The organism is Curtobacterium sp. MMLR14_006 (assembly GCF_001864985.1).
Taxonomy (GTDB): domain Bacteria; phylum Actinomycetota; class Actinomycetes; order Actinomycetales; family Microbacteriaceae; genus Curtobacterium.
The window spans coordinates 480,616-537,371 of sequence record NZ_MJGU01000022.1; the positions used below are offsets into that span (position 1 = coordinate 480,616).

56 protein-coding genes (2 of these 56 only partly in view) are annotated in these 56,756 nt (G+C 72.0%); 43 read left to right on the plus strand and 13 right to left on the minus strand.

The genetic code is table 11. The annotated features are described in order from the left end of the window. Together BIU94_RS11455 and map are read left to right on the plus strand one after the other, a co-directional pair. Positions 1-282, plus strand: partial view of an adenylate kinase gene (locus BIU94_RS11455; RefSeq protein ID WP_071259842.1) — the end only. The gene continues 309 nt to the left of window position 1, outside the view; only the last 282 of its 591 coding nucleotides appear in the window; the start codon falls outside the window, past its left edge; its stop codon occupies positions 280-282. Positions 283-290: 8 nt separating this feature from the next. Next, positions 291-1,121, plus strand: a complete 831-nt coding sequence (map, locus tag BIU94_RS11460) for a type I methionyl aminopeptidase (protein ID WP_083404779.1) — start codon at positions 291-293, stop codon at positions 1,119-1,121. Positions 1,122-1,327: 206 nt separating this feature from the next. Here map and BIU94_RS11465 read toward each other — a convergent pair whose 3' ends face one another. After that, positions 1,328-2,620 carry an LCP family protein gene (locus BIU94_RS11465; RefSeq protein ID WP_071260384.1) on the minus strand — a complete coding sequence of 431 codons (1,293 nt, stop codon included), beginning with the start codon at positions 2,618-2,620 and terminating at the stop codon, positions 1,328-1,330. Between the two features lie 294 nt (positions 2,621-2,914). Between BIU94_RS11465 and infA the strand changes: the two genes are divergently transcribed. From infA to BIU94_RS11500, 8 genes are all read left to right on the plus strand, one after another. After that, positions 2,915-3,136 carry a translation initiation factor IF-1 gene (gene infA / locus BIU94_RS11470; RefSeq protein ID WP_017885509.1) on the plus strand — a complete coding sequence of 74 codons (222 nt, stop codon included), beginning with the start codon at positions 2,915-2,917 and terminating at the stop codon, positions 3,134-3,136. Between the two features lie 70 nt (positions 3,137-3,206). Continuing rightward, complete coding sequence (rpmJ, locus tag BIU94_RS17090) at positions 3,207-3,323, plus strand: 50S ribosomal protein L36 (RefSeq protein ID WP_022903266.1); 117 nt, start codon at positions 3,207-3,209, stop codon at positions 3,321-3,323. 185 nt (positions 3,324-3,508) lie between these two features. After that, on the plus strand, positions 3,509-3,883 hold the full coding sequence (gene rpsM / locus BIU94_RS11475) for a 30S ribosomal protein S13 (protein ID WP_058728274.1): 375 nt from the start codon (positions 3,509-3,511) through the stop codon (positions 3,881-3,883). 9 nt (positions 3,884-3,892) lie between these two features. Further along, positions 3,893-4,291: a 30S ribosomal protein S11 gene (gene rpsK, locus BIU94_RS11480; protein WP_017885507.1), complete on the plus strand. Its 399-nt coding sequence runs from the start codon at positions 3,893-3,895 to the stop codon at positions 4,289-4,291. Positions 4,292-4,496: 205 nt separating this feature from the next. After that, positions 4,497-5,492: a DNA-directed RNA polymerase subunit alpha gene (locus tag BIU94_RS11485; protein WP_071259847.1), complete on the plus strand. Its 996-nt coding sequence runs from the start codon at positions 4,497-4,499 to the stop codon at positions 5,490-5,492. Positions 5,493-5,558: 66 nt separating this feature from the next. Further along, positions 5,559-6,137: a 50S ribosomal protein L17 gene (gene rplQ / locus BIU94_RS11490; RefSeq protein WP_071259851.1), complete on the plus strand. Its 579-nt coding sequence runs from the start codon at positions 5,559-5,561 to the stop codon at positions 6,135-6,137. Between the two features lie 113 nt (positions 6,138-6,250). Beyond that, complete coding sequence (locus BIU94_RS11495) at positions 6,251-7,387, plus strand: aromatic acid exporter family protein (protein ID WP_071259855.1); 1,137 nt, start codon at positions 6,251-6,253, stop codon at positions 7,385-7,387. A gap of 20 nt (positions 7,388-7,407) precedes the next feature. Next, positions 7,408-10,623: a BTAD domain-containing putative transcriptional regulator gene (locus BIU94_RS11500; protein ID WP_071259858.1), complete on the plus strand. Its 3,216-nt coding sequence runs from the start codon at positions 7,408-7,410 to the stop codon at positions 10,621-10,623. A 10-nt stretch (positions 10,624-10,633) separates the two neighbouring features. On the opposite strand, the gene BIU94_RS11505 is transcribed toward BIU94_RS11500, so the two are convergent. Beyond that, positions 10,634-11,464, minus strand: coding sequence for an ABC transporter permease (locus BIU94_RS11505; protein ID WP_071259884.1), 831 nt, complete (start codon positions 11,462-11,464; stop codon positions 10,634-10,636). Then, positions 11,461-12,459, minus strand: coding sequence for an ATP-binding cassette domain-containing protein (locus tag BIU94_RS11510; protein WP_071259888.1), 999 nt, complete (start codon positions 12,457-12,459; stop codon positions 11,461-11,463). Before BIU94_RS11510 ends, BIU94_RS11505 begins: the two co-directional genes overlap by 4 nt. Before the next feature lie 302 nt (positions 12,460-12,761). On the opposite strand from BIU94_RS11510, the gene BIU94_RS11515 reads away from it, so the two are divergent. The 5 genes from BIU94_RS11515 to glmM all read left to right on the plus strand — a co-directional run bounded on the left by BIU94_RS11515 (position 12,762) and on the right by glmM (position 19,465). Continuing rightward, a complete protein-coding gene (locus tag BIU94_RS11515) occupies positions 12,762-13,622 on the plus strand; it encodes a tRNA pseudouridine(38-40) synthase TruA (protein WP_254784803.1) in 861 nt (286 codons plus the stop codon). 52 nt (positions 13,623-13,674) lie between these two features. Further along, positions 13,675-16,776 carry an ExeM/NucH family extracellular endonuclease gene (locus tag BIU94_RS11520; protein WP_071259894.1) on the plus strand — a complete coding sequence of 1,034 codons (3,102 nt, stop codon included), beginning with the start codon at positions 13,675-13,677 and terminating at the stop codon, positions 16,774-16,776. A 328-nt stretch (positions 16,777-17,104) separates the two neighbouring features. Then, on the plus strand, positions 17,105-17,551 hold the full coding sequence (rplM, locus tag BIU94_RS11525) for a 50S ribosomal protein L13 (RefSeq protein WP_071259898.1): 447 nt from the start codon (positions 17,105-17,107) through the stop codon (positions 17,549-17,551). 37 nt (positions 17,552-17,588) lie between these two features. Then, on the plus strand, positions 17,589-18,074 hold the full coding sequence (rpsI, locus tag BIU94_RS11530) for a 30S ribosomal protein S9 (RefSeq protein WP_027466716.1): 486 nt from the start codon (positions 17,589-17,591) through the stop codon (positions 18,072-18,074). 17 nt (positions 18,075-18,091) lie between these two features. Further along, positions 18,092-19,465 carry a phosphoglucosamine mutase gene (gene glmM / locus BIU94_RS11535; RefSeq protein WP_071259902.1) on the plus strand — a complete coding sequence of 458 codons (1,374 nt, stop codon included), beginning with the start codon at positions 18,092-18,094 and terminating at the stop codon, positions 19,463-19,465. Between the two features lie 195 nt (positions 19,466-19,660). On the opposite strand, the gene coaA is transcribed toward glmM, so the two are convergent. Further along, on the minus strand, positions 19,661-20,605 hold the full coding sequence (coaA, locus tag BIU94_RS11540) for a type I pantothenate kinase (RefSeq protein ID WP_071259915.1): 945 nt from the start codon (positions 20,603-20,605) through the stop codon (positions 19,661-19,663). A gap of 105 nt (positions 20,606-20,710) precedes the next feature. Continuing rightward, positions 20,711-21,196: a glutathione peroxidase gene (locus BIU94_RS11545; RefSeq protein ID WP_071259918.1), complete on the minus strand. Its 486-nt coding sequence runs from the start codon at positions 21,194-21,196 to the stop codon at positions 20,711-20,713. A gap of 70 nt (positions 21,197-21,266) precedes the next feature. On the opposite strand from BIU94_RS11545, the gene glmS reads away from it, so the two are divergent. From glmS to BIU94_RS11585, 8 genes are all read left to right on the plus strand, one after another. Next, positions 21,267-23,114, plus strand: coding sequence for a glutamine--fructose-6-phosphate transaminase (isomerizing) (gene glmS / locus BIU94_RS11550; RefSeq protein WP_071259921.1), 1,848 nt, complete (start codon positions 21,267-21,269; stop codon positions 23,112-23,114). Between the two features lie 5 nt (positions 23,115-23,119). Continuing rightward, positions 23,120-23,491 (plus strand): holo-ACP synthase, encoded by a 372-nt coding sequence (locus BIU94_RS11555; protein ID WP_071259926.1) that lies wholly within the window; start codon positions 23,120-23,122, stop codon positions 23,489-23,491. After that, a complete protein-coding gene (gene alr / locus BIU94_RS11560; protein ID WP_071259977.1) occupies positions 23,488-24,591 on the plus strand; it encodes an alanine racemase in 1,104 nt (367 codons plus the stop codon). The genes BIU94_RS11555 and alr (BIU94_RS11560) overlap by 4 nt, the downstream gene beginning before the upstream one ends. Then, positions 24,588-25,754, plus strand: coding sequence for an alanine racemase (alr, locus tag BIU94_RS11565; RefSeq protein WP_071259980.1), 1,167 nt, complete (start codon positions 24,588-24,590; stop codon positions 25,752-25,754). The genes alr (BIU94_RS11560) and alr (BIU94_RS11565) overlap by 4 nt, the downstream gene beginning before the upstream one ends. Beyond that, the gene (gene tsaE, locus BIU94_RS11570; RefSeq protein ID WP_254782951.1) at positions 25,751-26,269 is read left to right on the plus strand and encodes a tRNA (adenosine(37)-N6)-threonylcarbamoyltransferase complex ATPase subunit type 1 TsaE; all 519 of its coding nucleotides are present in this window, start codon (positions 25,751-25,753) and stop codon (positions 26,267-26,269) included. Before alr (BIU94_RS11565) ends, tsaE begins: the two co-directional genes overlap by 4 nt. A gap of 11 nt (positions 26,270-26,280) precedes the next feature. Next, positions 26,281-26,751, plus strand: coding sequence for a GNAT family N-acetyltransferase (locus BIU94_RS11575; RefSeq protein WP_139195978.1), 471 nt, complete (start codon positions 26,281-26,283; stop codon positions 26,749-26,751). Positions 26,752-26,815: 64 nt separating this feature from the next. Continuing rightward, entirely contained in the window at positions 26,816-27,424 is a 609-nt protein-coding gene (locus BIU94_RS11580) for an NAD(P)H-dependent oxidoreductase (protein WP_071259983.1), read from the plus strand. Positions 27,425-27,461: 37 nt separating this feature from the next. Further along, positions 27,462-27,944 (plus strand): hypothetical protein, encoded by a 483-nt coding sequence (locus BIU94_RS11585; RefSeq protein ID WP_139195977.1) that lies wholly within the window; start codon positions 27,462-27,464, stop codon positions 27,942-27,944. A gap of 28 nt (positions 27,945-27,972) precedes the next feature. Here BIU94_RS11585 and BIU94_RS11590 read toward each other — a convergent pair whose 3' ends face one another. Both BIU94_RS11590 and BIU94_RS11595 read right to left on the minus strand, forming a co-directional pair. Next, a complete protein-coding gene (locus BIU94_RS11590; RefSeq protein ID WP_071259989.1) occupies positions 27,973-29,094 on the minus strand; it encodes an AI-2E family transporter in 1,122 nt (373 codons plus the stop codon). A gap of 117 nt (positions 29,095-29,211) precedes the next feature. Beyond that, positions 29,212-29,742 (minus strand): hypothetical protein, encoded by a 531-nt coding sequence (locus tag BIU94_RS11595; protein WP_071259992.1) that lies wholly within the window; start codon positions 29,740-29,742, stop codon positions 29,212-29,214. A gap of 89 nt (positions 29,743-29,831) precedes the next feature. Between BIU94_RS11595 and tsaB the strand changes: the two genes are divergently transcribed. The 4 genes from tsaB to BIU94_RS11615 all read left to right on the plus strand — a co-directional run bounded on the left by tsaB (position 29,832) and on the right by BIU94_RS11615 (position 33,022). After that, positions 29,832-30,467: a tRNA (adenosine(37)-N6)-threonylcarbamoyltransferase complex dimerization subunit type 1 TsaB gene (gene tsaB, locus BIU94_RS11600; protein WP_071259995.1), complete on the plus strand. Its 636-nt coding sequence runs from the start codon at positions 29,832-29,834 to the stop codon at positions 30,465-30,467. Next, positions 30,464-31,009 (plus strand): ribosomal protein S18-alanine N-acetyltransferase, encoded by a 546-nt coding sequence (rimI, locus tag BIU94_RS11605; protein WP_071259998.1) that lies wholly within the window; start codon positions 30,464-30,466, stop codon positions 31,007-31,009. Before tsaB ends, rimI begins: the two co-directional genes overlap by 4 nt. Further along, positions 30,996-32,051 (plus strand): tRNA (adenosine(37)-N6)-threonylcarbamoyltransferase complex transferase subunit TsaD, encoded by a 1,056-nt coding sequence (gene tsaD, locus BIU94_RS11610; RefSeq protein ID WP_071260001.1) that lies wholly within the window; start codon positions 30,996-30,998, stop codon positions 32,049-32,051. The genes rimI and tsaD overlap by 14 nt, the downstream gene beginning before the upstream one ends. A 113-nt stretch (positions 32,052-32,164) precedes the next feature. Next, positions 32,165-33,022, plus strand: coding sequence for a DUF4190 domain-containing protein (locus BIU94_RS11615; RefSeq protein WP_071260004.1), 858 nt, complete (start codon positions 32,165-32,167; stop codon positions 33,020-33,022). A 75-nt stretch (positions 33,023-33,097) separates the two neighbouring features. Here the strand turns inward: BIU94_RS11615 and BIU94_RS11620 are convergent, their stop codons facing one another. Continuing rightward, positions 33,098-34,300, minus strand: coding sequence for a class I SAM-dependent methyltransferase (locus BIU94_RS11620; RefSeq protein WP_071260013.1), 1,203 nt, complete (start codon positions 34,298-34,300; stop codon positions 33,098-33,100). A 160-nt stretch (positions 34,301-34,460) separates the two neighbouring features. On the opposite strand from BIU94_RS11620, the gene groES reads away from it, so the two are divergent. Continuing rightward, complete coding sequence (gene groES / locus BIU94_RS11625) at positions 34,461-34,757, plus strand: co-chaperone GroES (RefSeq protein ID WP_071260016.1); 297 nt, start codon at positions 34,461-34,463, stop codon at positions 34,755-34,757. A gap of 134 nt (positions 34,758-34,891) precedes the next feature. Beyond that, entirely contained in the window at positions 34,892-35,854 is a 963-nt protein-coding gene (gene rarD, locus BIU94_RS11630) for an EamA family transporter RarD (RefSeq protein ID WP_071260019.1), read from the plus strand. Positions 35,855-36,044: 190 nt separating this feature from the next. On the opposite strand, the gene BIU94_RS11635 is transcribed toward rarD, so the two are convergent. Both BIU94_RS11635 and guaB read right to left on the minus strand, forming a co-directional pair. Then, positions 36,045-37,376, minus strand: a complete 1,332-nt coding sequence (locus BIU94_RS11635; RefSeq protein WP_071260022.1) for an ABC transporter substrate-binding protein — start codon at positions 37,374-37,376, stop codon at positions 36,045-36,047. A gap of 277 nt (positions 37,377-37,653) precedes the next feature. Further along, positions 37,654-39,156 (minus strand): IMP dehydrogenase, encoded by a 1,503-nt coding sequence (gene guaB, locus BIU94_RS11640; RefSeq protein ID WP_071260081.1) that lies wholly within the window; start codon positions 39,154-39,156, stop codon positions 37,654-37,656. Positions 39,157-39,440: 284 nt separating this feature from the next. Between guaB and BIU94_RS11645 the strand changes: the two genes are divergently transcribed. The 9 genes from BIU94_RS11645 (at position 39,441) to BIU94_RS11680 (ending at position 49,336) form a co-directional block, all read left to right on the plus strand. Then, positions 39,441-40,856, plus strand: coding sequence for a branched-chain amino acid ABC transporter permease (locus BIU94_RS11645; RefSeq protein WP_254782950.1), 1,416 nt, complete (start codon positions 39,441-39,443; stop codon positions 40,854-40,856). 12 nt (positions 40,857-40,868) lie between these two features. Next, complete coding sequence (locus BIU94_RS11650) at positions 40,869-41,855, plus strand: branched-chain amino acid ABC transporter permease (protein ID WP_071260087.1); 987 nt, start codon at positions 40,869-40,871, stop codon at positions 41,853-41,855. Beyond that, on the plus strand, positions 41,848-42,735 hold the full coding sequence (locus tag BIU94_RS11655) for an ABC transporter ATP-binding protein (RefSeq protein WP_071260090.1): 888 nt from the start codon (positions 41,848-41,850) through the stop codon (positions 42,733-42,735). The genes BIU94_RS11650 and BIU94_RS11655 overlap by 8 nt, the downstream gene beginning before the upstream one ends. Further along, complete coding sequence (locus tag BIU94_RS11660; RefSeq protein ID WP_071260093.1) at positions 42,732-43,544, plus strand: ABC transporter ATP-binding protein; 813 nt, start codon at positions 42,732-42,734, stop codon at positions 43,542-43,544. Before BIU94_RS11655 ends, BIU94_RS11660 begins: the two co-directional genes overlap by 4 nt. A gap of 220 nt (positions 43,545-43,764) precedes the next feature. Further along, positions 43,765-43,944: a hypothetical protein gene (locus tag BIU94_RS17450; RefSeq protein WP_139195975.1), complete on the plus strand. Its 180-nt coding sequence runs from the start codon at positions 43,765-43,767 to the stop codon at positions 43,942-43,944. A 79-nt stretch (positions 43,945-44,023) separates the two neighbouring features. Next, entirely contained in the window at positions 44,024-45,241 is a 1,218-nt protein-coding gene (gene alr, locus BIU94_RS11665) for an alanine racemase (protein ID WP_083404763.1), read from the plus strand. Continuing rightward, the gene (locus BIU94_RS11670) at positions 45,238-46,278 is read left to right on the plus strand and encodes a D-alanine--D-alanine ligase (RefSeq protein WP_071260098.1); all 1,041 of its coding nucleotides are present in this window, start codon (positions 45,238-45,240) and stop codon (positions 46,276-46,278) included. Before alr (BIU94_RS11665) ends, BIU94_RS11670 begins: the two co-directional genes overlap by 4 nt. After that, entirely contained in the window at positions 46,275-47,396 is a 1,122-nt protein-coding gene (locus tag BIU94_RS11675) for a GuaB3 family IMP dehydrogenase-related protein (protein ID WP_071260101.1), read from the plus strand. Before BIU94_RS11670 ends, BIU94_RS11675 begins: the two co-directional genes overlap by 4 nt. Positions 47,397-47,458: 62 nt before the next feature. Beyond that, on the plus strand, positions 47,459-49,336 hold the full coding sequence (locus BIU94_RS11680; RefSeq protein WP_071260104.1) for a glycerol-3-phosphate dehydrogenase/oxidase: 1,878 nt from the start codon (positions 47,459-47,461) through the stop codon (positions 49,334-49,336). Positions 49,337-49,406: 70 nt separating this feature from the next. On the opposite strand, the gene BIU94_RS11685 is transcribed toward BIU94_RS11680, so the two are convergent. After that, complete coding sequence (locus BIU94_RS11685) at positions 49,407-49,910, minus strand: hypothetical protein (protein WP_071260107.1); 504 nt, start codon at positions 49,908-49,910, stop codon at positions 49,407-49,409. 75 nt (positions 49,911-49,985) lie between these two features. Here BIU94_RS11685 and BIU94_RS11690 point away from each other — a divergent pair, with 75 nt between their 5' ends. The 5 genes from BIU94_RS11690 to guaA are packed head-to-tail and all read left to right on the plus strand — an operon-like array spanning position 49,986 to position 54,802. Further along, complete coding sequence (locus BIU94_RS11690; RefSeq protein ID WP_071260110.1) at positions 49,986-50,516, plus strand: cation:proton antiporter regulatory subunit; 531 nt, start codon at positions 49,986-49,988, stop codon at positions 50,514-50,516. Between the two features lie 3 nt (positions 50,517-50,519). Further along, positions 50,520-51,986, plus strand: a complete 1,467-nt coding sequence (locus tag BIU94_RS11695; protein ID WP_071260113.1) for a cation:proton antiporter — start codon at positions 50,520-50,522, stop codon at positions 51,984-51,986. Between the two features lie 5 nt (positions 51,987-51,991). After that, a complete protein-coding gene (locus BIU94_RS11700) occupies positions 51,992-52,768 on the plus strand; it encodes an SURF1 family cytochrome oxidase biogenesis protein (RefSeq protein ID WP_071260116.1) in 777 nt (258 codons plus the stop codon). A gap of 10 nt (positions 52,769-52,778) precedes the next feature. Next, positions 52,779-53,225 carry a DUF3817 domain-containing protein gene (locus BIU94_RS11705; RefSeq protein ID WP_071260119.1) on the plus strand — a complete coding sequence of 149 codons (447 nt, stop codon included), beginning with the start codon at positions 52,779-52,781 and terminating at the stop codon, positions 53,223-53,225. Beyond that, entirely contained in the window at positions 53,222-54,802 is a 1,581-nt protein-coding gene (gene guaA, locus BIU94_RS11710) for a glutamine-hydrolyzing GMP synthase (RefSeq protein ID WP_071260122.1), read from the plus strand. The genes BIU94_RS11705 and guaA overlap by 4 nt, the downstream gene beginning before the upstream one ends. A gap of 324 nt (positions 54,803-55,126) precedes the next feature. On the opposite strand, the gene BIU94_RS11715 is transcribed toward guaA, so the two are convergent. Then, complete coding sequence (locus tag BIU94_RS11715) at positions 55,127-55,987, minus strand: Bax inhibitor-1/YccA family protein (RefSeq protein WP_071260129.1); 861 nt, start codon at positions 55,985-55,987, stop codon at positions 55,127-55,129. Between the two features lie 31 nt (positions 55,988-56,018). Beyond that, a protein-coding gene (locus BIU94_RS11720; RefSeq protein ID WP_071260132.1) for a DUF817 domain-containing protein crosses the window boundary here: on the minus strand, positions 56,019-56,756 show its 3' portion. 246 nt of this gene lie beyond the right edge of the window; 738 of the gene's 984 nt are visible here — the last part of the coding sequence; its start codon lies beyond the right edge, outside the window; its stop codon occupies positions 56,019-56,021.

Genomic DNA, 56,756 nt, shown 5'->3' on the forward strand with positions numbered 1-56,756 from the left:
GAGCAGGGCACCGGGATCGACGCGGTCGTGCAGCTCGTCGCCGACCAGGACGCCCTCGTCGGCCGCCTGCTCAAGCGCGCCGCCGACCAGGGCCGCAGCGACGACAACGAGGAGACCATCCGTCGTCGGCAGCAGGTGTACAGCGAGCAGACCGCGCCGATCGTGGCGGCCTACGGCGACCGCGGCCTCGTGGTCGACGTCGACGGGCTCGGTGGTATCGACGAGGTCGGCGACCGGATCCAGGCCGCCCTCTCGTCGCGCGGGCTGACCGCAGCCGTCTGAGCAGCGTGGTGCGCTTCCGCAAGCCGTCGATCTACAAGACGCCCGACGAGCTCCGTGCCATGGTGCGCCCCGGGCTGCTGACGGCAGAGGCGCTCGACGCCGTGCGCGCAGCGATCCGGCCCGGCGTGACGACGGGTGAACTCGACGCCGTCGCCGAGCGGACGATCCGCGACGGCGGCGGGGTGCCGAACTTCCAGCTCGTCCCCGGCTACCGGCACACCCTGTGCGTCTCCGTCAACGACGAGGTCGTGCACGGGATCCCCGGCGACCGGGTCCTGGCCGTGGGGGACATCGTCTCCGTCGACGCCGGCGCCGAGGTGGACGGCTGGAACGGCGACAGCGCCTTCACCGTCGTGGTGCCCGGCGGCGACGCCGAGCTGACCGCGGCGCGGCAGCGGCTGGCCGACACGACCGAGCGTGCGCTCTGGCACGGCATCGCGGCGCTCGCGCACGCGCGCACCCTGCACGAGGTCGGCACCGTCATCGAGGAGACGATCGACGCGTCCGGCACGTGGGGGATCGTCGAGGACTACACCGGGCACGGCATCGGTCGCTCGATGCACGAGGACCCTCCCGTCTACAACCACAGCGTCCGCGGTGCGGGGCCGGCGGTCAAGCCCGGTCTCGTGGTCGCCATCGAGCCGATGGTCACCGCCGGCTCGATCGACAGCACGACGGACGACGACGACTGGACCGTCCGCACGGCGGACGGCTCGGACGCGGCGCACTGGGAGCACAGCGTCGCCGTGCACGCCGGTGGCATCTGGGTGACGACGGCCGCTGACGGCGGCGCAGCGGGTCTCGCCCCGCTCGGGGTCACGCCCGTCCCGATCCCGTAGCGACCCCCTTCGGACAGGAGGCCCGGTGCCGGCTGGCACCGGGCCTCCTGTCCGTCCGTGGGTGCGTTCTCACCCATCGGGCGCGCAATCGGAAGCGGATCCGCGCGTCGGAGGCCGGAAGGAACGGCCTCCTACGCGCGGAACGACCTCCCACGCGCGGAACGACCGCCCACGCGCGGAACAGCCAGCAGGGCGCGCGGCGCCGGTCAGTTGCCGACGGAGCAGGTCCGCTCGGAGGCGCTCTGCCCGGTGATGGACGAGGGCAGCGGCGTCGCGGTCGCGGTGCGCTTCGGGGTGGAGGGCGTCGCCGGGGTGCTCGAGGTGCCGGACGGGGTGCCGGCCGAGGAGGAGCCGCCCGTCGACGTACCGGCCGAGGGGTCCGACGACGGGGTGCCAGACGCGGTCCCGCCGGAGGACGGCGACTCCTGCGAGGCGCGGCCGGTCGTCGAGTCGCCGAGCGAGGTGCGGACGTCGTTCTGCAGCGCGACGTTGAGCGTGTGGGCGGTCTGCTCGTCGACGACGACGCGCGCCGGGTTCGTCGGGTCGTCAGCGACGGGGTACTGCACGAACAGCATGTTCGCCGTGCTCATGCCGCGCAGGGCGGTGGCGAGACCGACGATGGTGCGGGTGCGGGCGAGGCCGTCGGACAGGGTCATGTTCGACAGGGCGGCGCCCGCGAGCTTGTAGAGCGTCAGCGGGTTCGACAGGGTGCCGTCCGCGGTGACCTTGCGGAGCAGGGCCGACAGGAACACCTGCTGCGAGCTGATCCGGGCGAGGTCGCTGCCGTCGCCGACGCCGTGCCGGGTGCGGAGGAAGGCGAGCGCGTCGGTGCCCTCGAGCTTGTGGGACCCCGCGGTGAGGTGGAGCCCGGTGAAGGTGTCGTCGATGGGCTGGGCGACGCAGACGTCCACGCCGCCGAGGGCGTTCGACATCTCGATGACGCCGTCGAAGGTGATGAGGCCGGCGTACGGGATGCTCAGGCCGGTCAGGTTCTCGACGGTGTCCACGACGCAGGAGACGCCGCCGTTGCCGAGGGCGGTGTTGAACATGGCCGAGGAGGCCGCCGGGTACGTGGTGCCGGTCGCGGGGTTCGTGCAGGCCGGGATCGGGACCATGAGGTCGCGCGGGAAGCTGACGGCGGTGAGCTGCTGGTGGTCCTGCGACAGGTGGACGAGCATCGTGACGTCGTTGCGTGCGCCCTCGACGTCCTCGTCGGAGTCGAACTGCCCGACGCGGGTGTCGCTGCCGATGAGCAGGATGTTCGCGCCGCCCTTGATCGCGGTGATGTCGGCGGTCTTCGCGGTGCTCTGGTCGTCGGTGCTCAGCTGCACGGTCTGCGGCGCCGCCTTGAGCTGGGCGCCGGCGATCGCCGCGAGGCTGGTCCCGCTCACGAGGAGCACGGCGGCGGCCGCGGCGACGACGGTGACCGCGGACGTCCACGCACGACGGCGGGCCTGCTTGCCGTGTCGGGCGAAGGGGCGTCGGGTGACGGCGGGCACGTGGTCTCCGTTCGGTGGTCCGGCGCCGAGGTGGACGGCCGGACGGGCTTGCTGGTCACGGTACGGTCCGCGCACCCACGGGCGCCCCGGAGTGCGCCGACAAACCACTGTGGAACACTCAGGCGGTCGACCGGAAGCCCCAGCAGAGGGGCCGTCCGTCGTCGCCCACTTGGCAATTGCGGGTTTACCACATAAGATCGATCTTTGGTGTGTCATGCCCTCTCGGGTGTGGCGACCGACCCGCAGACCGGTTCGGGGATCACACCTGTTCCACAACCAAGCGACAGTGAGGCTATGGCCAAGAAAGACGGCGTCATCGAGATCGAAGGCTCGGTGCTCGAAGCTCTGCCCAACGCGATGTTCCGCGTTGAGCTGACGAACGGACACAAGGTCCTCGCGCACATCTCCGGGAAGATGCGCCAGCACTACATCCGCATCCTCCCCGAGGACCGCGTGATCGTGGAGCTGAGCCCGTACGACCTGACCCGCGGCCGGATCGTCTACCGCTACAAGTGATCCGCGAGCTGGAAAGGAACGGCACGGCAACCCTGCCGCGCACGAAGCCAGCGAGCACGAGGAAACAACGATGAAGGTCAACCCCAGCGTCAAGCCCATCTGCGAACACTGCCGAGTGATCCGCCGCAAGGGCCGCGTCATGGTGATCTGCAAGAGCAACCCGCGTCACAAGCAGCGCCAGGGCTAGTCCCCGACGCGTGACCGACGCGGCGCCGTCCGACGGACGGCAGGCTGCTCGAGCACGACCCACAACTCAAGATCGACAACGCAGTACCAGAACCCGGTCGCACGACGGCCGGGGGACACCTCGGGGCGGAGGCCCGGGCACCGGTACTGCGCCACACCTCTACTGACAACAGGAGCAGCCATCACATGGCACGTCTAGCAGGCGTCGACATCCCGCGCGAGAAGCGCGTGGAGATCGCACTCACGTACATCTACGGCGTCGGCCGTACCCGCGCGGTCCAGGCACTCGCCGAGACCGGTATCTCCGGTGACATCCGCGTCAAGGACCTGACCGACGACCAGCTCGTCGCCCTCCGTGACTTCATCGAGGGCAACTTCAAGGTGGAGGGTGACCTCCGCCGTGAGGTCGCAGCCGACATCCGCCGCAAGGTCGAGATCGGTAGCTACGAGGGTCTCCGCCACCGTCGTGGTCTCCCGGTGCGCGGTCAGCGCACCAAGACCAACGCGCGTACCCGCAAGGGACCGAAGCGCACCGTGGCAGGCAAGAAGAAGGCCCGATAGGAGATCATCATGGCTACCCCCAAGACTGCCGCGCGCAAGCCGCGCCGCAAGGAGAAGAAGAACGTCGCCGTGGGCCAGGCCCACATCAAGAGCACGTTCAACAACACGATCGTCAGCATCACCGACCCGTCGGGTGCCGTCCTCAGCTGGGCGTCCTCGGGTGCCGTCGGCTTCAAGGGTTCGCGCAAGTCGACGCCGTTCGCGGCGCAGCTCGCCGCCGAGTCCGCTGCGCGTCAGGCGCAGGAGCACGGCGTCAAGAAGGTCGACGTCTTCGTGAAGGGTCCGGGTTCGGGCCGCGAGACCGCGATCCGTTCGCTCCAGGCCGCAGGCCTCGAGGTCGGCTCGATCAACGACGTCACGCCGCAGGCGCACAACGGGTGCCGCCCGCCCAAGCGCCGTCGCGTCTGACGCGAGGAGCAACCGGCCGCGCCCTGCTCGTCCCCTGATCGGATCCACTCCGACGGGGTCGGGCAGGGCCCGCGGCCATTCCTGGTCGTTCGATCGCGCACATCGGTGCGCGTGATCACAACTCAACAGACCCGTCGGGGCCCACGCGGCCCCGTCGTACCGCCAAGTGTCATATAGCGGACACTTCGCCGAAAGGAATCCCACAGTGCTCATTGCACAGCGCCCCACCCTGACCGAGGAGTCGATCTCCGAGCACCGCTCGCGCTTCGTCATCGAGCCGCTCGAGCCGGGCTTCGGTTACACCCTCGGCAACTCGCTGCGCCGCACGCTCCTCTCCTCGATCCCCGGCGCGGCTGTCACCAGCATCCGCATCGACGGCGTCCTCCACGAGTTCAGCACCGTTCCCGGTGTCAAGGAAGACGTCACCGAGATCATCCTCAACATCAAGAGCCTGGTCGTCTCCAGCGAGCACGACGAGCCGATCACCGCGTACCTGCGCAAGCAGGGTGCGGGTCAGGTCACCGCTGCGGACATCTCCGCACCGGCCGGCGTCGAGATCCACAACCCGGAACTCGTCATCGCGACCCTGAACGACACGGCGCGCTTCGAGCTCGAGCTCACGATCGAGCGCGGCCGCGGCTACGTCTCGGCCACGCAGAACCGTTCCGAGTTCTCCGAGGCCGGGCAGATCCCGATCGACTCGATCTACTCGCCCGTCCTCAAGGTCACCTACCGCGTCGAGGCGACGCGTGCCGGTGAGCGCACGGACTTCGACCGCCTGGTCGTCGACGTCGAGTCGAAGCCGGCGATCACGCCGCGCGACGCCATCGCGTCGGCCGGTCGCACGCTGGTCGAGCTGTTCGGGCTCGCCCGCGAGCTCAACACGGCGGCCGAGGGCATCGAGATCGGCCCCGCGCCGGTCGACGCGGTGCTCTCGAACGAGCTGCAGACCCCGATCGAGGACCTCGACCTGTCGGTCCGCAGCTACAACTGCCTGAAGCGGGAGGGCATCAACACGGTGTCCGAGCTCGTCGCCCTGTCGGAGACGCAGCTCATGAACATCCGCAACTTCGGTCAGAAGTCGGTGGACGAGGTCAAGGACAAGCTCACCGAGCTCGGCCTGTCCCTCAAGGACACCGTCCCCGGATTCGACGGCGCCCACTTCTACAGCGGGTACGACGAGGACGAGTCCAACAACTGACCTCGCGCTGACGCGCACGCGTGCCGCTGACGCAGCGCGCACCACCATCACCACTGGAGAACTGACATGCCGAAGCCCACCAAGGGCCCCCGCCTCGGTGGCGGTCCCGCCCACGAGCGCCTGCTCCTGAGCAACCTCGCCAACGCCCTCTTCACGCACGGTCGCATCACGACCACCGAGACGAAGGCCAAGCGCCTGCGTCCTGTCGCCGAGCGTCTCATCACGTTCGCGAAGCGTGGCGACCTGCACGCGCGTCGTCGCGTGATCAGCATCCTGCGCGACAAGTCCGTCGTGCACACGCTGTTCACCGAGATCGCCCCGCAGGTCGAGGACCGTCAGGGCGGCTACACCCGCATCACGAAGCTCGGCTTCCGCAAGGGTGACAACGCGCCGCTCGCGTCGATCGAGCTCGTGCTCGAGCCGCTGACGAGCTCGCCCGCCCCGGTCAAGCGCAACGCGGCCCCGGCCGCCGCCGCGCCGGTCGAGGAGACCGAGACCACCGAGGAGGCCCCGGTCGACGAGACCGAGACCACCGAGGAGTCCGCGCCGGTCGAGACCGAGACCGAGACCGACGCTGCCGCCGAGGTCGAGGCGGACGCCGCCGCGAAGTCGGACGACGCCGCGAAGGCCGACGACGCCAAGTAGCGCCCCGCACCACGACGAAGCCCCCGCGACCCCGGTCGCGGGGGCTTCGTCGTTGCTCGACGCCTTCACAGTGGGGCGCCCGTAACGTTTCCGCCCGACAGGGAGAGAGTCCGATGCAGTTCGAGCACGTGGCCGGTGTGGGCCGTCGGGTCTGGTGGTGGAGCCGGACCTCGGGGACCCAGCCGCGTCTGCTGCACGCCGCGAAGGCGGCCGGGGCGGCGGCGCTCGCCTGGTTCGTCGCCCTGCAGGTGCCGGGGGTGGCGTCTGAGTACCCGTACTACGCCCCGCTCGGTGCGGTGGTCGCGATGCAGACGACGGTGTTCGCCGGACTCCGCAGCGGCGTCCAGACGCTCATCGGGATCGCGCTCGGCATCGTCGTCGCCGGGTTCACGATGTGGATCGGCGACCCCGGCATCATCGCCGTCGCACTGGCCGTCGGCATCGGCGTGCTCGTCGGCGGGTTCCGGGTGCTCGGCGAGGGCAGCACCTGGGTGTCGACGGCGGCGCTGTTCGTGCTGCTCGTCGGTGGTGCGCACGCCGAGGGCTACTCGCTCGGCTACCTCGTGCAGATGGCGATCGGCGTCGTCATCGGTCTCGCCGTCAACTTCACCGTCTTCCCGCCGCTGCACTTCTGGGACGCCGAGCACCGCATCGACGAGGTCAACGACGTGCTCGCGGAACACCTCGAGGGCCTCGCGCACGTCGTCGACGGCGGCGACCGCGACGAGGACGCCTGGGACCGCCAGCAGGACCGCCTCGACCGCGCCATCGCCGACGTGCGTGCCCGGGTGTCCATCGCGCACGAGAGCCGTCGCATCAACCCGCGCGGCGCGCTCCGCGGCTCCCGCGCCCGTCTGCAGCGCGACGGTGCACGGTTCCGCGCGCTCGAGCGGGTCGCCTGGTACACGACCGACCTCACCGAGCTCGTGGCCCGGTCCGGCCCGGTGTCGGCCAACGTCGGCCGCCCGGACCCGGCGTTCACCGAGCCGCTCGCCCGGGCGCTCCGCCAGGTCGCCTGCACCATCCGTGGCGAGTGCCCGCCGGAGGAGGGCGACCGCGCGATCGAGGGCCTCGAGCAGGCGCTCGACGCCTCACGCGAGGACCCGTCGCAGGTGGCGGTCACGTCCTCGGCCCTGGTCGCGCTGCGCGGGATCGTCGAGTCGGAGCGTCGCGCCACCCACGACCTCGAGCTCCGCACCGGCCCGTCCGGCTCCGGGCGCTCGGGGCACTCCGGACACTCCGGGGACTGACGCCTCCGTAGACTCGCAGCGTGAGCGAGCACCCCCGCGTCGCCGTCCTCGGACCGGTCCAGCTGACCGGTGCCGACGGCGAGCCGACCACCGTCCCCGGTGCGCTCGCCCGGTCGTTCACGACGGCGCTGGTCCTGGCCGACGGGCACACCATGAGCACCGAGGGGCTCATCGCCGAGCTCTGGCCGGACACCCGGCCGAAGGGTGCCAGGGCGTCCCTGCAGACGCTCGTCTCGCGTCTCCGGCGCACCACGGCCGACGGACTCGTCGTGTCGACGAGCACCGGCTACGCGCTCGCGTGCGGCCCGGACGACGTCGACCTGGTCCGCGCCGAACGTGCGGTGGCCCGGCGTGCCGACGTCGAGGCGGTGGGGCACGCACTCGACCTCTGGCGCGGCGAGCCGGGAGCCGACGTCGAGGGCGAGCTCGGCGACGCACTGGCCGACCGCGCCGCAGCCGCCCGGCGCGGGCTCCGACGCGCGCTCGCCACCGCCCTCGTCGAGGACGGACGGGCGGACGAGGCCGCGGACCTCTGGGCGGCCGAGGCGCAGGCCAACCCCTTCGACGAGGTGGCGGTCGCCGGGAGCATGCGCGCGCTGGCAGCGGCCGGCCGCACCGCCGAGGCCGTCGCCGCGTTCGCGGCGCACCGGGACCGCCTGGTCGACGAACTCGGCGCCGACCCGTCCGCCGACCTCGTCCGACTGAACGCCGACCTGCTCCGCCGGTCCGCCCCGGCGTCCGGCAGCGTCCGCCGGATCGGACTGCGTGCAGCGCCGAACGCGTTGATCGGCCGGGAGGCCGACCTCGCCGCCGTCACGCACCTGCTGTCCTCGGCGCGGCTGGTCACCGTCCTCGGGCCGGGTGGGCTCGGCAAGACCCGCCTCGCGCAGGCAGTCGCCGCTGAGCTGCCGTCGACGTGCGGCGTCGTGGTGCTCGAGCTCGCCCCGCTCGTCGCCGCCGAGGACGTCGTGCCCGCCCTCGGGGCGCTCCTCGGGATCGCCGAGTTCCGCACGACCCGGTCGCTGCGGGAGCCCGTCGCCGCGGACCTGCGGACCCGGGTCGAGCGGGCCCTCGCCGACGGGCCGACCGTCCTCGTGCTCGACAACTGCGAGCACCTGCTCGCCGGGGTCGCCGCGTTCGCGGCCGACCTGCTCGCGACCGTCCCCGAGCTGCGGATCCTCACGACCTCGCGGGCGCCGCTCGCGATCGCCGGCGAGGTCGTCGCGCCCCTCGCACCGCTGCCCGTCGAGGCCGACGGTGCCGCCGTGCGGCTCTTCACCGACCGGGCCAGGGCCGCGCGCCCGGGAGCGGTCCTGCCGGTCGACGCCGTCCGGCGGATCTGCACCCGGTTGGACGGGTCCCCGCTCGCCATCGAGCTCGCCGCCGCCCGCATCCGCGGCATGAGCACCGACGAGATCGAGCGCCGGCTCGACGACCGGTTCGCGCTGCTCCGCGGCGGTGACCGTTCGGCGCCGGAGCGGCACCGCACCCTGCTCGCGGTCATCGAGTGGAGCTGGCGGCTGCTCGACGACGGCGCGCAGGAGCTGCTGACCCGACTCGCGCTCTTCCCCGACGGCCTGTCGGTGGACGCGGTCGAGGCCGTCGCGGTCCCCGAGCGGCGGGACGACGCGCTCGACGACCTCGCCGAGCTCGTCGAGCAGTCGCTCGTGCAGCTCGTCGAGCACGACGGCGAGCCCGTGCGGTACCGCCTGCTCGAGACCGTCCGCGAGTTCGGGGCGGCCCGGCTCGACGACCGCGGGGCGACGGCCTCGGTGCGCTCGGCGATGATCGGGTGGGGCCGCGACTTCACGGCTGCCCGGCCGCTCTTCACCACCCCGGGTGCACCGCAGCGCCGCTGGTTCCACGAGACCGGCCGCGAGGCCGACAACCTCGTCGTGCTGCTCCGCTGGGCGCTCCGCGCCGGGGACCGGGCGGCCGTCGCGCACCTGTTCGCCGGCCTCGGCGGCTACTGGACGCTGCGCGGCGCCCACGGCGAGGCCGTCGCGGTCGGTCCGGACGTCGTCTCGGTGCTGCGTCGGACGGCGCCAGCGGACGGGGACCGCACCGCGACCGTCCTGTCGCTCGTGCTGGCGGGCGCGTCGACGGCGTTCAGCGACCAGCGGACGACGGCGCTCGCGATCTCCGCCCTGCGGCGCACCACCGCGGCGGGCCCGACCGGCACACCGGTGCTCGACGCCGAGGTCACGCTGCTCATGACCTCCGGACGCCCCGCGGCGGTCGCCGCCCTGCTCGAGCGGATGCGAGACGACCCCGACGACGCCGTGGCCTGCTTGGGCAACACGCTCAGCGCGCCACTGGCCGAGAACGACGGCGACGCCGACCGGGCGCTCTCCTACGCCCGCCGGGCCGAGGCGCTCGCGGCGACCGTCGACGACGCCTGGGCACTCGGATCCGGTGCGGTCACGATGACGCAGCTCCTGGCGCAGCGCGGCCGGTACGCCGAGGCGCTCGCCGCGGCCGACGTCGCCCGGCGGCGGCTCGAGGTGTTCGGTGCCGACGACGACCTGTCCGAGGTCGCCTGGTCCGTCGGGCTCTGCGCCGCTGCGACGGGCGACGTCGACCGCGCCAGGGCGGCAGCGGCCGAGCTCGCGGCGCACCCGGCGCCGACCCGCGGCTTCGGCGACGGTGGCGGACAGGTGACGGTGCTCGCGCTGGCGATCGAGGCCGAGTGCCTGCGCGCCGTCGGGGACCCGGTCGCCGCCGCAGCGGCGTACGACCGGGCGTGGGCGGTCGTGCTGCCGGAGCGGCGGGCGACGTCGAACTGGATGGTGATGGCGGGCGCCGCCCGGATCGCGACGGTGGACGAGGCGGGGGCGGAGCCGCGCGGCGGGGGCGATCCGGGCCTCCCGGCCGACCCGCCGGACCACACGGTGACCGCACGCCGCCTGCGGGTGGCGGCACTCGTCATGCTGCGGCTGCAGCCCTGGTGGCTGGACCTGCCGGTCGTCGCGACGGCGCTGCTCGGGCTGGCGCTCGTGACGGCTCGCCGCGGCACGGTCGGGGAGGCTGCCCGGTGCTGGGGTCTGGCACACCGGCTGTGCTCCCGGCAGGACTTCGCGGTCCTCGCGCACGCGCGGGTCCGGCCGCTCCTGGTGGAGGCCCTCGGCGCCGAGGCCGTGGCGGACGCCGAGACGGCCTCGGCCGGGTGGGACCGGACCGAGGCCGTGGCGCGGGGCCGGGAACTGCTCGAGGGGCTCCGCTTCCCCGTGGGCTGACCGGCGGGCGTCACGCCTTCCGCATGTACGCCCGGACGGTGAGCGGGGCGAACACCGCGACGACCGCGGCGGCGCCGAGCAGGCTGATCCACAGGTCGCCGCCGACCGTGCCGTGGTTCACCAGCTCGCGGACGGCGGTGATGAGGTGCGAGATCGGGTTGACCTCGGTGAACCAGCGCAGCCAGTCCGGCAGGGTGTCGGCGGGGACGAAGGCGTTCGACAGGAACGTCAGCGGGAACAGCACGAGGTTCGAGATGCCGGAGACGCTCGACGCGGTCCGCGCGACGACGCCGAAGTAGGCGAAGATCCAGCTGATCGCCCACGCGACCACGACCACGAGCAGGCCGGCGAGGACCACCGCGCCGAAGCCGCCGGCCGGACGCAGGCCCATGACGAAGCCGACGGTGAAGGTGATCGTCGTGGCGATGGCGTACCGGACGGTGTCGGCGAGCAGCGCGCCGGCGAGCGGGGCGATGCGGGCGATCGGCAGGGACTTGAAGCGGTCGAAGACGCCCTTGTCCATGTCCTCGCGGAGCTGCACGCCGGTGACGATCGACGAGGTGATGTTCGTCTGCACGAGGATGCCCGGGATGATGATCGGCAGGTAGGCCGCGACGTCGCCGGCGATCGCGCCGCCGAAGATGTACGTGAACATGACCGTGAAGACGATCGGCATGAGGGTCACGTCGAACAGCTGCTCGGGCGTCCGGCGGACCTTGACGAGCCCGCGGTACGCCATGGTGAGCGACTGCCGGACGGTGGCGCCGAGGCCGGTCGAGCCGACACCGGGACGCGGGGTGACGCGGGGGCCGGCGGTCCCCGTGGTGGTGATGGTGGTCATGCGTTGCTCCCTTCGAGCTCGCGCTGGTCGTCGGCGGTGTCCGTCGCGGCCGGCTGGCCGGTGATGGTGAGGAAGACCTCGTCGAGCGTCGGCTTCTGCACGCTGATCTCGGCGAGGGAGATGCCGGCCTCGCGGAACGCCACGAGCAGGTCGGTGACCCGGTCCGGGTCGGCCATCGGGGCGGTGAGGCGGGAGCCCTCGGGGCTCGCGACCGCCGGGGAGCCGAGCACGCGCGCCACCAGCGCCGACGCGGTGTCGAGCCGGTCGGCGTCGGCGTCGGCGAGCCGGAGCTGCAGCGAGGCCGTGCCGATCGACGCCTTCAGCTCGTCGCCGGTGCCCTCGGCGACGACGCGGCCGCGGTCGATCACCGCGATGCGGTCGGCGAGCTGGTCGGCCTCGTCGAGGTACTGCGTCGTGAGCAGGACGGTGGACCCGGTCGCGACGAGCTCGCGGATCGTGTCCCACATCTGCGACCGGGTGCGGGGGTCGAGCCCCGTCGTCGGCTCGTCGAGGAAGATGAGCGGCGGCTGCGCGATGAGGCTCGCCGCCAGGTCGAGGCGACGGCGCATGCCGCCCGAGAACGCCTTCAGCGGACGGGAGGCCGCCTCGGTCAGGCCGAAGCGCTCGAGCAGCTCGGTCGACTTGCGTCGCGACTCGGCGCGGGACAGCCCGAGCAGGCGCGAGAACACGACGAGGTTCTCGGTCGCGCTGAGCGTCTCGTCGACGCTGGCGTACTGACCGGTCACGCCGATGAGGGACCGGACGGTCTGCGCCTCGCGGACGACGTCGTGCCCGAAGACCCGCGCCTGGCCGGCGTCCGGCCGGAGCAGCGTCGCGAGCATCGAGATGGTGGTGGTCTTGCCGGCGCCGTTCGGGCCGAGCACGCCGTAGACCGTGCCGGCCTCCACACGGAGGTCGACACCGTCCACGGCACGGTTCGTGCCGAACGTCTTCACGAGGCCGGTGGCCTCGACCGCGAGCGGGGTGCTGCTCATCGCGGGTTCCTTTCGTGGCGGATCGTGTCCGGCGGGGGACCGCCGGGTGTGTGGTCGAGGACGATGGTGCGCCCGGCCGCTCACGCGGCACTGACGTGGCGCTGACACGGGGCGTGCTGCGGTGTCAGCGGCCGGGAGGCCCGGTGCCGCTCCGCCACCGGCCTCGCGTCCGGCCGTGGTCGCCGTGCGTCCCGGGTCGGGTCCGCCCGTGGTCGCCGCGCCTCCGGGGTCGCGTCCGGCCGTGCTCGCCGCGCTTCCGGCCCCGCGTCCGGCCGTGCTCGCCCCGCCGGTACGGTGGTCGGGTGGACGAGACAGTGCGGCTCCGACTCGACGTCGCCTACGACGGGGCGCCGTTCGCCGGGTGGGCCCGGCAGCCGGACCTGCGGACCGTGCAGGGGGTGCTCGAGTCCGCACTCGCCACCGTGTTCTCGCGGTGGGGGGAGCCGCCGTCGCTCACCGTCGCCGGCCGCACCGACGCCGGGGTGCACGCGACCGGGCAGGTCGCGCACCTCGACCTCTCGCCGGAGCAGTGGGGTGCCCTGGCGCGACCGCGGCGGGCGGGCGCACTCCGGTCACCGCTCGACGGACTGGTCAAGCGGCTCAACGGCATCGCCGGCCCGCACGGCGACGTCGTCGTCACCCGTGCGTCCGTGGCACCGGACGGCTTCGACGCCCGGTTCTCCCCGGTCTGGCGACGGTACGAGTACCGCGTCGCGGACCTCGACGCCCCGCGTGACCCGCGCCGACGGGGGCACACGCTCTGGCACCCGACGCCGCTCGACCCGGCGGCGATGGAGCGCGGCGCGCTGACGCTGCTCGGCCTGCACGACTTCGCGACCTTCTGCAAGCCGCGCGAGGGCGCCACCACGATCCGGACGCTGCAGGACTTCCACTGGGACCGCGAACCCGACGGCGTGCTCGTGGCGCGCCTGCAGGCCGACGCCTTCTGCCACTCGATGGTCCGCGCGATGGTCGGGGCGACGATCGCCGTCGGCGAGGGGCGCTTCGGGGCGGAGCGCCTCGAGGAGCTCCGCGTGGCCGAGACCCGGACGAGCGAGTTCAAGACCGCGCCGGCCAAGGGCCTGACGCTCGTCGAGGTGGGGTACCCGGCGGACGAGGCGCTCGCGGAGCGGGCGGAGCAGACGCGGGCGCGCCGCGAGTGATCGTTCACCGGTCGGAAACCTGAAGGCCTCCGCAGGTCGCTAGCGTGCTGCCATGCCCAACTCCCTCGGGCGCACTCTGCTGTGCGCCACGGCTGCTGCGACGCTCGTCGCCGCTCCGCTCGTGTCCGTGACCGCAGCGACCGCGAACCCCGAGGGCTCCGACCTCGTGATCGCCGAGACCTACCTGAAGGCCGGCAGCACCGGTGCCTTCTACAACCAGAAGTTCGTCGAGATCGGCAACCCGACCGACGCACCGGTGTCGCTCGCCGGGTGGTCGCTGCAGTACCGCTCGGCGACGGGGACCGGACCCTTCTCGACGAGCGCGCTCGAGGGCACCGTCCCCGCGAACGGCACCTTCCTGGTGTCGATGGCGGGCAACGGGAACACGCCGGCCGGCGCCGACCTGCCGACGCCGGACGACACCGCGTCGCTGACCCCGTCCGGCACGACGGGCACGCTCGTCCTCGCCGAACAGACCACTGCCCTGTCGCTCCCCGCCGGTCCGGTGACCGCCGGGACCCCGGGTGTCGTCGACCTGCTCGGCTACGGCGCCTCGAACACCTTCGAGGGCACCGTCCGCTCGGTCGAGGGCGCCAACGGCGTGCCGAACGGTCTCGTCCGCCAGGGCACGGCCGACACCGACGACAACGGCGCGGACTTCTCGGTGACGACCACGCTGACCCCGCGGAACGCCGCCGGCGAGACCACCGCACCGACCGGTCCGACGGAGCCCACGGACCCGACCGAGCCGACCGACCCCGGTGCTCCGGCGGAGGCGGTCACGATCGCGCAGCTGCAGGGCACCACCGACACCTCGCCGTACGCGGGGAAGGACGTGACCACCGACGGCGTCGTCACCGCGGTCTACGCGACCGGGGGCTTCAACGGCTACACGATCCAGACGCCGGGCACCGGCGGCGCGATCGACCTCGCGACCCACACCGCGTCGGACGCCGTGTTCGTGTACTCGTCGGCGACCGCCGGACTCGTGGCCGTCGGCGACCACGTGCGCGTCACGGGCGCCGTCTCGGAGTACCTCGGCCTGACCGAGCTCACGGTGACGGACGCCGCCGCACTCGAGCAGCTCACCGACCCGGTGGCCGCCCCGCAGCCGGCCGCGGTCGCGTTCCCGGCGTCGGACGCCCAGCGGGAGTCGCTCGAGAGCATGCTCGTCGCGCCGCAGGGCGCCTACACGGTGGCCGACAACTACACGACGAACCAGTACGGCGAGGTCGTGCTCGCCACCGGCGCCGGCCGCCTCGTCCAGCCGACCGAGGTCGGTCGTCCGGGCAGCGCCGAGGCGACCGCAGCCGCGACGTCGAACGCGGCGCGCAAGGTCACGCTCGACGACGGCACGAGCACGAACTTCCTCACGAAGGCGAACCAGGGCATCCCGGTGTCCTGGCTCACGCAGGGGCCGGTCACGGTGGGTGCCACCGCGACGTTCTCGAAGCCGGTCGTCCTCGACTACCGGAACAACGCGTGGAAGTTCCAGCCGACCGCCCCGATCACCGGTGCGACGCCGGCGGACGCCCTGCCCGCTGCGTTCTCGAACGTGCGCGAACCGGCTCCGCAGGACGTCGGCGGCGACCTGAAGCTCGCCGGCTTCAACGTGCTCAACTACTTCCCGACCACCGGCGACCAGCTCACCGGGTGCTCGTACTACACCGACCGCGCCGGCGACCCGGTGACCGTGAACTCCGGCTGCGACGCCCGCGGGGCCGCCGAGCAGGAGGACTTCCTGCGCCAGCAGGTCAAGATCGTCAAGGCGATCAACGGCCTCGGTGCCGACGTCGTCTCGCTCGAGGAGATCGAGAACTCCGCCCGCTTCGGTCAGGACCGCGACGCCGCCGTGGCGACGCTCGTCGAGGCGCTCAACGCGGCGGCCGGCTCGGACGAGTGGGCCTACGCGGAGTCCCCGGCGACCGTCCCCGCGAGCGAGGACGTCATCCGCCTCGCCCTCATCTACAAGCAGGACCGCGTCGCACCCGTCGGCGAGTCCACGATCCTGCTCGACGACGCGTTCACGAACGCCCGCCAGCCCGTCGCCGACGCCTTCCGCCCGGTCGGCGGCACCGCCGACGACGACTTCCTGGTGATCGCGAACCACTTCAAGTCGAAGGGCTCCGGCACCGGCGAGAACGCCGACCAGGGCGACGGACAGGGTGCCTCGAACGCCGACCGTGTGCGGCAGGCGGAGGCCCTCGTGACCTTCTCGAGCGACATGCAGGAGCAGTACGGCACCGACAAGGTGTTCATGCTCGGCGACTTCAACGCCTACAGCAAGGAGGACCCGGTGGTCGTTCTCGACGACGCCGGCTACACCGACCTCGGCCCGGCGCTCGACAGCACCGAGTACTCGTACGTGTTCTCCGGCCTGAGCGGCTCGCTCGACCACGTCTTCGCGTCGGAGGCCGCGCTCGAGACCGTCACGGGCGTGGACATCTGGAACATCAACTCGACCGAGTCGGTCGGCCTGGAGTACAGCCGCCACAACTACAACGCGACGGACCTGTACCTCGACGACGTGTTCCGCGCGAGCGATCACGACCCGATCCTGGTCGGCTTCGACCTCGACGCCGCGGGCACCGACCCGGAGCCGACGCCGGAGCCGACGCCGGAGCCGACGCCCGGCCCGGGCACGGACCCGACGCCGGAGCCGACGCCGGCGCCGACCCCTGGTCCGGGTGCGGACCCGACGCCGGTGCCGCCGGTGGACGGGATCACGCCGCCGGTGGTGCCGGTGGCGCCGTCGGAGTCGTCGTTGACGGGTGCGAACCGTGGTGGTGTGTCCGCTCCGGCGTCGGCTCGTGCGGGGGAGACGATCACGGTGACGGTCGGCGCGCAGTACGCCGGTGCGACGGTGCACGTGTGGCTGTACTCGACCCCGTCGCTGATCGGCACGGTCGTGGTCGCGGCGGACGGCACGGTGCGGGTGACGATCCCGGCGGACACCGCGCCGGGTGCGCACCGGCTCGCGGTGACGGCGGCGGACGGCAGCCTGGTCGGCTGGACCACGATCACGATCACCGGTGACGGCCAGCTCGCGTTCACCGGTGCCGACGGCCTCGGCGCGGGTGCGCTGGTGGCGTTGCTGCTCCTCGCCGCGGGCGGAGTGCTCATCGTTCGTCGCCGCCGCACGGCCGCGGAGTAGTCCCCGCGCCCTGCGGGGTGCTTCGTGAGCAGGAACGGTCGGGTTCGCCGTGCGCGACCCGACCGTTCCTGCTCAGCAGGTGGGTCGGGGGCGACCGCGGGACGGACGGGAGGCGCGGGGCGGGACCGGCACGGGCCTCCCGGCCGACGGGCGGTACCGTTCGACAACGCGACTCGCGTCGGCTAGGCTCTCACCTTGGTCTGTGCGCCCCGCGCGCGGACAGTCAGATGAGCCCTCCACCCGGGCGTTCCGCCGGCTTCTGCCGTGGGGAACCCCGACCGGAGTGGGATTCACGGACTCCTCACCTCGACACGAAAGCAGCACTCCTGTGACTCGCACGTTCTCACCGAAGCCGGCAGACGTCCAGCACGACTGGATCGTCATCGACGCGACCGACGTCGTCCTCGGCCGTCTCGCCACCCACGCTGCGGCGCTCCTGCGCGGCAAGCACAAGGCCACCTTCGCCCAGCACATGGACATGGGTGACTACGTCATCATCGTGAACGCCGACAAGGTCGCCCTGACCGGTTCGAAGCTCGCGAAGAAGGTCTACTACCGCCACTCGGGCTACCCGGGCGGCCTCACGGCGACCTCCTACCCGGAGATGCTCGAGAAGCACCCCACCCGCGCCGTCGAGAAGGCGATCCGCGGCATGCTGCCGAAGAACACCCTCGGTCGCGAGCAGCTCAAGAAGCTGAAGGTCTACGCCGGCGCGGAGCACCCGCACTCCGCGCAGCAGCCCAAGGCGTACATCTTCGACCAGGTCGCACAGTAGTTCCGGCCACGACGACTTCAAGGACACGACAAAACTCATGGCTCAGATCGCTGACTCCCTCGACCAGACCCCGGAGAGCTTCACCACGGAGAGCGCACCCGCCGCTGCCGAGGCTGCTCCCCGTCAGATCCTCAACGTCTCCGGCGGTGCCGTCGGGCGCCGCAAGGAGGCCATCGCCCGCGTGCGCCTCGTTCCGGGCTCCGGCACGTTCGTCGTGAACGGCCGCACGCTCGAGGACTACTTCCCGAACAAGCTGCACCAGCAGCTCATCAACGACCCGTTCAAGGTGCTCGAGCTCCTCGGCTCGTACGACGTCGTCGCCCGCATCACCGGTGGCGGCCCCTCGGGTCAGGCCGGCGCGCTCCGCCTCGCCATCGCCCGCACGCTGAACGAGATCGACCGCGAGAACAACCGCGCGACCCTCAAGAAGGCCGGCTTCCTCACCCGTGACGCCCGCGTCATCGAGCGCAAGAAGGCCGGTCTCAAGAAGGCCCGCAAGGCGTCGCAGTTCTCGAAGCGCTAGTCGTCACCGAGATCGCAATGCCGCGTCTGTTCGGTACCGACGGGGTTCGTGGTCTCGCCAACGGCGAGCTGACGGCCGCGCTCGCACTGGGTCTTGCCCAGGCGAGCGCGGCCGTCCTCACTCACGGACACCACGCGGACGCCCGTCGGGCGTCCGGTCGACCGCGCCCGCGCGCGGTCCTGGCGCGCGACCCGCGCGTCTCCGGCGAGTTCCTCGGGTCCGCTGTCGCGGCCGGGCTCGCCTCCGCCGGCGTCGACGTGCTCGACGCCGGGGTCATCCCCACCCCCGCAGCGGCGTTCCTCGTCGCGGACATCGACGCCGATTTCGGCGTGATGATCTCCGCGTCCCACAACCCCGCTCCCGACAACGGGATCAAGTTCTTCGCCGCCGGCGGGCAGAAACTGCCGGACGAGGTCGAGGACCGCATCGAGGCGGCCATGCACGACCACTCCGCGCCCACCCCCACGGGCGCCGACGTCGGACGGATCAGCCGCTTCGCCGACGCCGAGGACCGCTACGTGGTCCACCTGCTCGGCACGCTGCCGCACCGTCTCGACGGCCTCCACGTCGTGCTCGACTGCGCGAACGGCGCGGCGGCGGGCGTCTCGCCCGAGGTCTTCGTCAACGCCGGGGCCCGCGTGACCCTGATCGGCGCCGACCCGGACGGCTGGAACATCAACGACGGGGTCGGCTCGACCCACATCGACAACCTGGCGCGCGCGGTACTCGAGCACGGCGCGGACGTCGGCATCGCGCACGACGGCGACGCGGACCGCTGCCTGGCGGTCGACGCCGCCGGCAACGCGATCGACGGCGACCAGATCATGGCGATCCTCGCGCTGTCGCTCAAGGAGCGCGGACGCCTGGCGTCGGACACGCTCGTCGCGACGGTCATGTCGAACCTCGGGCTCATCCGGGCGATGGCGGACAACGGCATCACGGTCGAGCAGACCGCCGTGGGCGACCGCTACGTGCTCGAGAAGATGAACGAGGGCGGGTTCTCGCTCGGTGGCGAGCAGTCCGGCCACGTCATCTTCAACGAGTTCGCCACGACCGGTGACGGCATCCTGACCGGGCTGCACCTGGTCGCCGAGATGGCCCGCACGGGCAAGACCCTGCAGGAACTCGCGTCGTGCATGACGGTGTTCCCGCAGGTGCTGCTCAACGTGCGTGGGGTCGACCGCCACGGGCTTGCCGACCAGGGTGTGCAGGACGCCATCGCCGCCGCGGAGGAGGCCCTCGGCGACAGCGGCCGTGTGCTGCTCCGGCCGTCGGGCACCGAGCCCGTCGTGCGGGTCATGGTCGAGGCCGCCTCGCAGGAGGACGCCCAGCGCATCGCCGAGGAGCTCGCCGCCGTGGTCGAGCAGCGGCTGGCGCTCGACGCCGCGTAGGGCGCGGCGCGGCGCGGCCCCAGCGCAACCGTAATTCGCACAACCAAAGTCCGTTCGANNNTCGAACGGACTTTGGTTGTGCAGGGCGCATCCGAACCGGCACCGGCACCGGCACCGCGCCCGCGCCCCGCTGACCGTGCCGGGGAGCAACCCCACGCCCGCGTCCGCGCGCTCGCGAGCGCACCCCCGCCCGGCCTAGATCTTGCGGAGCAGGACCGAGTTCACCTTGTGGTTCGCGCCCTTCTTCAGCACCAGGGTGGCGCGGGAACGGGTGGGCAGCACGTTCTCGATGAGGTTCGGCTCGTTGATCGCCCGCCACACCTCGGTCGCCGTGCGCACCGCGTCCTCGCGCGAGAGCGAGGCGAACCGGTGGAAGAAGGAGTCCGGGCTCGCGAACGCCTCTTCCTGCAGCGCCAGGAAGCGGTCGACGTACCAGGACTCGATGTCCTTCGTCTTCGCGTCGACGTAGATCGTGAAGTCGAACAGGTCGGACAGTGCGAGCCGGCCGTGCACCGGCGGGGCGAGGACGTTCAGCCCCTCGACGATGAGGATGTCGGGCTGTCGCACGACGATCTCGGCGTCCGGCACGATGTCGTAGACCAGGTGCGAGTAGTACGGCGCCCGGACCTCGGTCGCGCCGCTCTTCACCTGGCTGACGAAGCGGAGCAGGGAGCGCCGGTCGTACGACTCCGGGAAGCCCTTCCGGTCCATGATCCCGCGGCGCTCGAGCTCGGCGTTCGGGTACAGGAACCCGTCGGTCGTCACGAGCTCGACGCGCGGGGTGTCCGGCCAGCGCTTCGTCAGCTCGCGGAGCAGTCGCGCGACGGTCGACTTGCCGACGGCGACGGACCCGGCGACCCCGATGACGAACGGCGTCCGGCCGGCGCGGTCGCCCAGGAAGGCGGACGTCGACGCGTGCAGGTCGCGTGCACCGGCCGCGTACAGGGTCAGCAGGCGCGAGAGCGGCAGGTAGACCTCCTGCACCTCCTGGATGTCGAGCCGGTCGCCGAGACCGCGCAACTGCACGATCTCGGTCTCGGTGAGCGACAGGTGCTCCCTCGGCGCGAGCTGCGACCAGTCGTCCCGCGGGATCTCCACGAAGGGGGTCGGGTGCGCGACGGCGGTGTCCGGGATCGGCATGGTGACGAGCGTACAGACGGGAGGCCCGGATCACGTGAGCCGACCGGCCCACGTGATCCGGGCCTCCCGTCCGGCGCTCGGTGCGCGTCCGCAGGACGCGGTGTGTCAGGCGGGCAGGGCCGCCTCGATGGCGGCGACGACCTCGGGGGCGTCGGGCTTCGTCGTCGGGCGGAAGCGCGACACCGTGCCGTCCGGCGCGACGAGGAACTTCTCGAAGTTCCAGGTGACGCGACCCGCCTTGCCCGACGGGTCCGGCGTCTCCTTCAGCGCCTGGTACAGCGGGTGGGCGCCCTTGCCGTTCACCTTGACCTTCTCGGACATCGGGAACGTCACGCCCCACGTGGTGGAGCAGTACTCGTCGATGGCCTCGGAGGAGCCGAGCTCCTGCAGGAACTGGTTGCTCGGGAACCCCAGGACGGTGAAGCCACGCGGCCCGTACTGCTTCTGGAGCGCCTCGAGCTGCTCGTACTGCGGCGCGAGTCCGCAGCGCGACGCGACGTTCACCACGAGCACCGCCTTGTCGGCGAAGGCGCCGAACGTGGTGTGCTCACCGTGCAGGGTGGTGATGTCGATGTCGTCGAAGCGTCCCATGGTCGAAACGGTATCCCTCTTGTGGCGGGCATGCAGGGTGGGCATCCAGGCAGACCGTAGGATCGAACCCATGTGTGGAATCGTCGGCTACGTCGGCAGCAACAGCAGTCAGGACGTCCTCCTCGGTGGCCTCCGTCGCCTCGAGTACCGCGGCTACGACTCGGCGGGCATCGCCGTCGTCGACCCGGCCGGAGACCTCGTCTCCGCGAAGAAGGCGGGCAAGCTCCAGGCCCTCGTCGACGAGCTCGAGTCGTCGCCGATCCCCGACGGGACGACCGGCATCGGGCACACCCGCTGGGCGACCCACGGCGGCCCGACGGACGGCAACGCGCACCCGCACCTGGCCGACGGCGACAAGCTCGCGCTCATCCACAACGGCATCATCGAGAACTTCGCCGAGCTCCGCGCCGAGCTGCAGGCCGAGGGCACGACGTTCCGCAGCGAGACCGACTCCGAGGTCGCCGCGCACCTCGTCGGTCGCGCGTACCGGCAGACCGGCGACCTGACCGCCGCCATGCAGCAGGCCGTGCAGCGGCTCGAGGGCGCCTTCACGCTCCTCGTCGTGCACGCCGACCAGCCCGGCGTCGTCGTCGGTGCCCGTCGCAACTCGCCCCTGGTGGTCGGGCTCGGCGACGGCGAGAACTTCATGGGCTCGGACGTCGCGGCGTTCGTCGCCTACACCCAGCGCGCGCTGTCGATCGGGCAGGACGAGATCGCCACGATCCGTCCCGACGGCGTCGACGTCATCCACTTCGACGGCTCCCCGGCCACGCCGAGCGAGTTCGAGGTGAACTGGGACGCCTCCGCCGCCGACAAGGGCGGGTGGTCCTCGTTCATGGCGAAGGAGATCAGCGAGGAGCCCGAGGCCGTCGCGAAGACGATCCTCGGCCGCGTGCACGACGGCGCGGTCACCCTGACCGACCTCGACCCGATCGCCGAGCGCCTGGCGACCGTCGACCGCGTCATCGTGATCGCCTGCGGCACCGCCGCCTACGCCGGCATCCTCGGCAAGTACGCCATCGAGCAGTGGGCCCGCGTGCCGGTCGAGGTCGAGCTCGCCCACGAGTTCCGCTACCGCGACCCGGTGCTCGACGAGCACACGCTCGTGGTGTCGATCAGCCAGTCCGGCGAGACCATGGACACGCTCATGGCCGTCAAGTACGCCCGCGAGCAGGGCGCGCAGGTCCTGTCGATCTGCAACACCCAGGGCGCCACGATCCCGCGCGAGTCCGACGCGGTCATCTACACGCACGCCGGCCCCGAGGTCGCCGTCGCGTCGACCAAGGCGTTCATCGCCCAGGGCGTCGCGCTCTACCTGCTCGGGCTGCACCTCGCCACGCTGCGCGGCACGCTCACGACCGAGCAGATCGCCGAGCAGGTCGCCGAGCTCGAGGGCCTCGCCCCGAAGCTGCAGCAGACCATCGAGGACGCCGCCGGCATCAAGGACCTGGCGCGCTGGATGGCGGACACCCGCAGCGTGCTGTTCCTCGGCCGCCACGTCGGCTACCCGATCGCGCTCGAGGGCGCGCTCAAGCTCAAGGAACTCGCGTACATCCACGCAGAGGGCTTCGCCGCCGGCGAGCTGAAGCACGGCCCGATCGCCCTGATCGAGCCGGGCCAGATCGTCTTCGTCATCGTGCCGTCGCCGCGCGACCCGCGCTCGCTGCACCCGAAGGTCGTGTCGAACATCCAGGAGATCCGCGCCCGCGGCGCCCGGGTGATCGCGATCGCGGAAGAAGGTGACGCCGCCGTGCTGCCCTTCGCCGACGAGGTCCTGCGGATCCCGCTCGCGACGCCGCTGTTCGAGCCGCTGCTCGCCGTGGCACCGCTGCACATGTTCGGCATGGAGCTCGCCGCGGCCAAGGGCCTCGACGTGGACCAGCCGCGCAACCTCGCGAAGTCGGTCACCGTCGAGTAGTCGCGGTGATCATCGGCATCGGGGTCGACGTGGTCGACCTGGAGCGGTTCGAACGGGTGCTGTCGCGGACCCCGGCGATGCGGACGCGGCTGTTCACGCCGTCCGAGCAGGTCCGTGACGGCGAACCGCGGCCGACCGCGTCGCTCGCGGCACGCTTCGCGGCGAAGGAGGCCCTGATCAAGGCCTTCGGCAGCAGTGCGGGGCTCAGCTGGCAGGACCTCGAGGTCGTCTCGGACGACCAGCGGAACCCGTCGCTGACGCTGCACCAGGGCGCGCGGCGGGTGGCGGATGCGCGTGGCGTCACGTCCGTGCACCTGTCGCTCTCGCATGATGGGGGCATCGCGACGGCGTTCGTGGTGCTGGAGGGAACAGAGTGAGTGCGTTCACGGGGGTCACGGTCGACCGAGAGGCCCTGATCGAGAACTACGCGACGATCGCCGAGCAGGTCGCACCGTCCGGGGTGATCGCGGTGGTCAAGGCGAACGGCTACGGCCACGGCGCCCTCGACGCCGCGCGCGCCTTCGTCGACGCCGGCGCCGAGTGGCTCGGCGTCGCCGACCTCGACGAGGCCGTCGCCCTGCGGCAAGGCGGCATCGACGAGGGGGTGCGGATCCTCGCGTGGCTGCACGCCCCCGACGAGGACTTCCGACGGGCCGCGCAGTACGGCATCACGCCCGCGGTCTCGAGCGTCGAGCAGCTGTCCGCCGCCGCCGACTCCGAGGTCCCGGCCGTGCACCTCTGCGTGGACACCGGGTTGAGCCGCAACGGCGCGGTCGAGTCCGAGTGGCCCGAGCTCTTCGCGACGGCGGGGTCCCTCGCCCGCGGCGGCAACCGGACGCGGGTCGAGGGCCTCATGTCGCACCTGTCGAACGCGTCGCGCACCGACGACCTCGACCAGGACGCCGCGCTCCAGCGGGCCCTCGACGGCCTGTCGGCGAACGGCATCGTGCCCGACGTCGTGCACCTCGCCGCGAGTGCCGCGTCGCTTGCCGTGCCGGAGACCCGACGCGACCTGTCCCGTGTCGGCCTCGCGCTGTACGGCCTCAGCCCCTTCCCCGACCGGACCTCGGCCGACCTCGGTCTGCGCCCGGCGATGCGCGTCACCGCCGCGGTGCTCCGCACCGTGCCCGTCAGAGCCGGCGACGGGGTCTCCTACGGCTACACCTGGCGGGCCGGGGCCGACACCCGGCTGGCCGTCATCGGCCTCGGCTACGCGGACGGCTTCGACCGCGACTTCGGCAACCGGGTCTCCGTCCGGATCGGCGACCGCACGTTCCCGGTCGTCGGGCGGGTCGCGATGAACGCCATGCACGTCGACATCGGCGACGCCGACGTCCGCGTCGGCGACGAAGCGGTCCTCTGGGGCGACCCGGCGAACGGCGACCCCGCCGTCGAGGACTGGGCGGCCGCCGTGGGGACGATCAACTACGAGGTGGTCGCCCGCATCGGCCGCAGCGTGGAACGGAGGACGACGTGAGCTCGGCACCGTTGCGGCAGGCCCGCATCGACCTCGACGCCTACCGTGCCAACCTCGACCTGGTCCGCGAGTGGATGGACCCGGTCGACGTCATGGCGATCATGAAGGCCGACGCCTACGGGCACGGCCTCGAACCGATCGCGCTCGCCGCGGTCGACGCCGGCATCCGGTGGATCGGGGTCCTGACGGTCCCCGCGGCCCTGCGCCTGCGGTCGATCGGCGTCGGCGAGGACGTCCACCTGTTCACGTGGCAGCACGACCCGGACCTCGACTTCCGTGACGCGATCGACTCCGCCGTCGACCTCGGCGTCTCGAACGTCGCCGAGCTGCAACGCGTCGTCGACGCCGTCGACCACCGACCGGCCCGGGTGCACCTCGGCGTCGACTCGGGGCTGCACCGCGACGGTGCGACGGCGTCGGACTGGCCGGCGCTCGTCGAGCTCGCCCGCGACGCCCAGCGGGAGGGCCGCATCGAGGTCGTCGCCGCGTACACGCACCTGGCCGAGACCTCCGACCACGAGGACAGCGCCGCGGTCGCGGTGTTCGACGCCGCGGTCGAGATCGCGGAGGACCTCGGGCTCGACATCCCGACGGAGCACGTCGCCGCGTCGCTCGCCGGCCTCGAGCGCAAGGAGTTCCGTAAGGACATGGTGCGGATGGGGGCGAACCTGTTCGGCATCCCCGGCGCGGACGGCGTCTCGGCGGCGGACCTCGGGCTCGAACCCGTGATGACCCTGACGGCGTCGGTCGCCAAGACGAAGCGGGTCCCGGTCGGCACCGGCGTCTCGTACGACTACACGTACCGGACGGCCACCGAGACGACGCTCGCGCTCGTCCCCGTCGGGTACGCGGACGGTGTCCCGCGCCTGGCGCAGGGACGGGTCGAGGTGACGATCAACGGCACGCGCTACCCGATCGCCGGCCGCGTCGCGATGGACCAGTTCCTGGTCGACGTCGGCGACGACGACGTCCGCACCGGTGACACCGTGGTGCTCTTCGGCGCGGGCGCGCACGGCGAGCAGACGGTCCTGGAGTGGGGCGCCGCGCTCGACACCATCGGCGAGGAGATCGTCTGCCGCATCGGCGCGCGCGTGCCGCGCGTCTACGACGGGCACGAGGTCGAGGGGCGCGTCGGCGCCTACCTGCGGGGCGAACGGCCGTGACCGGTCCGGCTCGGGTGCTGCTCGACGTGACCGTCGACGGCACCGCGGCGATGGGGGAGCTCGGCGCACGACTGGCCGCGGTGCTGCGGGCCGGTGACCTGGTCGTGCTGACCGGGCCGCTCGGTGCCGGCAAGACGACCCTGACCCGCGGCCTCGGGGCGGCGCTCGGCGCGCGCGGCCAGGTGTCCAGCCCGACGTTCGTGCTCGCTCGCACCCACCCGACCTCGGCCGGTCCCGACCTCGTGCACGTCGACGCCTACCGGCTGTCGGACCCGGTCGAGCTCGACGACCTCGACCTCGACTGGGACACCTCGATCGTCGTCGTCGAGTGGGGCCGCGGCATGGTCGACGGCATCAGCGACAGCGTGCTCGACGTCGAGATCACGCGGGCGACCGGCGCGGGCGCGACCGACCGCGGGGCCGACGAGGACCTCGATCCCGACGACGTGCCCGACGAGCCGCGCCGGGTCGTCGTCACCGCGACGGGGCCGCGCTGGACGGGCGTCGACCTCTGACCCTGCAGCGCGTGGACACCGGTGCGGTCGACGACCTCCGCGCCTTCCTCGTCGGTGCCGACCTGACCGTCGCCGGGCTCGACCGTGCTGGCCTCGACGCTGCCGGTCTCGAGTCGACCGTCCGGCTGTGGGTCGACCGTGCCGACGACGGCCGCGTGGTCGGCAGCACCGGGTACGAGACGAGCGCCGACGGTGGCCACGTGCTCGTCCGCAGCGTGGCGGTGGCGCCGCACCTGCGGGGGCTCGGCCACGGCACCCGGCTCGCACGCTTCGCCGTCGACCACGCCGCGGCGACGGGCGCGGGACGGGCGTGGCTGTTCTCGCGGCGCTCCGGTCCGTTCTGGCAGTCGCTCGGGTTCAGCCCCGCCGACCGCGACGACCTGGCGGCCGCCCTGGCCGACACGCACCAGGTCCGGTCGTTCCGGCAGACCGGGCAGCTCGCGCACGAGGTCGCCTGGTCCCTCGACCTGACCGCGGTGTGAGCCGGCACGGCCTGGCGGCAGCGGGCGTCCCGGTGCCGCCCAGCCGGCTCCGGGAGGATGCGGTGTGCCGACGCTCATCGTGACCGCCCACCCGGACCCCGACTCGCTCACCCACCACCTCGCGGCTCGACTGCGGGACGCCCTGCCGGCGGGGACGGTCGAGACCGCCGACCTGGCGGCCGAGGGGTTCGACCCGCGCTTCACACTGGCCGACCGGCACACCTACCGGACCGGCACGGACGCCCCGGCCGACGTCGTCGCCGAGCAGCAGCGCATCGACCGCGCCACCGACCTCGTCCTCGTGTTCCCGGTCTGGTGGTGGTCCGTGCCCGCGGTGCTCAAGGGGTGGATCGACCGCGTTTTCGTGAACGGCTGGGCGTTCGACGTCGACCCGGACGGCGGCATCCGTCGAGCGCTCGGACGGCTCACCGTCCACCTGGTGCCGATCGCGGGCGACGACGCCGGCGTGTACGAACGGCACGGGTACGCCGAGGCGCTCCGGACGCAGGTCGAGCACGGGATCGTCGACTTCTGCGGTGCCCGCCGGGGCGCCACCGTGTTCGTGCACGACTCCGAGACCGAGGACGCCGAGGCCCGTGAGCGCGCGCTCGCCGCGGCGGTGGAGGGTGTCCGTCGGGCGGTCGTCGACCGTGCACCGGCCGGCGACCGGTAGCCTCGCAGCAGATCTGGTCAGCGCGAAGGGGGGAACCATGCGCATCGTCCTCGACACCGGCGGCTTCAGCGACGTGGAGGTCGGCACGGTGGACCGTGACGACACCGAGTTGGTGTTCCGGTCGCCCGCAGGAGCGGTCGTGGCACGCCATCCGGTGACCGCCGTCGCCTGTCTGGACGTCCGGGCGACCGGCCCGCAGCCGACGCCGGCGCCGGCCGTCGCCACGACGTCCGGAGCGGACGACCCGGCGTCCCCGCTGGTGGTCCGGGCTGCACCGACCGGCAACCCGCAGGTCGACGCTGCTCGGCTCGACCGGCCCGCCGCCTACGCGCCGTGGACGACGCAGGAGGACACCGGGCTCGAGGCGATGACGGCGGCGGGGATGTCCGTGGCGGACGTCGCGATCGTCCTGCGTCGCCAGGACGGCGGTGTGCGGTCCCGTCTGAAGCACCTTCGCGAGGCAGCGGACGAGGCCGCGACGGGCACGACGTCGCCCACCAGCACGGTCCGCTTCGAGTAGTCGCCGCGTCCCGCGGCCCCGGGTCGGCTCAGCCCACCGGGACCGTCTCGCGACGCTTCTGCCGCCAGGGGGTGGCCGGTGCGTCCTCGCCGTTCCAGACCTGCACGACGCCCCAGCCGGCTGCGATGAGCGGGACCGCGAGCAGCGCACCCGTCACCCCGCCGAGCACGGTGCCCGCCGTCAGCCCGACCAGGATGACGAGGCCGTGCAGTCGCAGGGTCTTCCCCATGAGCACCGGCTGCAGGAAGTTGCCCTCGACCTGGTTGACGAGCACGACGATCGCCACGACGACGACGGCCTTCACCGGGCCGAGCGCGACGAGCGTCACGAGTGCGGCCAGGGTGCCGGCGATCGGGGCGCCGATCATCGGGATGAACGAGGTCACGAAGGCCACCACGGCGAGCGGGATCGTCAGCGGGACGCCGAGCACGGCGAGTCCGCTGCCGATCGCCAGTGCGTCGAAGGCGGCGACGGCGGCGGTCCCGCGCACGTACCCGCCGAGCGTCGTCACCACGCGGTCGCCGATCCGACGGGCGCGGTCGTACTGGTCGCCGGTGAACGGGCGGAGCAGGAACTCCCACAGCGCCGGGCCGTCCTTGAGGAAGAAGAACAGGATGACCGCGGTGAGCACCGCCCCGGTCACGAAGTTCGTCACCGCGGAGATGCCGGCGATCGCCCCGGCTCCGAACCGGGCGCTCGTGACGAAGTCGACGACGCCGGACACCGCGTCCTCGATCTGCCCGTCGGTCACCCGGACGGGCAGCTCGTGCAGCAGGTCCTGCAGTTGTTGCAACCCGTCGACCGCCGAGGCCTGCAGCATCGGCCACTGCCCGGCGAACGTCGAGACGAGCAGCCACAGGACGCCGGCGCCCGCGGCGAGGACGGCCACGAACGCGATCGAGGTCGCGAGCACCGAGGGCACCCCGTGCCGGCGCAGCCAGGCGACCAGGGGGTGCAGCGCCGAGGCGATGATGAGCGCGAGGAGCAGGGGGATCGTGACGAGGCTGAGCGTGGTCGCGGCGGTGACGATCGCGCCGATCACCACGACGATCACGACCGTCTGCATGCACCGCACCGCGAGCCGCCCGTAGGGGTCGGTCCAGGTGCTCGGTCGGACGGACGTGGGCGCGGGGGAGCGGCGCAGGTGCATGGCGGGGTCTTCCGGTTGGTGCCGACGGGACCCGCACGACCGTACCCGTCACGCCCCTCCGGTCGTGTCGATCCGGAACCCCGGGTCAGCAGCCGTGTCCGGCGCGGCGGCCGTCCGTCACCGTGCGGGGTGCTGTGCCACCTCGCGCCGGTCGAGTTCAGCGAGCAGCGTCGCCGTGTTGCGGAGCACCCGCGGGGTGGTCACGACGGTGGCGACGAGCGCCGCGACGAAGAGCGCCGCACCGAACCAGAACACCGGTTGGCCGGTGACGGCGAGCCAGACGGCGAAGGCGGTCGCTGGCACGTAGAAGACCGGCGCGGTCCACCGGAGCGGCCGGTGGAGCCGCTGGCGCGCGAGCAACGCCTGCCGCCATGCTGCGGTGTCCGCGTCCGGCGGCAGCGTGCCGGTCCGCACCGCCCTGCCGAACGCAGGCCGCTGCGCGACGTCGCCGTGTGCGCGCCGGACCCGCCCGACCCACGACCCCATGACGACCCCGAAGAAGGCGCCGGCCACCAGGGAGACCAGTGCTCGCGGTCCGACCCCGAGTTCCGGCATGGTCAGGAAGGTCGACCCGAACCACGCGGCGGCGAACGCGACGCCCACGACGACGCCCGCTGCCCAGACCGGCTTCTGCTGCATCCACCCCATGGCACCGAGCCTGCCACCGGCGCCCGCACGACCGGTGGGAGCGGGACAGCCGAGGAGCTCCCGGCCCCCGCGCCGCCTACGATGGACGGGTGCTGCTCGCGATCGACACCTCCGCCGGGACCTCCGTCGCCGTCGTCGACCCGGCCACCGGCCGGGCGCTCGCGACCCGCGACACCGAGGACAGCCGCCGGCACGCCGAGGTGATCGGCCCGTTCCTCGCCGAGGTGCTGGCCGAGGCCGGCACCACCCCCGCCGACGTCACCGGCGTCGTTGCCGGTACCGGCCCCGGCCCGTTCACCGGCCTGCGCGTCGGCATCGCCGCCGCGCGCACCTTCGCCGCGGCACGCGGCGTCCCCGTCCTGCCGCTCGTCAGCCACGACGCGGTCGCCGCCGACGAGCGCGACGGCCGGCGCGACGGCCCGTTCGTCGTCCTGACGGACGCCCGCCGCCGCGAGGTCTACTGGAGCGCGTACGACCAGACCGGCACGCGGGTTGCGGGTCCGGGTCTCGCCAGGCCCGCCGATCTCGACGAGGCGATCCGGGCCTCCCGGCCCGACGCGGTGGGCTGGGACCGCGTGACGGCCCTGTCCGTCCCGGCCTGGAGGCTCGGGGCGCTCGCCGCGGACCGGCTCGCGTCCGGCGCGGGGTTCGACCAGGACACGGCCCTGTACCTGCGCGACCCCGACGTGACCGTGCCGGGTGCGCCGAAGCGGGTCAAGCAGTGACCCTGCCGGACGGGCTCCGCCTGCGGCGGGCGCACCCGCAGGACCTCGACGACATCATGTGGCTCGAGCACGCCTCGTTCCCGACGGACGCCTGGTCGGCGTCGCAGATGTCGGGCGAGCTGTACTCGCCGCACGGGTACTACGTCGTGGTCGAGACGGCCGACGACACGTCCGCGCCGCTCGTCGTCGGGTACGCCGGGCTCTCCTCGCTCGCGGGCAACCCGGTCGCCGACGTGCAGACCATCGCCGTCGCTGCAGACCAGCGCGGCAAGGGCCTCGGGCGGGTGCTGTTCACGGAGCTCCTCGACGAGGCCCGTCGCCGCGGTGTGCGCGAGGTGTTCCTCGAGGTGCGCGCGGACAACCCCGTGGCGCAGGCGATGTACACGGCGTTCGGGTTCGAGCACATCGCGACCCGGCCCCGCTACTACCAGCCGGACGGCGTCGACGCGTGGGTGATGCGCGCGGACCTGCCCGGCCCGGACGACGAGCGGTCGTCGGGCGTCGGACCCATCGGACAGGAGGCCCTCGGTGAGCGCGACTGAACCACTGGTGCTCGGCATCGAGACGAGCTGCGACGAGACCGGCGTCGGCATCGTGCGGGGGAGCACCCTGCTGGCGAACGTCATCGCGTCGAGCATGGACGAGCACGCCCGGTACGGCGGCGTCGTGCCCGAGGTCGCGGCACGCGCGCACCTCGAGGCCATGACCCCGACCCTGCACGAGGCACTCGACCGCGCCGGCGTGACCCTCGACGAACTCGACGCCGTCGCCGTCACCGCGGGGCCCGGGCTGGCGGGGGCGCTCATGGTCGGGGTGGGGGCCGCGAAGGCGCTCGCCGTGGCGACGGGCAAGCCGCTCTACGGGGTCAACCACCTGGTCGGCCACGTCGGTGCCGACGTGCTGCGCTCGGACGGGTCCGAGATCGAGCTGCCGACGGTGGCGCTGCTGGTGTCCGGCGGGCACACCTCGCTGCTCCTGGTGCGGGACCTGGTCGGCGACGTCGAGCTGCTCGGCGAGACGATCGACGACGCGGCGGGCGAGGCGTTCGACAAGGTCGCCCGGTTGCTCGGGCTGCCGTACCCGGGCGGCCCGCAGATCGACCGTGCCGCGGCGGAGGGCGACCCGACGGCGATCCGGTTCCCCCGCGGCCTGACGCTGCCGAAGGACATGGCAGCGCACCGGTACGACTTCTCGTTCTCGGGGCTGAAGACCGCCGTCGCGCGCTGGGTCGAGCGCTGCCGCGACGAGGGGCGCGAGGTCCCGGTGGCCGACGTCGCCGCGAGCTTCCGCGAGGCCGTCGTCGACGTCCTGCTCACGAAGGCGCTGCACGCCTGCCGCGACACCGGCGTGGACCGGCTGCTGCTCGGTGGCGGCGTCGTCGCGAACGCCCGGCTGCGCCAGGTCGCCGAGGAGCGCTGCGCGGCCGCCGGGGTGGCGCTGCGGATCCCGCCGTTCGACCTGTGCACGGACAACGGCGCGATGATCGCCGCGGTCGGGGCACGACTCGTGGCCGAGGGGCACGCACCGAGCGACCTCGGACTCGCGGCCGACTCGACGCTGCCGGTGACGACCGTCCAGGTCTGACCCGTCCCGTCCCGTCCCGTCCCGCTCCGCCCGGTCCGGTCCGGTCGGTGTTCGGGCGCCTGTGGCAGGATTCACACGGCGTCGGAGGTACCGGGCGCCGAGAGGGGATCGCGGTGTCCGATCAGAACGAGTGGCCGAAGCCGGGCGAGACGACGACGGGTGGTGCGTCGACCGGTCAGCCGGACGGATCGCCCGCTCCGGACGCCCCGCAGGCCCCGGACGCCCCCGCGGCGCCGTCGGCTCCCGAGCCGCCGCAGCACGGCGGACCGAACCCGTACGCGGCGCCGCAGCAGCAGGGCAACCCGTACGCCGCACCCCAGCAGCCCGACCCCTACGGTCAGCAGCAGAACCCGTACGCGGCCCCGCAGCAACAGAGCAACCCGTACGCGGCCCCGCAGCAGCAGAACCCGTACGCGGCCCCGCAGCAGCAGAGCAACCCGTACGGCGCGCCCCAGCAGCAGAGCCCGTACGCGGCGCCGCAGCAGCCGTCGTACGGCCAGCCGCAGCCGGGCGTGCAGAACCCGTACGCGCAGCAGCCGCAGCAGGGCGGCCAGGACCCGTACGCGGCGCAGCAGCCGTACGGCGGCACGCAGTACGGCGGAACCCAGTACGGCAGCACTCCCTACGGGGCGAACCCGTACGCCGCGAGCGGGTACCAGCCGTACGCGCAGCGCCCGAAGACGAACACCCCGGCGATCCTGTCCATCGTCTTCGGCCTGGCGGCGATCCCGTTCTGGTTCATCGCGATCCTGCTCGGCCCGGCCGGGGCGATCCTCGGCCACGTCGCCCTCGGCAAGATGAAGCAGAACGGCGAGGCCGGCCGCGGTCTGGCACTCACCGGCATCATCGCCGGCTGGGTGATGACGGGTGTCTGGATCCTCTGGATCCTGGCCCTGGTCGCCACGTTCGGGCACGGCTCGCCGTCGACGCCCTACGACTACGACTCGGGGACCGGCGCCTTCATCGGCTGATCCCGACCGGCCGGCGTGGCACTGCGCGGCGTCGCGCCGCCGCGGCGGGCTGGCCCCGGCCGGCGTCGCAGCGCGTCAGGCAGCCGCGTCGCCGAGCCGTTCGCACAGGACGGCGGTGTGCCGGCCCTCCAGTCGGGTGAGCACGAGCGTCACGCGACCGGACCCGCGCAGCCGCAGCCGCTTGCGGAACTGCGCCGGGTCGACGTCGACGCCGCGCTTCTTGATCTCGACCGTGCCGATGCCGTCGGCCGCGAGCCGGGCCGACAGACGCTTGACGTCGAGCGGCATCGTGTCGAGCACCCGGAAGCCCTGGGCGAAGGGCGTCGTCACGGCCCGGTCCGAGGTCACGTAGGCGATGCCGTCGGAGAGCATGTGCCCGTCGAGCTCGCGGGCGAGGTCGCCGATCAGCCGCGCGCGGATGACGGCGCCGTCCGGCTCGTACAGGTAGGCGCCGAGCGGACCGACCTCGGCGTCCTCGGCGTCGGCTGCCCCGGTCATCTCGGCGATGCCGTGCGCGCCGACGACCGTGGCCGCCCGGCGGACGTCCGGCCTCGCCAGGGGGCCGAACCACAGGGCGAGCTCGACGACCTCGCGGTCGACGGAGGTCCACTGCGCCTCGGCGGTGTCCGGGATCAGGTCGCGGTCGATCCCCGGGCCGAGCTTCACGCCCGTCGGGGTCGTCGTGGCGGCGGCGAACACGGTGTCGAGCGACGGCGACCAGTCGTCCGGGTCGGCGAGCCGCCGGGTGTCCGAGTGGCCGCTCGTGCGGCGGGCGGGGTCCATCCACACCCCGTCGACCGACGACACGTCGAACGCGGCGGCGTCGCCGAGCTGCACGCGGGCGTTCGGCCACGGCGCGAGGTTGTGCGTCGCGACGGCCGCGGTCACCTCGTCGCGGTCGACGGCCGTCACGTCGAGGTCGAGGGCCGCCATCGCGAGCGCGTCGCCGCCGATGCCGCAGCCCAGGTCGGCGACGCGGGTCAGGCCGGCGGCGGCGAAGCGTCCGGCGTGCTGCGCGGCGACCTGCAGCCGGGTCGCCTGCTCGAGTCCGGCCTCGGTGAACAGCATGCGTCCGGCGAAGTCGCCGAACTTGCCGCGGGCCTTCTGCCGCAGCTTCGCCTGGGTGAGGACCGCCGCGACGAGTCGGGGGTCGTGTCCCTCGGCCCGGAGCCGCGAGACCACCCGGACGATCTCGCCGCCGTCGGACACCGCGGGGGTACGGTCGAGCAGGGCCATCCCGTCGGGGGTCAGCAGTGCGGTGAGTTCGGCGGCGTCCATCCCCCGATCCTCCCAGGTGCTGGGTGTTCTCCCGACGTGCTGGCACTCGGATTGACCGAGTGCCAGACGGCCCCTAGAGTTGGCGTTGGCACTCTCCTGTGCGTAGTGCCAACCCGGTTTTCATCTGTACCGAGTCCGTACCGAGAAAGAAGAGGTCACCGTGGCCGTCAGCATCAAGCCGCTCGAGGATCGCATCGTCATCCGCCAGGTCGAGGCGGAGCAGACCACCGCTTCCGGTCTGGTCATCCCCGACACCGCGAAGGAGAAGCCCCAGGAGGGCGAGGTCGTCGCCGTGGGTCCGGGTCGCATCGACGACAACGGCAACCGCGTGCCGCTCGACGTCGCCGTGGGCGACAAGGTCATCTACTCCAAGTACGGCGGCACCGAGGTCAAGTACTCGGGCGAGGACCTGCTGGTCCTGTCGGCCCGCGACGTCCTCGCGGTCGTCGTCAGCTGAGTCCAGTACTCCTCGAGAACGCCCCGTTCGGCTCCGGCCGGCGGGGCGTTCTCGCGTCCGGCGCGTGGTCGCGCGGTCGGACGGGAGGCCCGGTGCCCGCCCGGTGCGTCGGTGGCGGTTCCTAGGATGGTTCCGTGAGTGAACCGAGTCCGGTGCGTCCGGCCCGCGACCAGGCGACCGTCGGCGTCGTGCAGGCAGTGGTCGCGTACGGCCTGTGGGGCCTGATGCCCCTGCTCTTCGCGGCGATGGCCCCCGCCGGCGCGTTCGAGATCGTCGCCTGGCGCATCGTCTTCGGGCTCGTCTTCTGCGCCGTCGCGATCGCCGTGACCCGGTCCTGGCGACGGACCCGCTCGCTCGTCGCGCAGCGTCGGGTGATGCTCGTGATGGGGCTCGCAGCCGTGCTCATCCTGGTCAACTGGACGGTCTACGTGCTGGCGACCACGACCGGGCACACCGTCGAGGCGGCGCTCGGCTACTTCATCAACCCGCTCGTCACGATCGCCCTCGGGGTCGTCGTCCTGCGCGAACGCCTGCGGCCGGCGCAGTGGGCGGCGGTGGGGATCAGCGTCGTCGCCGTGGTGGTCATCGCGATCGGCTACGGCCGGATGCCGTGGATCTCGCTCGTCCTGGCCGCGTCGTTCGGCACGTACGCGCTCGTGAAGAAGCGGGTCGGCGGCTCGGTCGACGCCCTGAGCGGGCTGACGATCGAGACGCTCTGGCTGCTGCCGCTCGCGGTCGGTGCGCTCGTCGTGCTCGGGGCCACCGGGCTGGGTGGTGGGCTGACCATGGGCGGCGCCGGGTGGGGGCACGTGCTCGTCACGGTGCTGACCGGACCGGCGACGGCGATCCCGCTGCTGCTCTTCGCGTCGTCGGCGCGGCGGGTGAGCCTGTCGACCCTCGGTCTGACGCAGTACCTCGCGCCGGTCCTGCAGCTGCTCGTCGGCGTGGTCGTGCAGCACGAGCCGATGCCCGCCGCGCGGTGGGCCGGGTTCGCGATCGTGTGGCTCGCACTGGTGGTGCTCACCGTGGACTCCTTCACGGCGGCCCGGGCGGCGCGGCGCCGGGCGCTCGCACCCGTTCCGGCCGGACCGGCCTGACGGTCGCGGCGCCGGGCGCTCGCACCCGCCCCGGCCTGACGGTCGCGGCGCCGGGCGCTCCCACCCGCACCGGCCGCACCGGCCTGCCGGTCGCACGCCGGGCCTCCCGGCCGACCGTCCCGACACGAAAGCGACAGTTCCCCGCGGATGATCCGCGGGGAACTGTCGCTTCGGTGAGGTGGAGCGGGTCCTACTTCTCGACCGCGCCCTGGATGGCGCTCTGGTAGGCGGGCTTGTTGTCGCCGTCGAACTTGTAGATGCCGATGTAGGCGCTCGACGGGTCGTTGTTCTCGTCGAACGGACCGATGCCGGACGGGCCGGTGTAGTGGATGTCCTTGCCGTCGTCCAGGAGCGTCTTGCACTCCTTGAACGTGGCGCACTCGGTGCCGCCGTCAGCACCCGACACCGCAGCCATGTTGGCCTGGATGGTGCCCGAGTCCGTGCCCTTGCCCTTCACCGCGGCGAGGGCGGCGAGGACGGTGGCGTCGTAGGACTCCGCCGCGTACGAGTAGTCGGCGAGCGTCTTGCCCGACGAGTCCTTGTAGAAGGCGGACAGCTGCTTCTTGAAGTCGTCCTTCGGCGAGGCACCGGGGATGGTGCCCTGGGCGCCGGTCAGGGTGCCCTTGTCGAAGTCCTTCGAGTAGTCCGCCGTGTTGCCGTCGGACATGTAGATCTTCGCCGTGTTCCCCTGCGAGACGAGCTCGGGGATGATCGACTTCGTCTCGTCGAAGGCCAGGACGACGATCGCGTCGGGCTTGGCTGCGAGTGCGGCGGTCACCTCGGACGAGAACGTGGTCTGGCCGGGCGGGAACTCCTGGCCCTTGCCCTTGCCGCCGTAGACGACCTGGCCGCCGGAGGCCTCGACCGCGGACTGCACCGAGTTGCGGAGGCCCGTGCCGTAGGTGTCGTTGAAGACGAGGAACGCGACCTTGGCGTTGCCGTCACCGGTGACGAGCTGGCCGAGCGCCGAACCCTGCACCGAGTCCGGCGGAGCGGTCCGGTAGTAGTACGACGAGTAGCCGGAGAGGTCGGTCGCGGTGTTCGCGGGCGAGATCTCGACGATGCAGTTGCTGGTGAGCTGGTCGATCACGTTGAGCGTGACGGACGACGACTCGGCGCCGATCGCGACCGGGACCTTCGCGTTGACGAGCTTCGTCGCGGCGGAGCTCGAGACCGTCATGTCGTTGCTGTCACCGGAGTCGGTGGCGGGCGAGATCGTGACGTCCTCGTCCAGGACCCCACCGGCCGCGTTGATGTCCTTGACGGCGAGGCCGACGCCGGACTCGGCCGGCGGGTTCAGGTAGGCCAGCGAACCGGTCAGCGGCAGGATCGTGCCGATCTTCAGCGGGTCGGTGCTCGGCGAGTCGGGTGCCTTGCAGCTGGCGGCCGGGTCCTTCTTCGCCCCGCCCGACGCCGAACTCGACGGCGATTCGCCGGCGCTGGTGGTGGAACAGGCGGCGAGGAGGACGGCTGCTGCGCCCGCCAAGGCCAGTGCCGTGGTGGCACGGGTGGTTCTGATCATCCGTGGAGCCCTTTCTCTGCGCGGAGGGCCTTTTCGTACCGGGTCGAACACGATGCCCTCTGCGTGGGATGCGAGAAAACTAGAGCGGATGTGTTTCGCCCGTGTGTCCGGGCTCCGACCCTGCGTGTTTCGTTACGCACCCGTGACAATCCTTCGAGGACACACGGGAACCCCTGGTCAGGGAACCGTCCGGACGGTTCCGTCCCCGGAACGACGAGAGCGGCAGGCCCCCACGACTCGATCGTGGTGGCCTGCCGCTCTCACGGGGACCTGCGGGCTAGCCGCGGTAGTTCGGTGCCTCGACGACCATCTTCACGTCGTGCGGGTGCGACTCCTTGAGCCCGGCGGCCGTGATGCGGACGAACTTGCCGCGGGCCTTGAGCTCCGGCACGGTGCGGCCGCCGACGTAGAACATCGACTGCCGCAGGCCGCCGACGAGCTGGTAGACCGCGTTCGCGACCGAGCCGCGGTAGGGCACCTGGCCCTCGATGCCCTCGGGGATGAGCTTCTCGTCGGAGGGCACGTCGGCCTGGAAGTAGCGGTCCTTCGAGTACGAGGTCTTCTCGCCACGGGTCTGCAGCGCGCCGAGCGACCCCATGCCGCGGTAGGCCTTGTACTGCTTGCCGCCGACGAACACCAGGTCGCCGGGGGACTCGTCGGTACCGGCCAGGAGCGAGCCGAGCATCACGGTGTCGGCACCGGCCACCAGGGCCTTCGCGATGTCGCCGGAGTACTGCAGGCCGCCGTCGGCGATGACCGGGACGCCGGCCTCGCGCGCGGCGAGCGACGCCTCGTACACGGCGGTGACCTGCGGCACGCCGACACCGGCGACGACGCGCGTGGTGCAGATCGAGCCGGGGCCCACGCCGACCTTGACCGCGTCGACGCCGGCGTCGATGAGTGCCTGCGCGCCCTGACGCGTCGCGACGTTGCCGCCGATGACGTCGACGCCCGCGAAGCGCTCGTCGGCCTTGAGGCGGCGCACCATGTCGAGCACGCCCTCGCTCTCGCCGTTGGCGGTGTCGACGACCAGGACGTCCACCCCGGCCTCGAGCAGTGCCTCGGCACGCTGCCAGGCGTCGCCGAAGAAGCCGATCGCGGCGCCCACGCGCAGGCGGCCCTCGTCGTCCTTGGTGGCGTCCGGGTACTTCTCGCTCTTGTCGAAGTCCTTGACGGTGATGAGCCCGCGGAGCTTGCCGTCGGCGTCGACCAGGGGGAGCTTCTCGATCTTGTGCTGCGCGAAGATCGCCACGGCCTCTTCCGGGTCGATGCCCTCGAGCGCGGTGATGAGCGGCGCCTTCGTCATGACGTCGCGGACGAGCGTGGTCGCCATCTCGAAGGGGGCGACGAACCGCATGTCGCGGTTCGTGATGATCCCGACGAGGGTGCCGTCCGGCTCGACGACCGGCAGGCCGGAGACCCGGAACTGCCCGCAGAGCGCGTCGACGTCGGCGACGGTGGCGTCCGGGGTGGTCGTCACGGGGTTCGTGATCATGCCCGACTCGGAGCGCTTGACCTTGTCGACGTACGCCGCCTGGTCCTCGATGGACATGTTGCGGTGCAGGATGCCGATGCCGCCCTGCCGCGCCATGGCGATGGCCATGCGCGCCTCGGTGACGGTGTCCATCGCGGCGGAGAGCAGCGGGACGTGCACCTCGATGCGCTTGGTGAGCCGGGACGTCGTGGACGCCTCGCTCGGGATGACGTCGGTGTGCCCGGGCAGGAGCATGACGTCGTCGTACGTGAGTCCGATGAATCCGAACGGATCCGGCTGGTCCATGAATCCCCTCCGTGGGCTGGGTGCCGTGAGGTGGCACCTGACGTGGTTGCAGACACCGGGAACACGGCTGCGGGCTCCGGATGGACCATGGTAACGCGCGCGTGTCCCCGCCCATTCCGGCAGGGGCCTCCGCGGGGCGCTGTACCGGCCGGACGGGCGGATCCATGCGGATCGCGCGGCCCCCGGTCACGAATGCGCCACGATTCCTGCGCGAGACACGCTGGAAACACGGGGGACACAAAAAATGCCTAGGGTCCTCGACTATCCGAACGAGAGGCTCATCCGTGGGTTCCATCACTCCGCCGGGGTCAGCGCTGCACCGCCGACTCCGCCGCGGGGCACCAGGCCGCAACCGCCTGGTCCTCGCCGCCGTGCTCTTCCTCGCCTTCCTCGCCACCTTCGCGGTCGACTGGGCACTGACGCCCACGGCCGACGCGGCGACCAGCAGTCCGTCCTCGTCCAGCGCCCCGTCCAGCACCCAGCCCTGCACCGTCAGCCCGACCAACGGCTGCATCCAGGGCACCATCACCGACTCCGAGCGGAAGCCTGCCGAGGGCGTCGCGGTCGACGTCGCCGGGCCCGGCGGCTTCGCCGAGACCGCCACGACGAACACCGACGGCCGCTGGTCGGTCCGGGTCGACGAGGCCGGCAAGTACACGGTGAGCGTCGACCAGGACACGCTGCCGAAGGGGCAGTACCTGACGAACGCCGCCGACGCCGAGCGCACGGTCCAGGCCACGCTGAACGCCAACGTGGGGCAGATCTTCCAGCTGTCCGACCAGCAGGGCGCGACGACGTCGACCGACACCTCGAGCGTCACGCCGGAACGGGCCTGGCAGCAGCTGGTGTCCGGCCTCCGGCTCGGGCTGCTCATCGCGCTGGCGTCGATCGGTCTCTCGCTCATCTACGGCACCACGGGCCTGTCGAGCTTCTCGCACGGCGAGCAGGTCACCCTCGGCGGGCTGCTGGCCTACGTCTTCGCGAACCAGCTCGGGTGGAACATCTGGCTCACCGGCATCGTCGTCACCCTGCTGTGCGCCGCGACCGGGTACCTGCAGGACGCCGCGATCTGGAAGCCCCTGCGCCGCAAGCGGATCAGCCTGACGCAGCTCATGATCGTGACGATCGGGCTGTCGATCGCCGCCCAGTACGCGTTCCAGTACTTCTTCGGCGCCTCGACGGTCCGCATCCAGCAGGGCAACCCCGAGACCATCCGGTTCGCCGGGGTCACGCTCACCGTGCAGTCCTACGTCGCGATGGGCATCGCGCTCGTGGTGCTCGTCGCGACCGGGCTCTTCCTGGCGAAGACCCGCTTCGGCCGTGCCACCCGCGCCGTCTCGGACAACCCGGCGCTCGCCGCGGCGTCCGGCATCGACGTCGACCGGGTGATCCGCTTCGTGTGGACGCTCGCCGCGGGTCTGGCCGGTCTGTCCGGCGTGATGCTCGGCCTCGTGCTGAACGGCGTGAACTGGCAGACGGGGCTCCAGCTGCTGCTGCTCATGTTCGCCTCGGTCACGCTCGGCGGTCTCGGCACCGCCTACGGCGCACTCGTCGGGTCGATGATCATCGGCATCGTCGTCGAGCTCACGAACCTCGTGCTCCCCGGTGACTTCAAGTACGCCACCGCCCTCGTCATCCTCATCCTCATCCTGCTGTTCCGACCGCAGGGCATCTTCGGCCGCGCCGAGCGGATCGGCTAAGGGAGCACGCGCATGGACTACATCCTCAACCTGCTGTCCTCGCTCACACAGGAGGCACTCGCCCCGACCACGGCGGCGTTCGCACTGGCCGCGATCGGCCTGAACGTGCACTTCGGTCTCACCGGGCTCGTGAACATGGGCCAGGCGGCGTTCCTGCTGCTCGGGGCCTACGGCTTCGCGATCTCGATCACGAACGGGCTGCCGTTCGTCATGGCGGTGCTCGTCGCCCTGCTCGTCTCCATCGTGTTCGCGATCATCCTCGGCATCCCGACCCTGCGGTTGCGCGGCGACTACCTGGCGATCGTCACGATCTCCGGCGCCGAGATCATCCGCATGGTGGGTCGCTCGAGCCTGCTCACCACGACCACCGGCGGCTCGAACGGCATCACCGGCTCGAGCTACCGCGACCCGTTCACCGCGCTCAGCCCGCTGCCCGACGGCACCACCACGATCCTGTGGTTCACGTACGCGAACAACGGGGTCAACGGCTGGTGGATCCGCATCGCCGCCTGGGCGATGGTCGCCCTGTTCACGCTCGTCCTCTTCCTGCTCATGCGCAGCCCGTGGGGCCGCGTCGTGAAGGCGATCCGCGAGGACGAGGACGCCGTCCGCTCGCTCGGCAAGAACGTCTACTCGTACAAGATGCAGGCGCTCGTGTTCGGCGGTGCGCTCGGCGCGATCGCCGGCATCATCTACGTCCTGCCGAGTTCCGTGCAACCGGACGCGATGGGCCGCTCGATGACGTTCTTCATCTGGACGGCGCTCATCCTCGGCGGCGCGGCGACGGTGTTCGGACCGGTGCTCGGCGCGGTGCTGTTCTTCGTCGTCCGGCTCTTCATCCGCACCCTCGCCGGCGACTTCATCCCCGACTCGATCATGAACGCGCAGCAGGCCGAGCAGTTCTCGTACGTGCTCGTCGGCGTCGCGCTCATGCTGCTCATCGTGTTCCGTCCACAGGGCCTGCTCGGCAACAAGAAGGAGCTGACGTTCAGTGTCTGAGACCTACGACCACCCCAAGGCCGACCCCATCCTGACCGTCGACGGCGTCACCCGGCACTTCGGCGGCATGACCGCGGTCGACGTCGACCACCTCGAGGTCCAGCGCGGCTCCATCACGGCCCTCATCGGCCCGAACGGTGCCGGCAAGACGACGTTCTTCAACCTGCTCACCGGCTTCGACAAGCCGAGCCCGGGCGCGAAGACGCGGTTCGACGGCGCCACGCTGCAGAAGACGAGCGCGACGCACATCGCGAACAAGGGCATGGTCCGCACCTTCCAGCTGACGAAGGCGCTGTCCCGGCTCACCGTGATGCAGAACATGCTGCTCGGTGCCCGCGACCAGCCCGGCGAGAACTTCTTCGCCGCCTTGGTCAAGCCGGTGTGGGCGAAGCGCGAGCGCGAGATCACCGCGAAGGCCGAGGACCTGCTCGCCCGCTTCAAGCTCGACACCAAGGCGGACGACTACGCCGGCTCGCTGTCCGGCGGGCAGCGCAAGCTGCTCGAGATGGCCCGCGCGCTCATGTCCGACCCGACGATGATCATGCTCGACGAGCCGATGGCCGGCGTGAACCCCGCGCTCACCCAGTCGCTGCTCGGGCACATCCAGTCCCTGCGCGACGACGGCATGACCGTGCTGTTCGTCGAGCACGACATGCACATGGTCCGGCACATCTCGGACTGGGTGGTCGTGATGGCCGAGGGCAAGGTCGTCGCCGAGGGCCCGGCCGACACGGTGATGGACGACCAGGCCGTCATCGACGCGTACCTGGGTGCCCACCACGACACCGACCTGGGCGACGACTCGCTCCTCACCGAGGAGACCTTCGAGGAGCTGGCCGAGGAAGTCAAGGAAGAAGACGAGCAGGAGGCGACCCGATGACGGACGCAACGGACCCCACCACCGCGAGCAGTGCCTCCAGTCCGACCGCCGTCCCGGCGGCCACGCTGGACCGCGAGCCGGTGCTCCGCGCGCAGAACCTCGTCGCCGGCTACCTGCCGGGGGTGAACATCCTGAACGGCTGCGACCTGGAGTGCTACCCGGGCGAGCTCATCGGGATCATCGGGCCGAACGGCGCCGGCAAGTCGACGCTGCTCAAGGCGCTGTTCGGGCTCGTGTCCATCCGCGAGGGCTCGGTGACCCTGCAGGGCGAGGACATCACCAACCTCAAGGCGAACAAGCTCGTGCAGGCCGGTGTCGGCTTCGTGCCGCAGACGAACAACGTCTTCCCCTCGCTCTCCATCGAGGAGAACCTGCAGATGGGGCTGTACCTGCGACCGGGGAAGTTCGCCGAGCGGCTCGAGGTGATCTACGACCTGTTCCCGGTCCTCGCGCAGCGGCGGAACCAGCGGGCCGGATCGCTCTCGGGCGGTGAGCGGCAGTCGGTCGCGATGGCCCGTGCGCTGATGATGGACCCGAAGGTGCTGCTGCTCGACGAGCCGAGCGCCGGACTGTCCCCGGTGCGCCAGGACGAGACGTTCCTGCGGACCCGCCGGATCAACAAGGCCGGTGTGTCGATCGTCATGGTGGAGCAGAACGCGCGACGCTGTCTGCAGATCTGCGATCGTGGGTACGTGCTCGACCAGGGGAAGAACGCGTACTCGGGCACCGGGAAGGAGCTCGCCGACGACCCGAAGGTCATCGAGCTCTACCTGGGGACGCTCGCCAAGGACGTCGACGCGGCGCGCTAGCGCGCCCCGTGTCGACTGCGGGTACCGCTGTGGGGGTGGTATCCGTGACGGGTGGGGCCGTGCGTGGTCGCTTCGCGCCGCACGGCCCCGCTCCTCGACGTGGCCCGGGTCCCCGGACGCCCGTGGCCCGCGCGTCCGGTGCTCCCGGTGCGTGCGGTGCGTCCGGTGCTCCCGGTCGGGAGGCCCGGGTCGGCCCCGCCGGGTCGGTATCGTGCCCCAGGTGCGCACTCCCGGATCCCTCGTGCTCGACGCCCTGGTGTGGCTGGTCTTCGCCGCGCTGTTCGTCGGTGCCGCGCTCCTGGTGAAGGTGGCTGCCGCGCTCCTGGCGGTCCTGGTGGGGCTCGCGCTCCTGCTCGGCCTCGTCCTGCGGATGCTGAGGAAGCGTCGGTCGCAGGGCTGACCCGGCTTCGTCCTGGCGGGTGAAGGCGGTCACCCGCTGCCCCGATCCGCCCGCGGTGCGCCGCCGCCACGCTGGGGACATGACCCTCCTCGGCAGCCACCCGCGAGCCTCCGCGGTGCCGGCACCGGTGCCGACGCAGGTGCCGGCGGCGGTGCCGCAGTCCCGCGTCGCAGCGCCGGCCGCGCACGCCGGGCCGCTCCGCACGGTCCACACGGCGGCGATCGCCGCGAACGTCCGTCGCGTCACCGCACGTGGCCACGACCTCGTCGCCGTCGTGAAGGCCGACGGCTACGGGCACGGCAGCGTGACCGTCGCCCGCACGGCCCTCGCCGCCGGCGCCGGGTCGCTCGGCACCGCGACCCTGACCGAGGCCCTCGCGCTCCGGTCCGCGGGCATCGAGGCCCGACTGCTGTGCTGGCTGCACATGCCCGGGACGGACTTCGCGGCGGCCGCCCGCGCACGCGTCGAGGTCGCGGTCGGCGACGTCGCCACCCTGACCACCGTCGCCGCAGCCGGCCGCCGTGGCGGACGCCCGGTCACCGTGCACCTGCACGTCGACACCGGGATGGCCCGCGAGGGCGCGGAGCCGCACAGGTGGCAGGCGCTCCTCGCCGCCGCCGCGGACGCCGACCGCGCCGGACACGTCCGCGTGACGGCCGTGATGGGACACGTGCCGAACGCCGACCTCGCCTCGACCACCCGGGCCGTCACCCTGCTGCGACTCGCCGGGCTCGCCACCGACCACGCCGTCGGCAGGCCCGTCGCCCTGCACCTGGGCGGGACCCCGGCCGCCTTCGTCGGCGCGGACCTCGGCGGGATCGCCGTCCGCGTCGGTGCGGCGCTCGTCGGCATCGGCCCCGCCACGGCCGGACTCGTCGGCGCGATGACGGTCACCGCGCCCGTCGTCGCCGTGCGGTCCGTCCGGGCCGGGACGCCCGTGGGCTACGACGGCACGTGGACGGCCCCGGTGGACGCCGAGCTGGCGGTCCTGCCGCTCGGGTACGCGGACGGCATCCCGCGCGCGGCCTCGGGGTCCGCGCAGGTCCGGGTGCGCGACCGCCTCGTGCCGGTCGTCGGCCGGGTCAACATGGACCAGCTCGTCGTCGACGTGACCGGGTCCGCCGTCGTGCCGGGCGAACTCGTCACCGTCATGGGCGGTCCCGGGCCGACCGCCGTCGACTGGGCACGGTGGGCGGGCACGAACGCGCACGAGATCGTCACCGGGTTCGGCGCGCGCGTGCCACGGACCGTCGACACCACCACCACCGCCAGCACCACCACCAGGAGCGCCACATGAGCAGCACCGAGTCCGTCCGCGTCGTCGTCATCGGCGGCGGGGCCAACAGCGAGCACGAGGTCGGGCTCGCCGGCGCCGCCGCCGTCGCCGCCGCGCTCGACCCGACCCGGTACGAGGTCCTGGCGCTCACCATCGACCGTGCCGGCGGCTGGCGGTCGGGGGACGCCCCGTGCTCGTTCCCCGAGGCGGCGGCGGTCGTCGCAGGCGCCGACGTGGTGTTCCCGGTCGTGCACGGACCCGGCGGCGAGGACGGCTCGCTGGCGGCACTGGCGGCGCTCGCCGGGGTGCCCGTGGTCGGGTCCCCCGTCGGCGCCGGTGCGATCGCGATGGACAAGTGGGCGACGAAGCTCGTCGCCGAGGCCTCCGGCGTGACGGTGGCACGCGGCGTCCTGCTCGACCGCGGGGCGCCCGTCGACGTCGGGGCGCTGCGGAGCGCCGTCGGACCGCTGCCGTGGATCGTCAAGCCCGTCGCCGGCGGGTCGAGCTTCGGCGTGAGCCGCGTGGACGACCTCGACCGCCTCGACGCGGCGCTCGCCGAGGCCTTCGCGCACGACACCCGGGTCCTGGTGGAGCGCATGGTCGTCGGGCGTGAGGTCGACGTCGCCGTCCTCGAGCGCGCCCCGGGCGAGCTCGTCGTCGGGCCGCCCCTCGAGGTCCTCAACGACGCCGACGGGTTCTTCGACGCCGACACGAAGTACGACGGCAGCGCCCGGTTCGTCCTGCCCGCGCCGCTCGACGCCGCCGTCGCCGCCCGGCTCGACGTCGTCGCCCGCACGGTGTTCGCCCGACTCGGGTGCGCCGGCACCGCCCGGGTCGACTGCTTCGTGACGCCGGACGGCGAGGTCGTCCTCAACGAGGTGAACACGATGCCGGGGCTGACGGCGCAGTCGCAGGTGCCGAAGATGTTCGCAGCGGTCGGCGTGGACTACCCGGAGCTGCTCGCGACGCTCGTCGAGACGGCGCTGGCCACCGCGGACGAGCGGGTCGGTCGGGCTCCGCGTCACCCGGGGGACACGACCGCTAGGCTTGCCGGGTGAGCGAAGTCGAGATCGGTGCAGGCAAGCGCGGACGTCGGGCGTACGCGTTCGACGACATCGCGGTGGTCCCCTCGCGACGGACGCGCGACCCGCGCGACGTCAGCGTGCAGTGGTCGATCGACGCGTTCACGTTCGCGTCCCCGATCCTGTCGGCGCCGATGGACTCGGTGTCCTCGCCGGCGACGGTCATCCAGATGGGCAAGCTCGGCATCCTCGGCGTGCTCGACCTCGAGGGCCTGTGGACCCGCTACGAGGACCCGACCCCGTACTACGACGAGATCAGGTCGCTCACCGACGGCAACGTCACGAAGCGCATGCAGGAGATCTACTCCGAGCCGATCAAGGCCGAGCTGATCACCGCACGCCTGGCCGAGATCCGCGCGGCCGGGGTCCCGGTCGCCGGGTCGCTCAGCCCACAGCGCACGCAGGAGTTCTCGGCCACGGTGGTCGACGCCGGCGTCGACCTGTTCGTCATCCGCGGCACGACGGTCTCGGCCGAGCACGTGTCCCAGACCGAGGAACCCCTCAACCTCAAGAAGTTCATCTACGAGCTCGACGTCCCCGTCATCGTGGGCGGTGCCTCGACCTACACGTCGGCGCTGCACCTCATGCGCACCGGTGCCGCCGGTGTCCTCGTCGGCTTCGGTGGCGGCGCCGCGTCGACCACCCGCGCCGCGCTCGGCATCCACGCGCCGATGGCCACCGCGGTCGCCGACGTCGCCGGTGCCCGTCGCGACTACCTCGACGAGTCGGGCGGCCGCTACGTGCACGTCATCGCCGACGGCGGGCTCGACACCGCGGGCGACATCGTCAAGGCCATCGCGGTCGGAGCCGACGCCGTCATGCTCGGCACGGCACTCGCCCGTGCCACCGAGGCACCCGGCGGCGGTTTCCACTGGGGCGCCGAGGCGCACCACCCGGAGCTGCCGCGCGGCCGTCGCGTCGAGGTGGGCACGATCGCCCCGCTCGAGAACGTCCTGAACGGTCCCACGCCGACCTTCGACGGCCGCGCCAACCTCGTCGGTGCGCTCCGCCGGTCGATGGCGACGACCGGCTACTCCGACGTCAAGGAGTTCCAGCGAGTAGAAGTGGTCGTGGCGCCGTACCACCAGCAGTGACGGTGGCACCCGTGCAGTGTCACGGGTGACACCGCGGCGCCGACCGTGACACGGAGGCGACGATGGCGAAGACGACCAGCACCACCCCGACCGAGCCGGCCGGCAGCGCCGCTCCCGGCGTCGGGTTCGACCCGCGGGCGAAGCTCGGCCCCGACGAACGCGCGGCCGCGATCGAGACGTTCAAGACGACCGAGCTCGACGTCCTGGTCGTCGGCGGCGGCATCGTCGGCGCCGGCAGCGCGCTCGACGCCGTCACCCGCGGCCTGAGCGTCGGCATCGTCGAGGCACGCGACTGGGGATCGGGCACGTCGAGCCGCTCCTCGAAGCTCGTGCACGGCGGCATCCGCTACCTCGAGCAGCTCAACTTCGCGCTCGTGCGCGAGGCCCTCATCGAGCGCGGGCTGCTCCTGCAGCGGATCGCCCCGCACCTGGTGAAGCCGGTGCGCTTCCTCTACCCGCTCAACCACCGCGTCTGGGAGCGGTTCTACATCGGCATCGGCATGGCGATGTACGACGTCTTCAGCTGGTCCGGCGGCCGCCCGCCCGGTGTCCCGCACCACCGGCACCTCAGCCGGGGCCAGGTCCTCAAGAACATGCCCGGCTTGAAGAAGGACGCGTTCGTCGGCGGCATGACCTACTACGACGCCCAGGTCGACGACGCCCGGTACGTCGCCTCGCTCGTGCGCACCGCGGCGTCCTACGGGGCGCACGCCGCCAGCCGCATCCGCATCGAGGGGTTCATCAAGGTCGGCGAGCGGGTGGTCGGCGCCCAGGCGCACGACATCCAGACCGGCGAGGAGTTCGAGATCCGGGCCAAGCAGGTCGTCAACGCGACGGGCGTCTGGACCGACGACACCCAGGCGATGGTCGGCACGCGCGGCCAGTTCAAGGTGCGGGCGTCGAAGGGCGTGCACCTCGTCATCCCGCGCGACCGCTTCCAGTCGAACACGGGCATGATCCTCCGCACCGAGAAGAGCGTGCTCTTCGTGATCCCGTGGGGCCGGCACTGGCTCGTCGGCACCACCGACACCGACTGGTACCTCGACAAGGCGCACCCGGCGGCGACCGCGGCGGACATCGACTACATCCTCGAGCACGTCAACCGGGTGCTCCGCGTCCCGCTCACCCGCGAGGACGTCGAGGGCGTCTACGCCGGTCTCCGGCCGCTGCTCGCGGGGGAGTCCGACCAGACGTCGAAGCTCAGCCGCGAGCACGTCGTCGCGCACACCGCGCCCGGCCTGGTGGTCGTCGCCGGCGGCAAGTGGACGACGTACCGGGTGATGGGCAAGGACGCCATCGACGAGGCGGTCGCCGCGATGGACGGCAGGATCCCCGCGTCGACGACCGAGGACATCCCGCTGCTCGGCGCCGAGGGCTACCCGGCGGCGTGGAACGGTCGCGGACGCACGGCCCGACGGTTCGGCGTGCACAAGGTCCGGATCGAGCACCTGCTCAACCGCTACGGCACGCTCGCGACCGACGTCCTGCAGCTCGTCGAGCAGGACCCCTCGCTGGCCGACGCGCTCCCCGGCGCCGACGACTACATCGGTGCCGAGGTCGTGTACGCGGCGTCGCACGAGGGTGCCCTGCACCTGGAGGACGTCCTGGCTCGCCGCACCCGCATCTCGATCGAGGCCTGGGACCGCGGCGAGTCGGCCGCCCCGGTCGCGGCGAGGCTCATGGCCGACGTGCTCGGCTGGGACCAGGAGACCACGGAGCACGAGGTCGCGAACTACCTGAAGCGCGTCGCCGCCGAGCGCGAGTCGCAGCTGCAGCCCGACGACGAGAGCGCCGACCGCGTGCGGCTCGAGGCCCCGGACATCGCCTTCGGCTTCGACGAGGACGACGTCGTGGTGGGCGGTGGCCGTTCGGACGGCGCCGAGGGCGCGAAGGCGTCCGACGAGCAGGTCGTCGGCGAGAAGACGAGCGAACCCCGGTAGCGACCGGCGTGACGGGCCCGCCACGGGCCTCCCTGCCGGCGGACCGGACGGGAGGCCCGGGGCGCGTCCGTCAGGCGGCGTGCGTCCGCAGGGCGGTCCGGCGCACGTGCGCCGCCTGGCCGACCACGAGCACGACCGGGATCCCGACGAGCGCGACGAGGCTCGTCACGTACAGCACGCCCGCCCAGATCGTGTGGTCGCCGCCGCCGACCCCGAAGGCATCGGCCACGTCCATGCCGATGGCGATCGCCGCGACGTACGACGCCGGCGTGCCCATCACGACCACGGCGAGCAGCACGGCGGCGATGACGTGCGCCGGCGCCCGCGTGACGAGCAGCAGCACCGAGAGCACCGCGGCGAGCAGGACGCCGATGAGCGCGACCACGACGACGGCCACCGTGTCGCCGCGCACCGAGAAGCCCTGGCGGGTGAGCTCGGCGTGGATCTGGGCGAGCGACTGCCCGGGCACCGCGGCGAGCGGGTCGAGCACGAGCGCGTTCACCGCCAGCAGTGCGGCGTAGGCCGCGACGACCAGTGTCCCGACGACCCCGACGACGATCCGCGTTCTCCCCATGAACGGAACAGTAGCGGGCGGAATGGACCGGACGACCCGACGGTTATCATCTTGGTACTCGAAGAGGGAGCCATCATGGTCGACGTCCATCGCGTCAAACTCCCCGGAGTCGGCGTGCTGCACAGCTTCTACACCGACGACGGTGGCAAGTGCGGTGTCATCACGCACCGGTCGGGGCACTCCGACCTCATCTCGTTCGCCGACGTCTCCGATGGGGCGGACAAGTCCGAGAAGGTCTCGCTGCGCCTCAGCGAGGACGAGGCGCACACCCTCGCCGAACTCCTCGGCGGCACCCGGATCACCGAGGGCCTCGACAAGCTCGACGAGATCCCCGGCCTGTCGATCGACTGGTTCTCGGTCGACTACGACGACGCCATCGCGGGCAAGCCCCTCGGCGACCTGCACGACTCCGGCTTCATCGGCCTGACCGTCGTCGCCGTCGTGCGCGGCGACAGCGCGAACCCAGCCCCCTCGCCCGACTTCGTCGTGTTCCCCGGCGACACCATCGTGGTGGCCGGGTCCCCGGAGAAGGTCGCGAAGGCGTTCTCCTTCTACCGCAGCGGAGAGCTTGCGGCCGCCTCGGCCGAGGCCCCGCGGAAGAGCTAGCGCATGCACCTGGGTGGTGAGCTGCTCACCATCGGTGTGCTCTTCGTCATCGCCTACGTCCTGGGGCGGCTCGGCAAGACCATCGGGCTGCCGGCGATCCCGGTCTACATGGTGGTGGGACTCATCGCGAGCCCGCACACCCCGTGGATCGGGCTGAACGTCGAGTCCCACACCATCGAGCTCATCGCGACCTTCGGGCTCATCCTGCTGCTGTTCAACCTCGGGTTGGAGTTCGACCAAGAGGAGTTCTACGGCAACGCCGGCAAGCTCCTGGTGTCCGGTGGCACGTACGTCGCCATCAACATGGGCGTCGGGTTCGCCTTCGGGTTCTCGCTCGGCTGGGGCACCCGTGAGGCCCTGATCATCGCGGGCATGACGGCGACGTCGTCGAGCGCGATCGTGACGAAGCTCCTCATCGAGCTGCGACGCCTGGCGAACGACGAGACCCCGATGATCCTCGGCGTCACGGTCATCGAGGACGTCTTCATCGCCATCTACCTGGCGATCGTCTCCGTCGTGCTGTCCGGCGACACGAACGCCTGGGCCGTGGTCGGCAAGCTCGCGCTCGCGTTCGGGTTCCTCATCGTGATGTTCACGCTCGCGCGCTTCGCGGGCAAGTGGGTCTCGAAGATCTTCGCCACGCGCGACGACGAGCTGTTCACGGTCCTGTTCTTCGGGCTCGCGGTGATGTTCGGCGGCATCGGGGACCTGCTCGGCGTGACCGACGCCATCGGTGCCTTCGTCATCGGCCTGCTCTGCGGTGCCACCCGGTACCGCGACCGCATCGAGCAGCTCGCCCTGCCGATGCGCGACGTGTTCGCCGCATTCTTCTTCGTCAACTTCGGCCTCGGCCTCGACCTGTCGACCTTCGGCGAGGTGCTCTGGCCGGTCCTCGGCGCCATCGGCATGACGGTCGTCCTGAACGCCGTCGCCGGCCAGCTGGTCGCGCGGATGAACGGCTTCGACGTGCAGCAGGGCATCAACACCGCGGTCATCCTGGTGAACCGCGGCGAGTTCGCGCTCATCCTCGCGACGCTGTCGGCGGCCGCCGGACTGGAGGCGCGGATCACCGCGTTCGCCGGCCTCTACGTCCTCGTCATGGCGATCCTCGGGCCGCTGCTCGCGGTGAACTCGGACCGGATCGGCCGGCTCGTCGTGCGACCGGCGCGCGTCGCGCGGCTCCGTTCGCGGCTGCGCGACCGCCTCGGCCGCCGCACGAGTCCCGCGCTCGACGACGCCGTCGACGCCGCAGCGGCCGCCGGGGTCGCCGACCAGGACGCCGCCGCGGCCGCCCGCCGGGCCGAACGCGACCGCCAGTTCGCCGAGGAGTTCGCCCTCGTGGAGGCCGCTGGCAGGGACGAGCGCGAGAATGAGTCGCCCGACGCGACGTCCGACCCCGTGACGTCGCCGGTCGAGATCCCCGCCGAGCGCCCCGAACGCCCGGTCCGCCAGCGCGATCCGGAGTACTGATACAGATGTGGGCCGTTGCCCGACGACCGAAGTGGATCGCGCTGCTGCTGCTGGCGCTCGTGCTGGCGGCGGTCTTCGCCGGACTCGGCAAGTGGCAGCTCGAACGGAGCATCGCCAACGGCAAGCCCCTGCCGGCGACCACCGAGACGCGCACGACCCTCGACGCCGTCACCACCCCGGAGAAGCCGGTCAGCGAGACCCTCGCCGGGCAGAAGATGACGGTCTCCGGCACGTTCGTCGCCGGGGACACGACCGTCCTGACGGGCCGCACCGGGGGTGGGACGTACCAGACCGTCGGACACCTGGTGGACTCGGACGGTGGGGCGAGCCTCCCGGTCGTCATCGGGTGGTCCGACCGACGGGCGGACGCCGTCGCCGGGGGTGACCGCCTGGCGGACGGGCAGACGCTGACGATCCATGGCCGGTACTACCCGGCCGAGTCGCCCGACCAGGACACCTACAAGCGCGCCGAGTACTCGGCGGTCGCCCCGGCACGGTTCGTCAACACCTGGCAGGCTTTCGACGACCGGATGTACCTCGGGTACGTCGTCGCCGACGGCGCGACCGCGCAGGCCGCCGACCTCGGCACCATCGCGGACCGCGCCCCGTCGCGCGAGGTCCAGTTCGACTGGCTCAACCTGTTCTACGCGATCGAGTGGGTCGTCTTCGCCGGGTTCGCGGTGTTCCTCTGGTACCGGTTCGTGAAGGACGCGTGGGAGCGCGAGCAGGAGGACGAGCGCGACGAGGCCCTGGCCGCCGAAGCCGCCGCGCTCCGACGGTAGGATTGCCGACATGGCACTGACCGTCCGGACCCGCGACGTCCCGAAGATCCCGGGTGCGGTGAAGTGGTACCGCGTCTCCGCCTACATCACCGGTGTGCTGCTCCTGGCCCTCGTGATCGAGGTCGTCATCAAGTACACGCCGCTGCAGCTCGAGATGCAGCTCGGCAACGGGCCGTTCTTCGTGCCCAACGGCACCGCCGGCGAAGCACCCGGCACGTTCAACCTGTCGATCGCGATCCTCATCGCGCACGGCTGGCTGTACGTCCTCTACCTCTTCACCGACTTCCGTCTGTGGAGCATCATGCGCTGGAGGCCGTCGCGCTTCCTGCTCATCGCCCTCGGGGGCATCATCCCGTTCATGTCCTTCGTGGTCGAACACCGCATGCAGCAGAAGGCCATGGACACCTACCACGACCTGATCGCTGCCCAGCAGCGTGAGAAGGAGGCCGCTCGGTGAGCGAGACCGAACAGCGTCCCGTCCTCGTCGTCGACTTCGGGGCCCAGTACGCGCAGCTCATCGCGCGTCGGGTCCGTGAAGCGAACGTCTACAGCGAGATCGTCCCGCACTCGATGACCGCGGAGGAGATCCGCGCGAAGGACCCGGCGGCCATCGTGCTGTCCGGCGGCCCGTCGTCCGTGTACGAGGACGGCGCCCCGTCCCTCGACGGCGAGATCCTCGAGCTCGGGGTCCCCGTGCTCGGCATCTGCTACGGCTTCCAGGCCATGGCGACCGCCCTCGGCGGCGAGGTCGCGAACACCGGCCTGCGCGAGTACGGCGCCACCGACGTCGACGTCACCGGCACGGACAGCGTGCTGCTCGGCGACCAGCCGGCGTCGCAGGTCACCTGGATGTCGCACGGCGACTCCGTGGCCAAGGCGCCGGAGGGCTTCGAGGTCCTGGCGTCGAGCGCCTCGACGCCCGTCGCGGCCTTCGCGTCCGACGAGCGCAAGCTCTACGGCGTGCAGTGGCACCCCGAGGTGAAGCACTCCGCGCACGGCCAGGCCGTCCTCGAGAACTTCCTGCACCGTGCCGCCGGGCTGCCCGGCGACTGGAACTCGAGCAACGTCATCGAGGAGCAGGTCGCGCGCATCCGCGAGCAGGTCGGTTCCGCACGGGTCATCGCCGGGCTCTCCGGCGGTGTCGACTCCGCCGTCGCCGCGGCCCTGGTGCACAAGGCCGTCGGCGACCAGCTGACCTGCGTCTTCGTCGACCACGGGCTCCTGCGCGCCGACGAGCGCAAGCAGGTAGAAGAGGACTACGTCGCCTCCACCGGTGTCCGGCTCGTCACGGTGGACGCCGAGCAGCAGTTCCTCGACGCCCTCACCGGTGTGAGCGACCCGGAGCAGAAGCGCAAGATCATCGGGCGCGAGTTCATCCGCACCTTCGAGGGTGCCGCCGAGGCGCTCGTGCTCGAGGCCAAGGCCTCGGACACCGACGCCGAGGTCAAGTTCCTCGTGCAGGGCACGCTCTACCCCGACGTCGTCGAGTCCGGCGGCGGAGCGGGCACGGCGAACATCAAGTCGCACCACAACGTGGGCGGCCTGCCCGAGGACATGACGTTCGAGCTCGTCGAGCCGCTGCGCACCCTGTTCAAGGACGAGGTCCGTGCCGTCGGCCGCGAGCTCGGCCTGCCCGAGGTCATCGTCGGCCGCCAGCCGTTCCCCGGCCCGGGTCTCGGCATCCGCATCGTCGGCGAGGTCACGAAGGACCGCCTCGAGCTGCTCCGCGCGGCCGACAAGATCGCCCGCGAGGAACTCACCGCGGCCGGCCTCGACGAGGAGATCTGGCAGTGCCCGGTCGTGCTGCTCGCCGACGTCCGCTCCGTGGGCGTGCAGGGCGACGGTCGGACCTACGGGCACCCGATCGTGCTCCGTCCGGTCTCCTCCGAGGACGCCATGACCGCCGACTGGACGCGTCTGCCGTACGACACCCTCGCGAAGATCTCGAACCGGATCACGAACGAGGTCCCCGACGTCAACCGCGTCGTGCTCGACGTCACGTCGAAGCCGCCGGGAACGATCGAGTGGGAGTAGTCCTCCCCTGACCGTCCGGAGGCCCGGCACGCGCTGCGTGCCGGGCCTCCGTGCGTCCGGGGCCCGTGCGTCCGGGCCCCGGGCGCCCGGGGCCCGGGGCGCCGGCCGGGCGGCAGGCGGCAGGCGGGCGGGCGTCGAGGTCGCACGAACTGCCGCCTGCCGGGTCGTCGGGCGGCGGTTCGTGCGACCTCGACGGCGCACGTGCGGCACGTCGCGCGACCTCGGCGGACCCCAGACCTCGGAGGACCCACACCTCGGCGGACCTCACGGGAACGACGGAGGGCCCCGGCGTGTGCCGGGGCCCTCCGTGTGGTGCGGGGTGGATCAGTTGCGCGAGCTGCTCGCCACGATCGCGAGGATGCGCAGGATCTCGAGGTACAGCCAGACGAGCGTCACGATGAGGCCGAACGCCGCCGTCCAGGCGTAGACGCGAGGGGCACCGCGCTCGACGCCGGTCTTGATCTGGTCGAAGTCGAGGATGAGCGAGTACGCCGCCATGACGACGACGAAGATGCCGATGAGCACACCGAGCGGGATGCCGAACAGGGTCACGCCGAGCAGGCCGAAGGCGCTCTGCGTGACGCCGGTGAGCATCAGGACGACGTTGACGAGCGAGAACGCCATGTAGCCGACGATCGCGATGAGGAAGAAGCGCGTGGCCTTCGGCGTCGCGCGGACCTTGCCGGACCGGAAGAGCAGCAGCGTCACGAAGAACACACCGAGCGTGCCGAACACGGCCTGCGGCACGATGCCGTCGAACGCGGTGTCGTAGTACCCGGAGATCCCGCCGACGAACAGCCCCTCGAAGAACGCGTACGCCAGGACGAGGCCCGCCGACGGCTTCTTCTTGAAGGTGTTGACCAGCGCGAGCACGAAGCCCACGATCGCGCCGACGATCCAGACCGCGGGCGGCAGGTTCCAGCCGGCGACCGCACCGACGATGAGCACGCCGAAGGCGAGCAGCGTCTTGACGATGGTGTCCTCGTACGACATGCGGTCCGTGTCGACCGTGGAGGCCGCCGGGCGGTCGTACATGTACTGCAGCTGGTCGGGGGTCATCCCGCCCTTCGCCTGCTGCGGGGTCTGTCCCCAGCCGGCCTGCTGCTGACCGGTCGCGCCGCCCCAGGCGTTGCGTCCCTGGTCGTTGAAGGCGGGGGACTGGTCGAAACCGGGCTTGAAGGCCATGGTGTCCTCTTCCTTGGAGATTCGAGTCCTCTCAGCCTAGGTGCGCTCGGCCGCGGAAGGCTGAGGATTCGCGGCGAGCGGACGCGGCCCCGTGGGGCCCTGACGCGAGCAGCCTATGGGGATGCGCTGCACGCGTGCCGCGAACTGCTCGGGAGTCTGCTGCGGGGGTGGAGCCAGCGGGGTGGAGCCAGGTGACGAGGGCGATCGAGATCGTCATGAGCAGGAACCACGCGACGATCTTCGTCGGCGACACCGGCTGCCACGCCGCCGCCTGCGCCGGGTAGCTCCAGGCGCCCGCCCAGGTCGCGACGTCCTCGGCGGCCCAGACGACGACGGCGACGAGGCCCATCGCGACGAGCACGGGTATCCGCAGCGTCGAGCGGTGCACTCGCACGTGCATGGTCGTGCGGGCGAAGAGCAGCAGCACGAGCACGAGCAGGACGTACCGGGCGTCGGCCACGAAGTGGTGGCCGAAGAAGTTCAGGTAGACCGCCCCGGCGACGACCGCGAGCACCCACTGCCGGGGGTACCGGTCGAAGCGCAGGTCGAACAGGCGGTGCACGCGCACCAGGTACGACCCGACCGCGCCGTACATGAAGCCGGAGAACAGCGGTACCCCGGCGACGACGAGCAGGCCGCCGGAGCCGTACGACCACGACCCCATGTGGGTCTTGAAGACCTCCATGACGGTGCCGACGACGTGGAAGAGCAGCACCACGCGGAGCTCCCGCACGGTCTCGAGCCCGAACACGAGCATGCCGACCTGCAG

Excerpts from the sequence above, each read along its gene's own strand:
- infA (WP_017885509.1), top strand. The coding sequence starts at position 2,915 with ATGGCCAAGAAAGACGGCGTCATCGAGATCGAAGGCTCGGTGCTCGAA.
- rpmJ (WP_022903266.1), top strand. The coding sequence starts at position 3,207 with ATGAAGGTCAACCCCAGCGTCAAGCCCATCTGCGAACACTGCCGAGTG.
- rpsM (WP_058728274.1), top strand. The coding sequence starts at position 3,509 with ATGGCACGTCTAGCAGGCGTCGACATCCCGCGCGAGAAGCGCGTGGAG.
- rpsK (WP_017885507.1), top strand. The coding sequence starts at position 3,893 with ATGGCTACCCCCAAGACTGCCGCGCGCAAGCCGCGCCGCAAGGAGAAG.
- rplQ (WP_071259851.1), top strand. The coding sequence starts at position 5,559 with ATGCCGAAGCCCACCAAGGGCCCCCGCCTCGGTGGCGGTCCCGCCCAC.
- BIU94_RS11495 (WP_071259855.1), top strand. The coding sequence starts at position 6,251 with ATGCAGTTCGAGCACGTGGCCGGTGTGGGCCGTCGGGTCTGGTGGTGG.
- BIU94_RS11505 (WP_071259884.1), bottom strand. The coding sequence starts at position 11,464 with ATGACCACCATCACCACCACGGGGACCGCCGGCCCCCGCGTCACCCCG.
- BIU94_RS11510 (WP_071259888.1), bottom strand. The coding sequence starts at position 12,459 with ATGAGCAGCACCCCGCTCGCGGTCGAGGCCACCGGCCTCGTGAAGACG.
- BIU94_RS11520 (WP_071259894.1), top strand. The coding sequence starts at position 13,675 with ATGCCCAACTCCCTCGGGCGCACTCTGCTGTGCGCCACGGCTGCTGCG.
- rpsI (WP_027466716.1), top strand. The coding sequence starts at position 17,589 with ATGGCTCAGATCGCTGACTCCCTCGACCAGACCCCGGAGAGCTTCACC.
- glmM (WP_071259902.1), top strand. The coding sequence starts at position 18,092 with ATGCCGCGTCTGTTCGGTACCGACGGGGTTCGTGGTCTCGCCAACGGC.
- coaA (WP_071259915.1), bottom strand. The coding sequence starts at position 20,605 with ATGCCGATCCCGGACACCGCCGTCGCGCACCCGACCCCCTTCGTGGAG.
- BIU94_RS11545 (WP_071259918.1), bottom strand. The coding sequence starts at position 21,196 with ATGGGACGCTTCGACGACATCGACATCACCACCCTGCACGGTGAGCAC.
- glmS (WP_071259921.1), top strand. The coding sequence starts at position 21,267 with ATGTGTGGAATCGTCGGCTACGTCGGCAGCAACAGCAGTCAGGACGTC.
- BIU94_RS11585 (WP_139195977.1), top strand. The coding sequence starts at position 27,462 with ATGCGCATCGTCCTCGACACCGGCGGCTTCAGCGACGTGGAGGTCGGC.
- BIU94_RS11590 (WP_071259989.1), bottom strand. The coding sequence starts at position 29,094 with ATGCACCTGCGCCGCTCCCCCGCGCCCACGTCCGTCCGACCGAGCACC.
- BIU94_RS11595 (WP_071259992.1), bottom strand. The coding sequence starts at position 29,742 with ATGGGGTGGATGCAGCAGAAGCCGGTCTGGGCAGCGGGCGTCGTCGTG.
- BIU94_RS11620 (WP_071260013.1), bottom strand. The coding sequence starts at position 34,300 with ATGGACGCCGCCGAACTCACCGCACTGCTGACCCCCGACGGGATGGCC.
- BIU94_RS11635 (WP_071260022.1), bottom strand. The coding sequence starts at position 37,376 with ATGATCAGAACCACCCGTGCCACCACGGCACTGGCCTTGGCGGGCGCA.
- guaB (WP_071260081.1), bottom strand. The coding sequence starts at position 39,156 with ATGGACCAGCCGGATCCGTTCGGATTCATCGGACTCACGTACGACGAC.
- BIU94_RS11650 (WP_071260087.1), top strand. The coding sequence starts at position 40,869 with ATGGACTACATCCTCAACCTGCTGTCCTCGCTCACACAGGAGGCACTC.
- BIU94_RS11660 (WP_071260093.1), top strand. The coding sequence starts at position 42,732 with ATGACGGACGCAACGGACCCCACCACCGCGAGCAGTGCCTCCAGTCCG.
- alr (WP_083404763.1), top strand. The coding sequence starts at position 44,024 with ATGACCCTCCTCGGCAGCCACCCGCGAGCCTCCGCGGTGCCGGCACCG.
- BIU94_RS11670 (WP_071260098.1), top strand. The coding sequence starts at position 45,238 with ATGAGCAGCACCGAGTCCGTCCGCGTCGTCGTCATCGGCGGCGGGGCC.
- BIU94_RS11680 (WP_071260104.1), top strand. The coding sequence starts at position 47,459 with ATGGCGAAGACGACCAGCACCACCCCGACCGAGCCGGCCGGCAGCGCC.
- BIU94_RS11685 (WP_071260107.1), bottom strand. The coding sequence starts at position 49,910 with ATGGGGAGAACGCGGATCGTCGTCGGGGTCGTCGGGACACTGGTCGTC.
- BIU94_RS11690 (WP_071260110.1), top strand. The coding sequence starts at position 49,986 with ATGGTCGACGTCCATCGCGTCAAACTCCCCGGAGTCGGCGTGCTGCAC.
- BIU94_RS11695 (WP_071260113.1), top strand. The coding sequence starts at position 50,520 with ATGCACCTGGGTGGTGAGCTGCTCACCATCGGTGTGCTCTTCGTCATC.
- BIU94_RS11700 (WP_071260116.1), top strand. The coding sequence starts at position 51,992 with ATGTGGGCCGTTGCCCGACGACCGAAGTGGATCGCGCTGCTGCTGCTG.
- BIU94_RS11705 (WP_071260119.1), top strand. The coding sequence starts at position 52,779 with ATGGCACTGACCGTCCGGACCCGCGACGTCCCGAAGATCCCGGGTGCG.
- BIU94_RS11715 (WP_071260129.1), bottom strand. The coding sequence starts at position 55,987 with ATGGCCTTCAAGCCCGGTTTCGACCAGTCCCCCGCCTTCAACGACCAG.